This window comes from Methylocystis sp., assembly GCF_021731785.1.
Classification (GTDB): domain Bacteria; phylum Pseudomonadota; class Alphaproteobacteria; order Rhizobiales; family Beijerinckiaceae; genus Methylocystis.
Genome location: NZ_JAKFWS010000072.1, coordinates 1 through 44,899, shown reverse-complemented (window position 1 = coordinate 44,899; position 44,899 = coordinate 1). Strand labels below are relative to the sequence as shown.

At 62.7% G+C, this 44,899-nt stretch carries 47 protein-coding genes and 1 tRNA gene; 25 read left to right on the top strand and 23 right to left on the bottom strand.

Features of this window, described 5'->3' with window-relative positions; genetic code table 11:
* The coding region (locus tag QZ964_RS13230; protein WP_292531264.1) for a helix-turn-helix domain-containing protein at positions 1–305 on the bottom strand (305 nt) is incomplete at its 3' end.
* A gap of 576 nt (positions 306–881) precedes the next feature.
* Between QZ964_RS13230 and modB the strand changes: the two genes are divergently transcribed.
* The 6 genes from modB (at position 882) to QZ964_RS13200 (ending at position 6,136) form a co-directional block, all read left to right on the top strand.
* Positions 882–1,601 carry a molybdate ABC transporter permease subunit gene (gene modB, locus QZ964_RS13225; RefSeq protein ID WP_292532127.1) on the top strand — a complete coding sequence of 240 codons (720 nt, stop codon included), beginning with the start codon at positions 882–884 and terminating at the stop codon, positions 1,599–1,601.
* Entirely contained in the window at positions 1,598–2,692 is a 1,095-nt protein-coding gene (gene modC / locus QZ964_RS13220; RefSeq protein ID WP_292532126.1) for a molybdenum ABC transporter ATP-binding protein, read from the top strand. Before modB ends, modC begins: the two co-directional genes overlap by 4 nt.
* Positions 2,693–3,048: 356 nt before the next feature.
* Positions 3,049–3,372 (top strand): YkgJ family cysteine cluster protein, encoded by a 324-nt coding sequence (locus tag QZ964_RS13215; RefSeq protein WP_292532125.1) that lies wholly within the window; start codon positions 3,049–3,051, stop codon positions 3,370–3,372.
* Entirely contained in the window at positions 3,344–3,616 is a 273-nt protein-coding gene (locus tag QZ964_RS13210) for a hypothetical protein (protein ID WP_292532124.1), read from the top strand. The genes QZ964_RS13215 and QZ964_RS13210 overlap by 29 nt, the downstream gene beginning before the upstream one ends.
* An 88-nt stretch (positions 3,617–3,704) precedes the next feature.
* Positions 3,705–5,141, top strand: a complete 1,437-nt coding sequence (locus tag QZ964_RS13205) for a ComEC/Rec2 family competence protein (RefSeq protein ID WP_292532123.1) — start codon at positions 3,705–3,707, stop codon at positions 5,139–5,141.
* Complete coding sequence (locus tag QZ964_RS13200) at positions 5,102–6,136, top strand: ComEC/Rec2 family competence protein (protein ID WP_292532122.1); 1,035 nt, start codon at positions 5,102–5,104, stop codon at positions 6,134–6,136. The genes QZ964_RS13205 and QZ964_RS13200 overlap by 40 nt, the downstream gene beginning before the upstream one ends.
* Here the strand turns inward: QZ964_RS13200 and lexA are convergent.
* The gene (gene lexA, locus QZ964_RS13195) at positions 6,133–6,843 is read right to left on the bottom strand and encodes a transcriptional repressor LexA (protein WP_292532121.1); all 711 of its coding nucleotides are present in this window, start codon (positions 6,841–6,843) and stop codon (positions 6,133–6,135) included. The two genes, QZ964_RS13200 and lexA, sit on opposite strands and share 4 nt — an antisense overlap.
* Before the next feature lie 196 nt (positions 6,844–7,039).
* Here lexA and QZ964_RS13190 point away from each other — a divergent pair, with 196 nt between their 5' ends.
* Together QZ964_RS13190 and QZ964_RS13185 are read left to right on the top strand one after the other, a co-directional pair.
* Positions 7,040–7,375 (top strand): hypothetical protein, encoded by a 336-nt coding sequence (locus QZ964_RS13190; RefSeq protein ID WP_292532120.1) that lies wholly within the window; start codon positions 7,040–7,042, stop codon positions 7,373–7,375.
* A gap of 262 nt (positions 7,376–7,637) precedes the next feature.
* Positions 7,638–7,853 (top strand): hypothetical protein, encoded by a 216-nt coding sequence (locus QZ964_RS13185; RefSeq protein WP_292532119.1) that lies wholly within the window; start codon positions 7,638–7,640, stop codon positions 7,851–7,853.
* A gap of 14 nt (positions 7,854–7,867) precedes the next feature.
* On the opposite strand, the gene QZ964_RS13180 is transcribed toward QZ964_RS13185, so the two are convergent.
* Positions 7,868–8,755, bottom strand: a complete 888-nt coding sequence (locus tag QZ964_RS13180) for an IS1595 family transposase (RefSeq protein ID WP_292532118.1) — start codon at positions 8,753–8,755, stop codon at positions 7,868–7,870.
* A gap of 159 nt (positions 8,756–8,914) precedes the next feature.
* Here QZ964_RS13180 and gltX point away from each other — a divergent pair, with 159 nt between their 5' ends.
* The 3 genes from gltX to QZ964_RS13165 all read left to right on the top strand — a co-directional run bounded on the left by gltX (position 8,915) and on the right by QZ964_RS13165 (position 13,237).
* Positions 8,915–10,345: a glutamate--tRNA ligase gene (gltX, locus tag QZ964_RS13175; protein WP_292532117.1), complete on the top strand. Its 1,431-nt coding sequence runs from the start codon at positions 8,915–8,917 to the stop codon at positions 10,343–10,345.
* A 71-nt stretch (positions 10,346–10,416) separates the two neighbouring features.
* Positions 10,417–11,757, top strand: coding sequence for a cytochrome P450 (locus QZ964_RS13170; protein WP_292532116.1), 1,341 nt, complete (start codon positions 10,417–10,419; stop codon positions 11,755–11,757).
* A 193-nt stretch (positions 11,758–11,950) separates the two neighbouring features.
* Positions 11,951–13,237, top strand: coding sequence for a citrate synthase (locus QZ964_RS13165; RefSeq protein ID WP_292532115.1), 1,287 nt, complete (start codon positions 11,951–11,953; stop codon positions 13,235–13,237).
* Between the two features lie 46 nt (positions 13,238–13,283).
* Here QZ964_RS13165 and QZ964_RS13160 read toward each other — a convergent pair whose 3' ends face one another.
* Complete coding sequence (locus QZ964_RS13160) at positions 13,284–13,730, bottom strand: SRPBCC family protein (protein ID WP_292532114.1); 447 nt, start codon at positions 13,728–13,730, stop codon at positions 13,284–13,286.
* Between the two features lie 139 nt (positions 13,731–13,869).
* On the opposite strand from QZ964_RS13160, the gene QZ964_RS13155 reads away from it, so the two are divergent.
* Positions 13,870–15,378, top strand: a complete 1,509-nt coding sequence (locus QZ964_RS13155; protein ID WP_292532113.1) for a YcjX family protein — start codon at positions 13,870–13,872, stop codon at positions 15,376–15,378.
* A gap of 78 nt (positions 15,379–15,456) precedes the next feature.
* The gene (locus QZ964_RS13150) at positions 15,457–15,684 is read left to right on the top strand and encodes a dodecin (protein WP_292532112.1); all 228 of its coding nucleotides are present in this window, start codon (positions 15,457–15,459) and stop codon (positions 15,682–15,684) included.
* Between the two features lie 161 nt (positions 15,685–15,845).
* Here QZ964_RS13150 and QZ964_RS13145 read toward each other — a convergent pair whose 3' ends face one another.
* The 5 genes from QZ964_RS13145 to QZ964_RS13125 form a co-directional block, all read right to left on the bottom strand.
* Complete coding sequence (locus QZ964_RS13145; RefSeq protein WP_292532111.1) at positions 15,846–16,874, bottom strand: 2Fe-2S iron-sulfur cluster binding domain-containing protein; 1,029 nt, start codon at positions 16,872–16,874, stop codon at positions 15,846–15,848.
* A 53-nt stretch (positions 16,875–16,927) separates the two neighbouring features.
* Positions 16,928–18,592, bottom strand: a complete 1,665-nt coding sequence (gene hcp, locus QZ964_RS13140; RefSeq protein WP_292532110.1) for a hydroxylamine reductase — start codon at positions 18,590–18,592, stop codon at positions 16,928–16,930.
* 95 nt (positions 18,593–18,687) lie between these two features.
* Positions 18,688–19,119: an Rrf2 family transcriptional regulator gene (locus QZ964_RS13135; RefSeq protein WP_292532109.1), complete on the bottom strand. Its 432-nt coding sequence runs from the start codon at positions 19,117–19,119 to the stop codon at positions 18,688–18,690.
* Positions 19,120–19,324: 205 nt separating this feature from the next.
* The gene (proB, locus tag QZ964_RS13130; RefSeq protein ID WP_292532108.1) at positions 19,325–20,455 is read right to left on the bottom strand and encodes a glutamate 5-kinase; all 1,131 of its coding nucleotides are present in this window, start codon (positions 20,453–20,455) and stop codon (positions 19,325–19,327) included.
* Positions 20,456–20,654: 199 nt separating this feature from the next.
* Positions 20,655–20,930 carry a hypothetical protein gene (locus QZ964_RS13125; protein WP_292532107.1) on the bottom strand — a complete coding sequence of 92 codons (276 nt, stop codon included), beginning with the start codon at positions 20,928–20,930 and terminating at the stop codon, positions 20,655–20,657.
* A gap of 308 nt (positions 20,931–21,238) precedes the next feature.
* Between QZ964_RS13125 and QZ964_RS13120 the strand changes: the two genes are divergently transcribed.
* The 3 genes from QZ964_RS13120 (at position 21,239) to QZ964_RS13110 (ending at position 22,726) form a co-directional block, all read left to right on the top strand.
* Entirely contained in the window at positions 21,239–21,643 is a 405-nt protein-coding gene (locus QZ964_RS13120; RefSeq protein WP_292532106.1) for a BLUF domain-containing protein, read from the top strand.
* Between the two features lie 75 nt (positions 21,644–21,718).
* Positions 21,719–21,952 (top strand): hypothetical protein, encoded by a 234-nt coding sequence (locus QZ964_RS13115; RefSeq protein ID WP_292532105.1) that lies wholly within the window; start codon positions 21,719–21,721, stop codon positions 21,950–21,952.
* Positions 21,953–22,030: 78 nt separating this feature from the next.
* On the top strand, positions 22,031–22,726 hold the full coding sequence (locus QZ964_RS13110; protein ID WP_292532104.1) for a hypothetical protein: 696 nt from the start codon (positions 22,031–22,033) through the stop codon (positions 22,724–22,726).
* 21 nt (positions 22,727–22,747) lie between these two features.
* Here the strand turns inward: QZ964_RS13110 and QZ964_RS13105 are convergent, their stop codons facing one another.
* The gene (locus QZ964_RS13105) at positions 22,748–24,076 is read right to left on the bottom strand and encodes a nicotinate phosphoribosyltransferase (RefSeq protein ID WP_292532103.1); all 1,329 of its coding nucleotides are present in this window, start codon (positions 24,074–24,076) and stop codon (positions 22,748–22,750) included.
* Between the two features lie 115 nt (positions 24,077–24,191).
* Positions 24,192–24,764: an isochorismatase family protein gene (locus QZ964_RS13100; protein ID WP_292532102.1), complete on the bottom strand. Its 573-nt coding sequence runs from the start codon at positions 24,762–24,764 to the stop codon at positions 24,192–24,194.
* A 354-nt stretch (positions 24,765–25,118) separates the two neighbouring features.
* On the opposite strand from QZ964_RS13100, the gene QZ964_RS13095 reads away from it, so the two are divergent.
* Entirely contained in the window at positions 25,119–26,171 is a 1,053-nt protein-coding gene (locus QZ964_RS13095; protein WP_292532101.1) for a hypothetical protein, read from the top strand.
* Positions 26,172–26,307: 136 nt separating this feature from the next.
* Here QZ964_RS13095 and QZ964_RS13090 read toward each other — a convergent pair whose 3' ends face one another.
* The 4 genes from QZ964_RS13090 to pal form a co-directional block, all read right to left on the bottom strand.
* Positions 26,308–26,655, bottom strand: a complete 348-nt coding sequence (locus QZ964_RS13090; RefSeq protein ID WP_292532100.1) for a hypothetical protein — start codon at positions 26,653–26,655, stop codon at positions 26,308–26,310.
* Positions 26,656–26,989: 334 nt separating this feature from the next.
* A protein-coding gene (locus QZ964_RS13085; protein ID WP_292532099.1) for an IS5 family transposase occupies positions 26,990–27,828 on the bottom strand; the annotation gives its coding sequence in 2 pieces (ribosomal slippage) (positions 26,990–27,441 and positions 27,441–27,828; 840 coding nt in all).
* Positions 27,829–28,334: 506 nt separating this feature from the next.
* Positions 28,335–28,410: transfer RNA gene (locus tag QZ964_RS13080), tRNA-Trp, on the bottom strand.
* A gap of 90 nt (positions 28,411–28,500) precedes the next feature.
* The gene (pal, locus tag QZ964_RS13075) at positions 28,501–29,019 is read right to left on the bottom strand and encodes a peptidoglycan-associated lipoprotein Pal (RefSeq protein ID WP_292532098.1); all 519 of its coding nucleotides are present in this window, start codon (positions 29,017–29,019) and stop codon (positions 28,501–28,503) included.
* 295 nt (positions 29,020–29,314) lie between these two features.
* On the opposite strand from pal, the gene QZ964_RS13070 reads away from it, so the two are divergent.
* Positions 29,315–29,764, top strand: coding sequence for a hypothetical protein (locus QZ964_RS13070; protein ID WP_292532097.1), 450 nt, complete (start codon positions 29,315–29,317; stop codon positions 29,762–29,764).
* Position 29,765: 1 nt separating this feature from the next.
* Here QZ964_RS13070 and xseA read toward each other — a convergent pair whose 3' ends face one another.
* Positions 29,766–31,310, bottom strand: a complete 1,545-nt coding sequence (gene xseA / locus QZ964_RS13065) for an exodeoxyribonuclease VII large subunit (RefSeq protein ID WP_292532096.1) — start codon at positions 31,308–31,310, stop codon at positions 29,766–29,768.
* 150 nt (positions 31,311–31,460) lie between these two features.
* Here xseA and QZ964_RS13060 point away from each other — a divergent pair, with 150 nt between their 5' ends.
* Entirely contained in the window at positions 31,461–31,934 is a 474-nt protein-coding gene (locus tag QZ964_RS13060; protein WP_292532128.1) for a VOC family protein, read from the top strand.
* Positions 31,935–32,017: 83 nt separating this feature from the next.
* Here the strand turns inward: QZ964_RS13060 and QZ964_RS13055 are convergent, their stop codons facing one another.
* Positions 32,018–32,260: a hypothetical protein gene (locus tag QZ964_RS13055; RefSeq protein ID WP_292532095.1), complete on the bottom strand. Its 243-nt coding sequence runs from the start codon at positions 32,258–32,260 to the stop codon at positions 32,018–32,020.
* A gap of 182 nt (positions 32,261–32,442) precedes the next feature.
* A complete protein-coding gene (gene glmM, locus QZ964_RS13050; RefSeq protein ID WP_292532094.1) occupies positions 32,443–33,789 on the bottom strand; it encodes a phosphoglucosamine mutase in 1,347 nt (448 codons plus the stop codon).
* Positions 33,790–33,969: 180 nt separating this feature from the next.
* Between glmM and arsC the strand changes: the two genes are divergently transcribed.
* Positions 33,970–34,332: an arsenate reductase (glutaredoxin) gene (gene arsC / locus QZ964_RS13045; protein WP_292532093.1), complete on the top strand. Its 363-nt coding sequence runs from the start codon at positions 33,970–33,972 to the stop codon at positions 34,330–34,332.
* Between the two features lie 54 nt (positions 34,333–34,386).
* Here the strand turns inward: arsC and ftsH are convergent, their stop codons facing one another.
* The 3 genes from ftsH to ybgF all read right to left on the bottom strand — a co-directional run bounded on the left by ftsH (position 34,387) and on the right by ybgF (position 38,661).
* Positions 34,387–36,300, bottom strand: coding sequence for an ATP-dependent zinc metalloprotease FtsH (gene ftsH, locus QZ964_RS13040; RefSeq protein WP_292532092.1), 1,914 nt, complete (start codon positions 36,298–36,300; stop codon positions 34,387–34,389).
* A 185-nt stretch (positions 36,301–36,485) separates the two neighbouring features.
* Entirely contained in the window at positions 36,486–37,505 is a 1,020-nt protein-coding gene (gene tilS / locus QZ964_RS13035) for a tRNA lysidine(34) synthetase TilS (protein WP_292532091.1), read from the bottom strand.
* A gap of 157 nt (positions 37,506–37,662) precedes the next feature.
* The gene (ybgF, locus tag QZ964_RS13030; RefSeq protein ID WP_292532090.1) at positions 37,663–38,661 is read right to left on the bottom strand and encodes a tol-pal system protein YbgF; all 999 of its coding nucleotides are present in this window, start codon (positions 38,659–38,661) and stop codon (positions 37,663–37,665) included.
* A gap of 163 nt (positions 38,662–38,824) precedes the next feature.
* Here ybgF and QZ964_RS13025 point away from each other — a divergent pair, with 163 nt between their 5' ends.
* The 3 genes from QZ964_RS13025 (at position 38,825) to QZ964_RS13015 (ending at position 42,065) form a co-directional block, all read left to right on the top strand.
* Entirely contained in the window at positions 38,825–39,616 is a 792-nt protein-coding gene (locus QZ964_RS13025) for a thermonuclease family protein (RefSeq protein WP_292532089.1), read from the top strand.
* 16 nt (positions 39,617–39,632) lie between these two features.
* Positions 39,633–41,066 (top strand): M48 family metalloprotease, encoded by a 1,434-nt coding sequence (locus QZ964_RS13020; protein WP_292532088.1) that lies wholly within the window; start codon positions 39,633–39,635, stop codon positions 41,064–41,066.
* Between the two features lie 120 nt (positions 41,067–41,186).
* A complete protein-coding gene (locus QZ964_RS13015; RefSeq protein ID WP_292532087.1) occupies positions 41,187–42,065 on the top strand; it encodes an RNA polymerase factor sigma-32 in 879 nt (292 codons plus the stop codon).
* A gap of 65 nt (positions 42,066–42,130) precedes the next feature.
* On the opposite strand, the gene QZ964_RS13010 is transcribed toward QZ964_RS13015, so the two are convergent.
* A complete protein-coding gene (locus QZ964_RS13010; protein WP_292532086.1) occupies positions 42,131–43,210 on the bottom strand; it encodes a CarD family transcriptional regulator in 1,080 nt (359 codons plus the stop codon).
* A 7-nt stretch (positions 43,211–43,217) separates the two neighbouring features.
* Between QZ964_RS13010 and QZ964_RS13005 the strand changes: the two genes are divergently transcribed.
* Positions 43,218–43,664 carry a hypothetical protein gene (locus tag QZ964_RS13005; RefSeq protein ID WP_292532085.1) on the top strand — a complete coding sequence of 149 codons (447 nt, stop codon included), beginning with the start codon at positions 43,218–43,220 and terminating at the stop codon, positions 43,662–43,664.
* Between the two features lie 289 nt (positions 43,665–43,953).
* On the opposite strand, the gene fdxA is transcribed toward QZ964_RS13005, so the two are convergent.
* Positions 43,954–44,292, bottom strand: coding sequence for a ferredoxin FdxA (gene fdxA / locus QZ964_RS13000; RefSeq protein ID WP_292532084.1), 339 nt, complete (start codon positions 44,290–44,292; stop codon positions 43,954–43,956).
* 120 nt (positions 44,293–44,412) lie between these two features.
* On the opposite strand from fdxA, the gene QZ964_RS12995 reads away from it, so the two are divergent.
* Positions 44,413–44,899 (top strand): RMD1 family protein (locus QZ964_RS12995; protein ID WP_292532083.1); only part of this gene is annotated, 487 nt, incomplete at its 3' end.

Here is a 44,899-nt window from a genome sequence, read left to right as displayed (position 1 = left end):
GTCGGACCGTCCTCGATCATGCGCATGAGCGCGGCGCGATGTTCGTTCTTCAAGAGCGACGGTTGACCCGGCGCCTTGCGGTCAACGAGGCCACTCTCGCCATGCGCATTGAAGCGCAAAACCCAGTCGCGAACGACCTGGAGCGTCACGCCGCCAATCTTCGCCGCCTCGCCGCGCGGCGCGCCGTCGTAAATTGCGGCGAGCGCCAGGAGCCTGCGTGCCTGAGGCCCATCTTTCGCGCGCTTCGCAATCGCCCGAAGCGCATCCGCGTCAAAGTCTTCCCGCAGTCCAATCGCAGCCGCCATGGCGAACCCCCTGGAGTTCGCCAACTAGAATCAGACGAAAGCCGATTCGTGAAGACCCAATGAGTCTGCTTCAATGGGGATCGGTATAAGCTGTATTTGTGGCCGCCACACTTCGACTGGTGACAAGAAATGACCGGTTTCGCATGTTGCGAGCGATAGGGCTTCGCTGCGCGAGAGCCGGATTGTGGGGCGCGCTTTGCGTTCCATTCCGAATCCCGATTTTTTTCTTTTGTTTTTGCGAAACTGACTGCCATATTGCTCGAAAAACGGACTGGTCAAAGCTTCTCTGTTCCGCCAATATATAGCGAGTTTGTTCACGCCTCGCCGCTTGCGGGCGAAGGCGGTGCCGGTCTTCGGCGCCGAACCAATTGTCTGGAGCAAAGCGCGGCAGATCGCATCATCTCTCCGGGTCGATTGGCGGAGGCGACGAAAAGCGTCGTGTCGCCCCTCTCTCGCATCTTCGTTCCTGGAGCGAATCAGAGCGCGGCAGATGAGGATCGCGACCCGCGAAGGCGAGGCGTTACGAGACCGCGCGTTCGGGAACAGCGCGATCCGAGGTCGCCAAAGGACGCCGCATTGCACGACTTTCTGTCCGCCGCCCTTGTCGAATTGTCGCCTGCCGAATGGACAGCGATATGGCTCTCCCTGCGGATCGCGACCGTGGCGACGCTCGCCAGCCTGCCGTTTGGGATCGTTACGGCTTATGCGCTGGCGCGCTGCCAGTTCCCTGGCAAGACTCTTGTCAACGGCATCGTTCACCTGCCGTTGGTGCTGCCGCCGGTCGTCACCGGCTTCGTCCTGCTGATGCTGCTCGGGCGCAAAGGCGTTTTTGGCCCCTCTCTTGCGCAGATCGGCATTGTTTTCTCATTTCGGTGGACCGGCGCGGCGGTCGCCTGCGCCGTCATGGGATTTCCTTTGATGGTCCGCGCCATGCGGCTTTCCTTCGAGGCGATCGATCGGCGCATGGAATTGGCGTCGGAGACCTTGGGCGCGAACCGACTATGGACGTTCCTATTGGTCAACCTCCCTCTTGCAGTTCCGGGGATCATCGTCGGCGCCATTCTCGCTTTTGCAAAGGCGCTGGGAGAATTCGGCGCGACCATCACCTTCGTCTCGAACATTCCCGGCGAGACGCAGACGATTTCAGCGGCAATCTACAGCTATACGCAGGTTCCGGGTGGCGATGAGAGCGCGATGCGTCTGACCATCGTCTCGATCTTCATTGCGCTTTTCGCTCTCACGGCGTCCGAGATCGTTCAGTGGCGCGCAATGAAGCGCCTCGGACGCGGCCAATGATCGAGGTCGACGTCAGACTAAGGGCAGGCGCGTTCTCTCTCGACGTCGCTTTTGCAAACGGCGCAGGCGTAACGGCGTTGTTCGGGCAATCCGGCTCGGGAAAATCGCTCACGCTCAGCATCATCGCCGGATTGATCAAACCGGACGAAGGATACGTCAGGCTGGATGGCGACGCGCTTGTCGACGTCGAAAGAAATGTTTTCGTTCCGGTGTCGCGCCGACGCGTCGGCCTCGTCTTCCAGGATTCCAATCTCTTTCCCCACCTCAGCGTAAAGCAAAATCTCTTGTACGGCCGTTGGTTCGCGCCTCGCGGAGAGCGCCGGATCGAATTCGACGCCGTCGTCGAAACCTTGGGGATTGCGAAACTCGTTTCGCGCTCGCCAACCGGTCTGTCGGGCGGCGAGAGACAACGGGTGGCGATCGGCCGCGCCTTGCTGTCTTGCCCAAGGCTGCTTCTCTTGGACGAACCGCTGGCGGCGCTCGATATCCCGCGCAAGCTCGAGATCTTGCCATTGATCGAGCGCATCAGGGATGAGTTTGATGTCCCTATCGTCTATGTCTCGCACGCTGTCGAAGAGGCTGCTCGTCTCGCCTCCAGCGTCGTCGTTATGGATGGCGGACGGGTGAAGTTCGTCGGCGATCCCGCCGACGCCTTCAATCGACTTGCCAACTCGCCCGCAACCAACCGTTTCGATCGTTCCTCCGTCCTGACGGCTTCGATCGACGAAGTTTCCGCCCTATATGGATTGACGAAGCTGAGACATCCGTCCGGAACAATCTGGATCGAAGGTTCCGCAGGCCGACCCGGCGGCGTGGCGCGCGTCATTGTCAACGCGACCGACGTCGTGCTCTCGTTGCTTCCGCCTCAGGAGATCAGCGCCAGAAGCGTTCTTTGGGGCAAGGTGGCGAATATCCAATTCGAAGGGCCGATCGCGACGATCGAGATCGAGCTCACGGACGACGGACCGCTTCTGGCGACGATCACCAGAGGCGCTCTGGAAGATCTGTCTCTGAAGGAGGGCTCTCAAGTCTATGCGCTGTTCAAGACGGCCGCGCTCGACGAGCGGTCGATTGGCGTGGCCAACGCTTGAGGGCAGTGGCGCTATCCTACCGGTTTCGCGAGACTGGATTTGCTTTGCCGGCGAACTGTCGGAATAGCCCGACGTCGGCGCTTTGGCGATTTGGCGTCGGGGGCCAGTCTCCGGCGGCGGAAGCGATGGCGCATTGAACGCCGCGCCGGTCCGATCACCTTCGACTGGCGGAAGGACGGAGAAGATTGATGAGCGGAGATATCGGTCCCTCTGCCTTCTTCAAGGCCGCCTCGCGCGCGTTCAGCGATACGATAGACTCCTGCCGGACGCGCCCGGAGCTTGTCGCGCTGCTCTGAGCGCAGGCCTTTGACAGCTTTACGAGAAATGTCGCGATTCAGGCGGAGGGCGACCCGGTTTTGGCCTGCCATGGAGAATGCGCGGGCTGCTGCCGCCTGCGCGTCGTCGCTACGGCGCCAGAAGTCTTTCTGCTCGCGCGCTTCATCTCTTTGAACGCCGACGCCTTCGCTGAGCGCGGAATCTCGCTACGCGAGCGGGTGGCCCACGCCGATCGGGCGCTTGGCGCGCTGTCTGAAGAACAGCGAATGGCGGCTCAAGTCGCGTGCCCGCTGATCGAAGGCGAATTATGCCTTGGCTATAAAATCCGTCCGCTTGCGTGCCGCGGCCACGCAGCGTTCGACAAGGCGTCATGTCTTGCGGGCTGCGCGCGGCGAAGCCGTTGAAGCGCCGATCTCAACGCCGCATCTCGTCGTCCGCAGCCTCGTCCAGAACGCCTTGATGGCGGCGTTGCGGCGCGCCGGCTTGGCGTGGGGACTTTACGAAGTCAACAGGGCGCTAAATGTCGCGCTCTCGGTGCCGGACGCGCTCGACCAATGGATTTCGGGAGACGATCCCTTGACGTCCGCCCGAATTCCCGACTTCGACTTGATCGAAGCCGCCGCGATTTTTGACGCCGCCGGCGCGTGAACCTTGCGCACGGCCGAACCGTAAGCCGCGACAGAAGCGACGGCCGGCGTTAAGCTCGCGTATCTAAGCTCGATCAGGGACGATCGCCTTGGGCGAAGAGTCGCGCACGGCTGAGAAGGACGATGGCGGCCGCGATGTTTCATCGCGTTTCGTTCAGCTGCGTGCGCGGGGGTTGGTCGAAGGCTTGCGCAGGTCGCTCGAGCAGGAACGCGCGCTGCGGCGTCCCTTTCTGTGGCTGATCGTCGCTGCTGGCGCCGGCGTCGTGCTCTATTTTTCGGCCGAGCGCGAGCCGTCGCTGGCGCTATGCCTCTGCGCGCTCGCAGCCTTTGCGCTCCTCGCTGCGCTTACCCGCAGCCATGCGCGTGCGCGTGCGCATGCGCATGCGCTGTTTCTGGCGCTCGCTTTCCTCGCCGGCGGATTCGCGGCCGGCGCCTGGCGAACGGCGCGGGTCGCCGCGCCGATCGTTCCGCGGGTCGGGATCGGCGAGCTGACGGGCTTCGTCGAGGAGGTCGATCTGCGGCGCGCCGGCGCGCGTTTCATTTTGCGCGTCGCGAGCGCCGAAGGCTTTCCCGATGACGTCGTTCCCGCCCGCGTGCGCCTGACAACGCGCGGCGACCCGAATTTCTCCGCCGGCGACTTCATCGCCTTGAAGGCGCGGCTGATGCCGCCGGCGCGGGCGGCGCTCCCGGGCGGCTATGATTTTGCGCGCGATGCTTTTTTTGCGCGCATCGGCGGCGTCGGCAACGTGCTCGGGCGCATCGAAACAATGTCGCCGCCCGAACCGGCACCGCTATCGCTGCGTTTCTTCGCGCATATCGATCGCATGCGCAACGCGCTGGCGATGCGGGTCTATCGAATCATCGAAGGCGACGCCGGCGCGATCGCCGCCGCGATGGTCACGGGCAAGCGCGACCTCTTGTCGGAAGACGCCAAGAATCTCATTCGCCGGGCCGGCATATTTCACATCATCACCATCTCCGGCGTTCAGATGACGCTTGTCGCCGGCATCTTTTTTGTCGGCTTTCGCCGTCTGCTGGCACTGTCGCAAACCCTCGCGCTCAATTACCCGATCAAGAAATGTGCGGCGGCGCTCGCCATGCTCGGCGCCATTCTTTACGACATCGGGACGGGCTCGCGCGTCGGCACCGAGCGCGCGCTTGTGATGACTCTGATCATGCTGGCCGCGGTTCTGTTCGATCGGCCGTCGCTGTCGATGCGCAATCTGGCGCTTGCCGCGCTCATCATCATCGCCTTCGAGCCCGAGGCGTTGCTTGGCGCGAGCTTCCAGCTTTCTTTCGCGGCGGTGGCGGCTCTGATCGCGGTCTACGAATGGCGCGGCGAATATCTCGCGAAGCGGGGATCGACGATCGCGCGCCGCAAGGGTGGTGGGGCGCGTTTCGTGAAGGCGTCGCCGAGCGCCTGCTGCACGGACCCGGCGCGGCGATCTTCGCGACTCTCTGCGCAACCTCGGCGACCGCTTCATTCATGGCGAATGATTTTCACGAGCTCAGTCCCTATGTGCTGATCGGCAATCCGCTGACGCTCGCGATCATCGAATTCTTCGCCGTTCCCTGCGCGCTCGTCGGCGCCGCGCTTTATCCGCTGGGTCTCGACGGATTCATCTGGCGCTATCTTAAAATGGGCATCGACCTCGTGACCTATCTCGCGGGGCTGATCGCGAGCGCGCCGGGCGCGAGTCTGCCGGTCAAAGCCTTTGCGCCTTGGGCCATCCTGTTCCTTTCACTTGCGGTCTTGTCGCTCGTGCTATGGCGCACATGGGCGTGGCGCGCATTCGCGGTTCCTCTTGCGCTAATTGGATTGATGGGCGCAAGGAACGGCGCCCCATTCGATCTGGCCGTGCCGGCGACCGGAGAATCAGCGGCGCTGCGACTATCTTCCGGGCAACTTGCCGTCATGGGACAAAGGCCGGGCGCCTTCGCCGCCGAACAATGGCTGCGGGCGGACGGCGGCGCGCGGCTGTCCGCAGACGTCACGAGCGGCGTCGCCTGTGACGCCCGCGGCTGCGTAGCAAAGGCGATGAATGGCCGCTTTGTCGCGCTCATTGCCGAGCGCGGCGCGTTCCTTGAGGACTGCGCGCGCGCCGCCGTGGTCATCACGCCGCTTTACGCGCCGGCGGGCTGTGCCGCGCCGATCGTCATCGATCGCCGCAGGCTGGGCGAAACCGGGGCCGTGGCGCTGCGGTTCAAGGATGACGAGGTCGAATGGACGAGCGCGCGCCGTCGAAGAGGATCGGCCATGGTCGCCTGCGCCGCGCGAGCGCCGCAAGCCGGCGTTCGCGCCGCTCAGCGACGCGGAACGCAACGAAGAAGACGCGCGGGCGATGGAGCCGCTGGAATAAGAGGCGCGTCGCACACGCTCTGTCCGTCATTCCCGGCAGGCCGACGGCCTGCCCGGGAATCCAGGGGCAAAGTCATGAATGGCGAAGTTGTCCTGGATTGTCCGATCGCGCGGTGGCGCGCGTCGGAAATGACAGCCGTCGTTGAAAACGCGCGAAGCTAATATTTGCGCAGCAGGCTGACGAGCTTGCCCTGGATGCGGACGCGGTCGGGGCCGAAGATGCGCGTCTCGTAGGCGGGATTGGCCGCCTCCAACGCGATCGACGCGCCGCGCTTGCGCAGGCGTTTCAGCGTCGCTTCCTCGTCGTCGATCAGCGCCACGACGATATCGCCCGTGTCTGCGCTGTCCTGCTTGCGGATAACGACCGTGTCGCCATCGAGGATTCCGGCTTCGATCATCGAATCGCCGCGCACTTCGAGCGCGAAGTGCTCGCCGCTCATCAGCAGGTCGGGCGGCAGGTTGATCGTGTGGCTGCGGTTCTGGATGGCCGAGATCGGCGTGCCGGCGGCGATGCGTCCCATCACTGGAATGGCGACCTGCTGATCGCTCTCGTCCTCGAAACGCTCGTTGAGCGGGCGCACGCGGCCGAGGTTCCCCTCGATCACGGAGGGCGCGAACTTGCCGCTACGCCCGCCGGCGCTCCGCGGCGTGGCCGATTCGGGCAGGCGCAGGACCTCGAGCGCGCGGGCGCGATTGGGCAGGCGACGGATGAAGCCGCGCTCCTCGAGCGCGAGAATGAGCCGATGAATGCCGGACTTCGAGCGCAAATCGAGCGCGTCCTTCATCTCGTCGAAGGACGGCGGCACGCCTGACTCCTTCAGGCGCTCATGGATGAAACGCAAAAGGTCGTTTTGCTTTTTGGTCAGCATCGCCGCTCCGCCTCGCTCGCCCAATCGTCGAATTTCGCTGAGCCGCAGCTCTTGGCTCGATAACCTAAACAAATCATGAACGAACGATATACGTTCTCTCTGCGTTCCGCAAGTCATATGTCGGAGGTATCCCCTTTGAACATGTGGAGAAATGGTGGTATGGTTAACGCGTCGGTAAAAGCGCTGGAGAGCACAAGTGACCAACGGCAGTGGAGAGGATGTGGTTGGAAAGCGGGCAGTTGTAGCTGCCGATATCCCAGCCCTCGACCTAACTCCTATTTTTTCGAATCGTTGCAACGTCACGATAAATCAAAACATCACTCGGTTCGCATTTGGAGAATTCGTGGCAGGGGACCAGAAGACGGACGTTGTTTATCATACGGCCGTGGTGATGCCGACAGCAGACGCTGTTGTGTTGGCGGACCTTCTTGGCCGCATGATCACGCAACTGAAAGAACTTGGGAGCCCGACTCCCAGCACTCAGTTGCCAGTTCAACAGCCTGGTTCAGCAAATGCGGTAGCAGATGGCTAACACTGAGACAGCGACAACTGGCGGACAGGTGTCCCCAGCGTTGTCCGCTGGGGCTACTGGAAGGACGCCAAGGAAGAAGTCAAAACAAGAAGGTTTTGAGGGCAGTTCGGCCGTCCCCTTATATGGGAGGCGAACGGTGAGGCATTTCCCTATCTCTGAGTCCGAACTTAGACAGCTAGGAGAAAGGAGAAATGCGGGGACGATCTTTTCGTCAGCTGGGACTGGCCTTATCGGAGTGGGCATTGGCCTCCTAAGAGATACTGTGTTTACAGATAAACCAAAAACAATAGCGCTGCCGCTTATGGCTCAGCAGCAGTTTGCTCAAGATTTCAATTGGACTCCAATAGCGATTGCTATGCTTGTCGGAGGCGTGATTTTGCTTGCAGTTGGTATTTATTCGATTTGTGCCGGAAAAAGTTTGGTCAGCTATATCGAAAAGGGGACGAAGTTTGACGGGCAAGGAAATTCAGACGTTTGATGATCTATTAGCAGCTATGCTCGGCGCGCCGGCTTCGCGAAGCCAACCATCAGACACGGCAACATCAGATGCGGAGCATGACGAAGGTTGTGGCGATATTCAAACTCCCACAGATACCTCTGAAGATGCTTCTTAGAAACGCTGATGTAAGTCCCTTGAATGCCGCGCTTCAAGTTTGACCAGAAGGCTTCGATATTGTTCGTGTGCGCCTGTCCGCGCACATATTCCTTCTCAGCGTGATTGACGCTTTCGTGAACGAAGCCTTCCTTGTGCATATGCTGGAAAACGCGAGCGTCGTCAGTCATGACGCGCGAGCCTTCGATAACCCAAGTCGTCACTTGTGGCATAACATGCCGGCCATGACGGCCGGCAACAAGACGCGTGACCACATCGCCGTGACGTTCGGCCATCCCGAGCACAACGGCCTTGTCGTCTTGTCCTTGACGGTCCTTGCCGCCAATGAAAGCCTTGTCAATTTCGACGATAGGCGAGAAAGGGCGCGCGCCGCCTAACGGGCGGTCGCCGTCGACCGTGCCCATATAGGTGCGGATTTCTTTGCACATGCGCCATGCGGTTTTGTAAGTCACGCCGATCTGGCGCTGAACCTCTTTCGCGGCGACGCCGTTGCGCGAAGCCGTGAACAGGAACATGACGAAAAACCAGTCTGTCAGAGGCGTGCGCGTCTTTTCGAAAGGCGTTCCCGCGGTCGGATAGACTTGATAGCCGCAATGCTCGCATTCGTAGCAGCGACGGCTCTTGACGCGGTAAAAATGGGCTTCGCGACCGCAGCTCTCGCAAGCGAAACGCTGGCCGTAGCGAACCCGCATGATGTGCTCTAGACAGGCGTCATCATCCGGGAACCGCTTCTGAAACTGCTTGAGGGTGGTTGGCTTCGTGCTCATGTCGACGTTATCGCATAAATCGCGTTACATGTCTAGAGGGGATACAGCCCTCATATGTTCACGCTTTGGTTAAGCGATCATCGCGGCGATCTATGTTCGCCTAGCGTCGCGCGTGCTAGACGGTCCGACTCTTAAAAAATCGAGGAATTTGCGGCGCTCATGTCCCAGGTCGTCACCCGTTTCGCTCCGTCGCCCACCGGCTTTCTGCATATCGGCGGCGCGCGCACGGCGCTCTTCAACTGGCTCTACGCCAAAAAGCATGACGGCCGGATGATGCTGCGCATCGAGGACACCGACCGCGAGCGCTCCACGCAGGCGGCGATCGACGCCATCATCGACGGGCTCAAATGGCTCGGCCTCGCTTGGGACGGCGAGATCGTCTACCAGTCCGCCCGCGCCGCGCGCCATTCGGAAATCGCTGAAGCGCTGCTGGCGCAGGGCAGGGCCTATCGCTGCTACGCCACCGCGCAGGAACTCGATGAGATGCGCGAGATGGCCAAGGCGGAAAAGCGCCCCTGGCGATACGACGGCCGCTGGCGCGACCGCGACCCCTCGGAGGCGCCCGCAGACGCGCCCTATGTCGTGCGCATCAAGGCGCCCCAGGACGGCGAGACGATCGTCGACGACGCTGTGCAGGGGCGCGTCGTTTTTCAGAACAAGGATCTCGACGATTTCATTCTGATGCGCTCCGACGGCGCGCCGACCTACATGCTGGCGGTCGTCGTCGACGATCACGACATGGGCGTCACCCAGATCATTCGCGGCGACGATCATCTCACTAATGCGGCGCGACAGACTCATATCTATGAAGCGATGGGCTGGCAGGCGCCGGCCTTCGCCCATATTCCGCTGATCCATGGGGCGGACGGCGCCAAGCTCTCCAAGCGCCATGGCGCGCTCGGCGTCGACGCTTACCGCGCCATGGGCTATCTGCCGGCGGCGCTGCGCAACTATCTCGTGCGCCTCGGCTGGTCGCAGGGCGACAAGGAGTTTTTCACGACGCAGGAGATGATCGACGCTTTCGATCTCACGCAGGTGCATCGTTCGCCGGCGCGCTTCGATTACGCCAAGCTCGAAAATATGAACGGCCATTATTTGCGCGACAGCGATGACTCCGAACTGTTCGATTTGCTCGTCGCGACGCTTCCCTATCTCGAAGGCGGCGAGGCGGTTGCGCGAGAGCTCGACGACAGAAAACGCGCGCAGTTGCACGCCGCGCTGCCGGGCCTCAAGGCGCGCGCCAAAACCTTGAACGAGCTGCTCGACGGCGCCGCGTTTCTCTTCGCACAGCGGCCGCTGTCGCTTGATGCAAAGGCCGCGCAGCTGCTCTCGAGCGAGGCGCGCGCGCGACTTGCGACGCTTGTCGAGCAGCTCGCAGCTTTGCCGAACTGGACGGCCGCAGCGACCGAGGCCGTGGTGCGCGATCTCGCGACGGCGCTTGGCGTCAAACTCGGCGATCTCGCGCAGCCCTTGCGCGCGGCGCTCACGGGGCGCGCGACGTCGCCCGGCATTTTCGACGTGTTGGAAATATTGGGGCGCGAAGAAAGTCTTGCGAGAATTTCCGACCAGAGCATGCGTCAAACCGACTGAAGGCTGCAAATTTGCATTCCCGCGCCCCGCAGGAACGTTCAATATAGGCGTCTCGTTGAGGGATTGCCGAAATGTACGAAAGCTTTACGCCGCCTGTTCCGCCTGTCAGTGACGAATCCTTATCGGGTCTTGCGCTGCTACGCGCGCTGCGCCGCGATGTCGTCAGCATCTGGCCGCGCGACGCCTATCGCAATTCCAGCCATGCGCTCACGATCTTCGGCCGCCGAAAGATTTTTCTCTTAAGCGATCCGTCGTCCGTGCGGCGCGTTCTCGTCGACGACGTCGAGAATTTCCCGCGCTCGCCGCTGCGCAACCGGCTGATCAAGCCCGCCATCGGCGATGGACTCGTGCTCGCGGAGGGCGCCGAATGGCGCAAACAGCGCAAGATGCTGTCGCCGGCTTTCATTCCAAAAGGGGTCGATCAGCTGGCCGGGACCATGGCGGCGGCGGCCGAGGCGCGCGTCGCAACGTTAGCGCGCGAAAGGCAAGAAATCGAACTGCCAACGACGATCGCGCGCTGGACGTTGGAGGTCGTCGCCAAGGCGATGCTGTCGCTCGAAGTCGGCGATAAGTCACGACGATTGAAGGAGATGTCAGACTTCTATCTCGGGCGCCTCGCACCGCCGCGCATGCTCGATATTCTGGCGCCGCCGGGCTTCGTGACGCCGCATGATCTGCTGCGCCGCTATTACGGACGGCGCTGGATGATGTTTTTCGAAGAGGTTGTGGATACGCTACTGAAGGAAAGTGAGCGCCGCGATGATTTATTCGAGCTGATGCGCAGCGCGCTCGATGACGGCGCGAATTCGCCGGCCTTCCGCCGCCAGCTGCGCGACCAGACCGCGACGATGATCGCCGGCGCCAATGAAACGACCTCTCTGGCTATTTTCTGGACGCTCTATCTCATTGCGCAAGCTCCCCATATCCAGCACGACATCCGCACGGAAATTCAAATGCGCCGCGCGGGCGACACGATCTGGCCGACCGGTCCGGTGCTCAATGCAACCTTTCAGGAATCGCTGCGCCTCTTTCCCCCTAATTTCTCCATCATGCGTCATGTCGCGCAGGATACGGAGATCGACGGGCGTGAGACGCCGAAAGGCTCGACGCTGATGATCCTGCCTTGGATCATTCACCGCCATGAGGCCTACTGGCGCGATCCAGCGCGTTTTGATATTTCGCGTTTCCTTCCCGGCGCTCCTTCGCCGGAAAAATATCATTACATTCCCTACTCTGTTGGCCCGCGAATCTGCATTGGCGCACATTTCGCCAATTCGCTGGCCGCACAAATGATTTCGGCCTTTTTGTCGCGTTACGAGATTTCTCTTGCGGCGCCGCCAGAAACGCTCCCCTCCTGCGTTGCCCTCGCGTGGCCGGACCGTAAGACCTACGTCAAACTCACCCCCTTGTAAGCATGGGCGTCGCGCTTGACAGCGGGCGCCGTTGCTATAGCTTTTTGCGCTGCACAAATGATCCGAACGCGCATCGGCGTGCGAGGGTAGCGACGACATCGCGAATGCGACGCAATTCTTGCATAGCGTTCGCGCGCGTCGCGCCGCGAACCGGCTCGTCGCGGGCGCGGGGGCGCTGGAGAGGGGAGCGGGCATGCCGGAGAAGAACGGTATCTTCACGATCGGCGACACATCGGTCGACTTGCCGATAAAGGACGGAACGCTCGGGCCGTCGGTTGCGGATATCCGCAATCTTTACGCCGAAACCGGCATGTTCACCTTCGATCCTGGCTTCACGTCGACCGCGTCATGCGAATCGAAGATCACCTTCATTGATGGCGAAGACGGCATTCTGCTTTATCGCGGCTATCCGATCGAGCAGCTCGCCGAACACGGCGACTTTCTCGAAACCTGCTACCTGCTGCTCTACGGCGAATTGCCGTCCGCGGCTGAAAAGGCGAACTTTGACTATCGGATCACGCGCCACACGATGGTGCATGAGCAGATGGCCCGGTTCTTCCAGGGTTTCCGCCGCGACGCGCATCCGATGGCGGTGATGGTCGCATCCGTGGGCGCGCTTTCGGCCTTCTATCACGACTCGACCAACATCGCCGATCCCACCCAGCGCATGGTCGCCTCGACGCGCATGATCGCGAAAATTCCGACGCTCGCGGCGATGGCCTATAAATATTCGATCGGCCAGCCGTTCGTCTATCCCAAGAACGATCTCGATTACACGTCGAACTTCCTGCGCATGTGCTTCGCCGTCCCCTGCGAGGAATACAAGGTCAATCCGGTGCTGTCGCGGGCGCTCGACCGAATCTTCATCCTGCACGCCGACCACGAGCAGAACGCGTCGACGTCCACCGTTCGACTCTCGGGTTCTTCGGGCGCGAATCCCTTCGCCTGCATCGCGGCGGGCATCGCCTCGCTGTGGGGGCCGGCGCATGGCGGCGCCAATGAAGCGGTCTTGAAGATGCTCGCCGAGATCGGCACGCCGGACCGAATTCCTCAGTTCATCGCGCGCGCCAAGGACAAGAACGATCCGTTCCGCCTGATGGGATTCGGCCACCGCGTCTACAAGAACTACGATCCGCGCGCGAAAATCATGCAGCGCACGACGCGGGAAGTCCTGAACGAGCTCGGCGTCAAGGACGATCTGCTCGACGTCGCGTTGGAGCTCGAGCGCATCGCGCTGCACGACGACTATTTCATCGAGAAGAAGCTCTATCCCAACATCGACTTCTATTCCGGCATCACGATCAAGGCGATGAACTTCCCGACGGCGATGTTTACCGTGCTGTTCGCGGTCGCGCGCACGGTCGGCTGGATCGCGCAGTGGAAGGAGATGATCGAGGATCAGGGCTCGCGCATCGGCCGTCCGCGCCAGCTCTATACGGGCGAGAAGCAGCGCGATTACGTGCCGATGTCGAAGCGGTGATCCGGGGAAGGCGATCGATCGCTCCGGCGCGCCTTGAGATATTCCTTCAGTCCTTCTCGCCGCGCGGCGTCGTCCAATAGTGATTGAGGGCGAAAACCGGCCAGAGGACGGGCGCGAGAAAACGCATGCCCGGACGGTCGATTTTCACCTCGAACAGGAGCGCGACATGCACGCCGTCTTCGCGCTGCGTCAGCGTCGCTCGCCAGGCGCCGTCGAGATCGCCGCAGGTGCGGACCGCCACCTCGCGCGGCGGGTCGAGTTTGGTCGCCTCGATGATGAAATTAAGGGTGAAGGGCAGGAAGCCGCGCACCTTGGCCCGCAGCCTTGCGCCGACCTCAGGCGCTTCGCCCGGCGTCAGTCGCTGGGCTTCGAGATAGACGCCTTTCCACCACTCGGGCAAGAGTTCGCCGCGCGCCAGCACGTCATAGACGTCTCCAACGCTGGCGCCCGGAATGTCCCAGCTCTCGTCAAACTTGAAAACATGCGCCGACATCGCCGCCCCCGCCATTTTTGATGAGACCTTAAGGCATAATGCGCCAGGCGGCGGTTTGGATGCGCTCTGTTCAATTCCGGCGCCTTTGGATTACATGTGGCGTCCCCCATATCCTTGAGGACGATTGACGGGAGCGCCCTTGTCGCAATTTTCCGAACTGCTGTTCGAAACCCGCGTCGCCGCCGAAAGCGTCGCCGACTTTCTCGCGGGGGGCCATTTGCGCCTCGGCGTCACCGGCCTGTCGCGCTCCGGCAAGACTGTCTTCATCACTGCGCTCGTGCACCATCTGACGCGCGCGCTTGCGGCGCGCGGCGACAAGGGCGTCGACGGCAAAACCCAGCTTCCGGTGTTTCGACCGTTCGCCGAAGGCCGCATCGTTTCGGCGCATCTCGACCCGCAGCCAGATTACAGCGTGCCGCGCTTCGCTTACGAAGAACATCTCGCGGCGCTCGCCGGCGTGGATCGGCATTGGCCGCAGTCGACGCGTCGCATTTCCGAATTGCGGGTAAGCCTCGAATATCGTTCGAAAGGGTGGTCGCTGCGCAAGGGCTTCAGCCGAGGGCCGGCGCGACTCGATATCGACATTGTCGACTACCCCGGCGAATGGCTGCTCGATCTGCCGCTGCTTGGCAAATCCTACGCGCAGTGGTCCAAGGAGGCGCTCGAGGCGGCGAGCGCTTCTACGCGCGCGATGATCGCAAGCGAGTGGCGCGGGGTGACGGCGCAGACCGACTTCAAGGCGCGCTACGACGAAGAAACCGCGCAGAAGCTGGCGCAGACCTTCACCCAATATCTGCGTCTCGCCCGCTCCGACCGCTTCGCGCTGTCGAGCCTGCCGCCGGGACGTTTTCTGATGCCCGGCGATCTCGAAGGCTCGCCGGCGCTCACCTTTGCGCCGCTTCCCGTATCGGAGAGCGAGGAGCTTCCCTATCGCAGCCTCGGGCGCGAAATGGAGCGGCGGTACGAAGCCTATAAGTCGCGGGTCGTGCGGCCGTTCTTTCGGGATCATTTCGCGCGGCTCGATCGTCAGATCGTTCTCGTCGACGCGCTTGCGGCGCTGAATTCCGGCCCGGAGGCGGTGCGCGATCTCGAAACCGCGCTGACCGGCGTCCTCATGGCGTTTCGCGCCGGCCGCGCCAATCTGTTCTCGACGATCTTTCGACCGAAGATCGATCGCATTCTCTTCGCGGCGACAAAGGCCGACCATCTGCATCATACGAGCCACGACCGGCTCGAGGCGATCCTGCGCCACCTCACCGCCCGCGCCATAGAGCGCGCCGAGGGCGTGGGCGCCAAAATCGACGTGATCGCGCTCGCGGCCGTGCGCGCGACGCGCGAAGCGATGGTCCGGCATGAGGGCGAAAAGCTTTCCGCCATCGTCGGCGTCCCGGCCGCGGGCGAACACATTGGCGACGAAGTTTTTGACGGCGTGGCCGAAGGCGCGATTTTTCCGGGTGATCTGCCGGCCGATCCGCGCGACGTTTTTCGCGGCGAAGCGCTGGCCGTTTCCGATGAGGAGGCCGAGTTCCGCTTCCTTAAATTCAGGCCGCCGATCGCGACGCTCGGCGCCGACCGGAAGCCGGCGCCGTTGCCGCACATCAGGCTCGATCGGGCGATGGAGTTCCTGTTCGGCGATCGATTGAGCTGACGCCGCGCTGTCGGCGGCGAAGTCCGCGCTACCTATTGCAGGCTAGTCGTTCACAAATCGAAATTGTGGGAGCCGCATATGGAAGGCCATGTCTACAAGATCGTCGAACTCGTCGGCGCTTCGCCCGACAGCGTCGAAGACGCCGTGAGCGCTGCGCTCAAGCGCGCCGGCGAAACCCTGCGTCATTTGCGATGGTTCGAAGTCGTTCAAATTCGCGGGAACATCAACAAGGGCGTCGTCGCCGATTATCAGGTGGTGCTGAAGGTCGGCTTCACGCTCGATCGCGACGACGAGGGCATGAAATGAAGCGCGGCCGCGTGAGGCTTGCGCTTCCCAGTTCGCGCTGACGCGAAAGTCCGCGGCTCGCCTCTGTGCCGTTGGCGTTGTCTCCGCCAGCGTTCGCTGTGGCGTGGATGGCCTGGACAAGCCCGGCCATGACGCGGAGGCATAGGCCGTCAGAGCTCCATTCAGGCAGCCGTAAACTTCTCGCTGAAGATGCGGTCGTGCGGGACGCCGGCAGAGCACCCGGCCTCTTCGGTCGCGGCGATGAGCGCAGGCGTGCCGCAGGCATAAATGTCCGGCCTCTCGGTCGCGCTCGACAGCGCCTGCGCAAGCGCCTCGGCAGGCGTGCCGGTAAACTCCCGCCATTCCGTTTCCGGCTTCCATACGCAGAGCGTCACGACGAGCTGCGGCAAAGCCGCTTTCAGCATATCGATGACGTCGAGCGCGAAAAGCTCGGCGACCTTATTGACCCCGAAAAACAGACGGCAGGGGCGCTGATCGGCGAATTCGGCCATCTGCCGCAGCATGGAAAGCGCCGGCGCGAGGCCCGTGCCGCCGACGACAAACCAGCGCGGCGCAGCGCTCGCCTCATCGGCGGTGAACTGTCCCTGCGGACCGCGCACAAGCAGCGTATCGCCGATTGTCGCGCGTTCCCGGAGATAATTCGAAAAGGCGCCGTTCGGCTGAACGCGGATGAACAATTCGAGCGTTCCATCCCAATTGGGCGCATTGGCGAGCGAATAGGAGCGCTTCGCCGAACCGTCGGGAAGGGTGAGTTCGATAAATTGGCCGGCGGTGAATTGCGCCGCGCGTCCAAACGTCGGATCTTCTTCATATTGAAGCTGCAGGCGCACCGCTCCAGAGCCGGCCGGCTCCAGCGCGACAAGCGTCGCCCGCCGTTCAGGCACAGGCGCAAAGCCGACCGCCGCTTCGTCGAACGGCGCCCGCAGAGCGAGATCGCTGCGCGGCTGCGCGCGGCACAGCAGAATGTCGCCCGCCATCCGCTCGTCCTCGCTTAGCGCTACGCTGCTGTAGGACATGAGTTCGACTTCTCCGCTTTCGCGAGAAACGCGGCACGCGCCGCAGCCGCCCTCCCGGCAGGAGGAAGGGAGATAAATGCTCACGCGTTCGGCGGCGTCCAGTAGGGTGTCGGACGGTTCGGCGTCGAAGGCGATCGTCGCGCCGTCGCGCGTGAGAAGGCTGACCTTGTACATGGCGGATTCCGTCGAAGGGCGGACGCCCGGTGTCGGGCGTCCGCCGTTTGGGCCTAAGCGGCGCGGGCGAGCGAGGCTGCGATGTCGGCTTTGGCGTCGCCAACAGGCTGCACGCCGAACTTCTCGATCAGCACGTCGACGAGCGCGGGCGTGAGAAACGCCGGCAGCGTCGGCCCGATGCGCACATTGCGCACGCCAAGCGCGAGAAGCGTCAGAAGAACCGCCGCCGCCTTCTGCTCGAACCAGGAGACGATGAGCGACAGCGGCAGTTCGTTGACGCCGACGCCGAAGGCTTCCGCCAGTTTCGTCGCGACGACAAGCGCCGAATAGGCGTCGTTGCACTGGCCCATGTCGAGCAGACGCGGCAGCCCGCCGATCGTCCCGAAGTCATGCTTGTTGAAGCGATATTTGCCGCAGCCGAGCGTGAGGATCACCGTATCCTCCGGCGCTTCGTCGGCAAAATCGCTGTAGTAGTTGCGGCCAGGCGCCGCGCCGTCGCAGCCGCCAACAAGGAAGAAGTGGCGGATGGCGCCGCTCTTCACGGCGTCGATCACCTTATCGGCGACGCCAAGCACAGTGTCGCGCCCGAAGCCGATGGTGATGGTCTGTTCCGGCGCGTCTTCAGTGAATCCGGGCAGGGCCTGGGCGGCCTGCGCGACAATTGAGAAATTCTCATCGGCGATGTGGCGCACGCCCGTCCAGCCGACCGGCCCCGCGGTGAAAATGCGTCCGCGGTAACGCGGCTGCGGCTCGATGAGGCAGTTTGAGGTCATGACGATCGGGCCGGGGAATTCGGCGAATTCCTTCTGCTGATCCTGCCAGGCGCCGCCGTAGTTTCCGGCGAGATGCGGATAGGCCTTGAGCTTGGGATAGGAATGCGCCGGCAGCATTTCGCCATGCGTATAGACGTTGATGCCCTTGTCCTTCGTCGCTTCGAGGATCGCGTGCAGATCCTTCAGATCATGGCCGGAGACGAGGATCGCTTTGCCCTTGATCGGCGTTACGCGCACATTCGTCGGCGTCGGCGCGCCAAAGGCGCCGGTGTTCGCGGCGTCGAGCGCCTCCATGGCGAGGAAGTTGGCGCGGCCGAGCGCCAGCGCCTCGTCGAGGAGTGTCGCGACGTTGCGCTCTTCGCGCGCCAGCATATCGAGCGCATTTTCGACTGCGGAATAGATGGCGTCGCGCTCTTCTCCCAGCACGCGCGCGTGATGCGCATAGGCGCAAACGCCTTTGAGGCCATAAAGAATGAGCGCGCGGGCGCCGACCGCGTCCTCGCCGAGGATCGCGGCGTCCTTGCGCACGGCGGCCTCTGACGCCTGTGCGAGAAGTCCGGCCATGTCGTCGGTTGGCGCGAAAGCAGCGGGGCCGGAGAGAGTCTCGGGCGTCTTGCCGGCGGCGCGCGCGGCGTCTTCGTAGAGCGCTTTGGCGCGCTCCCGAATTTGGGACGCCTGCTGAATCAGCTCGACGAATTTCGCCGCGTTGAAATTGACGTTGGTGAGGGTGGTGAAGAAAGCGAAGAGGATGAAGCGGTCGGCTTCGATGTCAGTTGCGCCAAGCTGGCGCGCGCGATGCAGATATTGGCCGACGCCCTCGCAGACATAGAGCAGAATGTCTTGCAGATCGGCGGTCGTTGCGTCCTTGCCGCACATGCCCTTCGCGCCTGCGCAACCGGCGCCTTCGTCAGATCGGTAGGTCTGCTCGCATTGGTAACAAAACATGTCGCTCCCTCCTGGCTCCCTTAATCAGTATTTGAAATACTTATTAATAAGGATGGAAGTCAAGGCGCCGAGGCGCGACGAATACACGCGAATGTTCAGACGGAATGATCGGCGAGGGGAAAGGCGGCGGCTTTTTCGAGGCAGTCGTGCAGGGTATAGCGATCAAGCTCGCGCAAAAATCCCTGCTCGGCGCGGGCCAGCATGCCCTTCAGCCGGCAGCGCGGCAAAAGCGCACAGTTGCTGCCTTGCGGACTGAAACATTCGACCAACGGCTGATCGTCGAGCGTTCGGACCACCTGGCCGATTCGGATGTCGCGCGGATCGCGCGCCAGTCGCACGCCGCCCTGCGCGCCGCGAATGCCTTCGACATATCCGGCCGCGGCGAGTTCCTGCAGCACTTTCGCCATATGGTGGCGCGAAACGCCGAAATGATCCGCGATCGCCGCCGCGCTCATCACTTCCGGGTTACGGTCAGCGAGAAGGATGAGGGCGCGCAGGCCAAAGTCGGTGAAGGTCGTCAGCCGCATCGAGTCAATCTAACACGGTATTTGCAATTCTGAAATACTGCGTCTCACCGCTAGCGATTACGGCCGCGAGCCCCTCAGCGTCATGCCCGGCCTTGTGCCGGGCATCCACGCGGCGCCGCTACATGCGCCTCGCAGCTTTCCGGAACGTCGCGGCGTGGATAGCCGGGACAAGCCCGGCCATGACGCGAGCAGGGAGGGCTTTTCTTCACTCTCCGCCGAGCGCCATGTCGTCGCGATGAATAATCTCGTCAGGCCCTTTGAAGCCCAAGAGCGCCTCGATGTCCTTTGTCGAGCGGCCGACGATCTTGGCGGCGTCGACTGCGTCATAGGTCACGAGACCGCGCCCGATCTCGCCGCCCTTGGCGTTGCGGATCAAAATGCAGTCGCCGCGCGCGAAGCCCCCTTCGATTCGCGTGACGCCCGCCGGCAGCAGGCTTCTGCCCGAACGCAGGGCCTTCGCCGCGCCGTCGTCGATATGGACGGCGCCCTTCGGCTCCAGCGCGCCGGCGATCCATTTCTTGCGCGCCGTCACCGGATTGGAGGGCGTGAGAAACCAGGTGCAGCGGCCCCCAGCCGCGATTCGCGCAATCGGGGCCTCTTCGCGCCCGTCAGCGATCACCATGTGCGCGCCGCCGGTCGTGGCGATCTTTGCCGCCTCGATCTTGGTGCGCATGCCGCCGCGCGAATATTGCGAGGCGGCGCCACCGGCCATGGCTTCGATTTCGGCGGTGACGCGCGGCACGATCGCGATGTGCTTGGCGTCGGGGTTCGTGTCGGGCGGGGCGCTGTAGAGTCCGTCGACGTCAGAGAGCAGGATCAACAGATCGGCGCTCGCCATGGTGGCGACGCGCGCGGCGAGGCGGTCATTGTCGCCGTAGCGGATTTCCGCCGTCGCCACCGTGTCGTTTTCGTTGATCACCGGCACGGCGCGCAGCGACAAAAGCCGCGTCAGACATTCGCGTGCATAGAGGTAGCGGCGGCGCTCCTCGGTATCGCCGAGCGTCACCAGCACCTGACCGGCGACGAGGCCGCGATCGTGCAGCGTTTCCGCCCAGAGCCGCGCCAGCGCGATCTGGCCGACGGCGGCGGCGGCCTGACTGTCTTCGAGCTTGAGGGCGCCCTTTTGAAAGCCGAGCACGCTGCGCCCGAGCGCCACCGCGCCCGAGGAGACGACCAGCACATCGGCGCCGGCGCGATGGAGACCCGCGACATCGTCGGCGAGGCGCCCCAGCCAGGCGCGTTTCGCCGAGGCCCTGTTGGGATCGACGATGAGCGAGGAGCCGACCTTGACGACGATGCGTTTGAAGTCGGCGAGGGCGGGAGCGCGCTTGGTCATGCGAGCAGAAGCTGGTTCCATTCAGTCGCGACGCCCGGCCGATGCGATTGCGGGGATGTCGCTCGCCGGCAATGACGCGTCAAGCGAACTGCTCAACCGGATTCGGCGCGGCGTCGACGGAGAGTTAGCCCGCAGCCGATGGAACTGCAAATGTGCGCCCGGACGCGCCGCGGCGCCGATCGTTACGTCCTCTTATTTGCTAGTCGCCTAGCCCGGCGAGCTCGCCGGGTTCGTTCGTCTTGCCGCCAGTCGTAGTCGACAACTCCTCGAATTCTTCGCTCCAGCACTCAAATTGCCGGCGGCCGTAGTCGACCATGGCTTCGGCGAGATCGTTCGGCGACATTGCCGTCCATAGATCCTGCGCGAATTGCAGCGCCGACCGCATGTTGATCAGGCCGAAATCCATCAACCTGACGGCATTGTCCTGATACGTCTTGACCGAGATCGAGATAAGGGAGGCGTTAGGCGCGATCATCTTTAATCCCCCTGGAGCTGTCGATATATGTCCCCGCCCACTGCAAAAGATAAAGAGGGAGACGCGGCCGCGCCAGCGCCTCCCTCGCGACTGAAAAGGGCTGCAATATGCCCTTTAAATAGCGTCGGCTGTGATACGAACATATGACAGGAGCGCGGGCTCGGCGCTGCGATTTGAGTTAGGTCAAGCACATGAAACTATTGCATAATTTCCGTTTTGGTCCTATCCTTTTTTTAGTTTGTGGCGATTGACTGACGCCTCCTAAGGCGGGATTGTCGCGTTGTGTAGCGGCGCGTTTGGAGGCCTTTATGTATCGACTGGTCTATTTCAGTAATGCCAATATTGATCTGAACCCCTCCACAATAGAAGGGATCGTCGACAAGGCTGCCGTGCGAAATCGTCCGCTACAGATTAGCGGCGCGCTCCTCTACAACGGCCTCAATTTTCTGCAAATTCTTGAGGGCCCGCATCAGTCGCTGACGCCGCTCTACTTGCAGATACGTAAAGATCCGCGTCATTCCGGCGTCGTTAAGCTCGTTCACGAACGCATCTCAGCGCGCATTTACCCCGACTGGGGCATGAGACTTTTTTGCGTTGCGCCCAAGCGCGCTGCCGCGCCTATGGAAACGTCGCCCTGCGCCAAGGACCTTCCGGCGATGATCGACGCCTTTTTCGGATTTGGCCACGCGACGGCGCTCGCCGAACTTCGGTGAGCGCAATTCTTGCTTGGGAGATCGCCGGCGTCCGGCGCGTCGCGCCCTCCGGAGCCGCTAAACTCAGGATTCGCTATGAAAATTGGCTTGGCTACGGGCGACAGTAAGACGGAGGTCGGTGCGCGGCATGGGCGACTGCTTTCCGGCTATCTACTCAATCTGCATCGCGGGGAGGCGCCAGTGAGAGAACTGATGCTTGCCGACATCGAAAGGTTCCAGTCTCTCGGGGCGGTCGGTTACGCCGACGATCTGCGCATTGCGCTGAAACGGTTCACGTCGGAGTTCATCGACAGAAAGGATCGGCGCTAGAGCGCGTCGCGCGAACGCTTTGCGCAGCGCGCGCGATATATAGACCGGATGATGGATTTTCGCCGAGTTCTTGCTCGCATGCCTCTTTTCGCCGCCGCGGCGCTGTTCGCGGAGCCGGCGCATTCTGCGTTCGAATGCGGAGCCTTTGACGCAAGCAAGAAGCTTTCGCTTGTGCGAATGGATTCGAAGGCGCCGAAGGTCAACTTCTTCGCCGGGCCGAGCAAGAAGACGCCGAACTGCCCGTCGAGCGACGCTGCCTGCAGACTGAAAGCCTTCCTTACGCCCGGCGACGAGGCGCTGATCGAAGCGTCCGATGCGCCCTTCGCTTGCGCGACCTATGTCTCGGCGCGTGGGACTGAGACAGCCGGGCTTTTGCCGCGCGAGGCTATTCGACCCGTGACGCCGGAAGCTGTCGCGAGCGCAAAATGGGACGGGAAATGGCGGCGAACCGAGGCGAAGATCGTCCTGAAAACGCGCGGCGACGTCGTGAAGGTTTCCGGCAACGCGACCTATGGCGCTGAAGACCCCGAGCGGGTCAAGCGGGGCGCTGTGAATTCGGGGGAACTTGATGGCGAGGCCAAGCCGCGCGGAAACACTCTCGCGATTGGCTACGATCCCGATAAGTCCGCTGAACTGCCGACGCCTGAGGCAGCCAAGGACAGCTGCGCCGCGCGGCTCTCCCTATATGGCCGCTATCTCGTCGTCGAAGACAATCTGGGTTGCGGCGGCATGAATGTGAGCTTCTCCGGCGTCTATGTGCGCGCCGCGAAATAGCGCGGATTCTCCGTCCGAGACTTATTCGGTTAACCGCCCGCGCGTCTCTCGCTCGTATTCCGCAAGCTCGGAACTGATCGCGACGTCGTAGCGCTCATGCCAGTCGAGCGCGCGTAGCTTCGGCGGAAGCGCGGCGAGTTGCTCTTTCGCATAAGCGCGGATGTGCTGAAGGTCGCGGGGTTGCTCCGCAATGCGGCGTCCGGAAAGCATAACGGGTTGCAGCAATGCAACGCCCGGCAGCGTTTCACTGTGCCGGGCGATGACGTCCTTGACCGCGGCGCCGTCTCGAAACTCGCGAAAAACCTGCTTGCGGCCCGGCAGCGACCGCTTGCCCGCCGAGAGTTTCATCCGTCCTTCGCCGGCGTATTCGGTCAGCTTATAGGCGATGTCGAGCGCAGGGGCGTCGCTCGAGACCGCCATATCCGTGCCGACGCCGAATATGTCGATCGGCGCGTCGCGCGCAGTCAGCTCGTCGATCTTCGTTTCATCGAGGCCGCCGCTTGCGACGATCTGCACGTGGGTCAATCCGGCGCCGTCGAGAATGCGGCGCGCTTCGCGCGACAGAGCGTCGAGGTCGCCGGAGTCGAGACGCACCGCGCGGACTTTGAAATCCGCGCCGCGCTCCTTTGCAAGCGCGACGACCTTCTTGACGCCATCGATCGTGTCATAGGTGTCGACGAGAAGCGTCGTGTCGGGAAAGACATCGCTGAAGCAGCGAAACGCCTCCCTCTCTGTCGCGCAGGCCTGGACAAAACTATGCGCCATGGTTCCGGCGACCGGCAGCCCATACCGCTGGCCAGCTGCAACATTCGACGTTGACTCGACACCGCCGATATAGAACGCGCGCGCGCCCTTCGTTGCGGCGTCCAGGCCTTGCGCCCGTCTTGCGCCGAAATCGACGATGCTGGCGCCTCGCGCCGCGGCGACAACGCGCGCCGCTTTCGACGCCAGTATCGTTTGCAGCCCGATCTGATTGAGAACAAGCGTTTCGATGAGCTGCGCTTCGGCGACGGGCGCAACCACTTCCATGATCGGTTCGTTCTCGAAGAACGGCGTCCCCTCGCGCATTGCATAGATGTCGCCGGAGAAGCGAAAATTCGCGAGCCAATCGAGAAAAGGCTGCGAGGAGAATTCGAACGAAGCGAGATAGTCGATCTGCGGCGGCTCAAAGCGCAAATTTTCGATTTCGTCGAGAAGATCGTTCAAGCCGGCCGCGATCAGAAAATTGCGTTGCGGCGGCAGCTTGCGCACGAAGAGACTGAAGGTCGCCTGCGCGTCCATCTTCAATTCAAAATAAGCGCGCAGCATCGTGAATTCGTAGAGATCCGCGAAGAGCGCGCTGCTGGCCACTGATGCTCCTTCTCAGAATGCGATGGGTAAGGCTGAAAGCGCTCGCGCGCTACGCGCGACCTTACCGAGGGCGCCAAGTGCGGGCAATCTGCGCGCTGATGTCCCGCGCGGAAATTCAGTTCTCTTCGATGACGACGCCCGCCTTGCGCATCTTTTCGACGGCGTCTCTCCCGGCTTCCGGCGTAATGGCGCGCGAACCGGAAAGCCGCACATGCGTTTCAAATCCTTCCGCAATGGCGTCGAGCGCTGAGTCGCGCACGCAAACGTCGAGCGCCAGTCCGACGATCAACAGGCGACGCACGTCGAGCTGCCGCAGTCGAACCGCCAGTCCCGTCGCGTTGAAAGCGGAAAGTTGGTCGCGATCAGGCGCTGTTCCCTTGGTCACGATGATCGCGCGTTCGGGGAGGCGCAGATCGGGATGGAACTCAGCGCCTGCGCTGCCCTGAACGCAATGCGCTGGCCATGGTCCGCCGGCTTCGTCAAAGCTCGCATGGCCCGCCGGATGCCAGTCGCGGGACGCGACGACCGCCGCGCCGGCGGCGACGGCTTCTTCGATCAAGGCGTTGACCGTCGGCAGGATGCTGTCGGCGCCGGCGACCTCGAGAGCGCCGCCGGCGCAGAAGTCGCGCTGCACGTCGAGAATAATCAGCGCGTCGCCGGGCTTCAGCCGTATCGCTTCGCTGGGCATGAAGCTGCTCCTGAGAGGGTATGAATGCGGCGCGACGTGAAAAGCCGATGCGTAACGCCGGTCATCTCCGTTGCGTGTGAACTCTGACGCTTACAGGAATGCTTAACCCGCGTAGTGGCTTTTCAGCGCTAGCGAGGCCATTTCTATACGGTTGTGTTCATGCGGCATCGGGGTGAGACAACGACCAACATCCAGCGTCCCTGCTTGCGGCGTCGAGCGATGCCTAGCATAATCCGGCAGCTTACGGCGACAGCGCCGCTGCGCGCCAGTGCGCGAACGACGGGTCAGCTTGCTGAGCCGATGAAGTCGCCGTAGACTTGTTGAACTTTGCGAACGTTTCCTAATGAGTAATGCATGAATTTATATCAGCAAATCATGTTTGGTCTCGGCGCCATTCTTTTGGTGTTCGGTATGGCGCTGATGGTGTTTAGATCGGCGGACGGAGGTCTCACGAAGATCAAGCTTCCGGTTGTTGAGCTTGAACTCAACGGAGGGGCTTTGTTCGTGATGGTTTTGGGTGCGGGCCTTATGTATTTCGGCGTTTATCTTGAGGCGTCGTCTCCATTCAAGACTGCAGCTGCTCCAGATAAGACGCCGAATAAACTGTCAGTTTTTGAAGACCAAGATTCCGAGAAGAAAGCAACGGCGCCTGGGAGTCCTTCGGAGGAGAAGGCGTCGATGGAGGATGACGCGCGACGAGCGAGAGAGAACCGCTCGTCGGAGGAAGCTCGGAAGGTTCGGGAAGCTGAGGACGAACAGTCCGCCGATGAAGCGCGCCGAGCCACCGCGAAACAAGCGCTCGACACCGCTCGCAAGGCGCAAGAGCTCGCCAAGGAGAGAGCCGCCGCCGAGGAGTCGGCGCGCCGAGCCGATGAGATACAATCTTTGGAGCGGACGCGGAAGATGGCCGCTGCCGCTCTTGAGGAGCTACAGAAAGCTAGAAACAAAGAAGAATCTCAGTCTTCGTCGCAAAGTGCGGCGGTAACGCCATCTCCCCCCGTGACGCAACCCGCTTCGCCGTCACGAGTCGAGTCGGTTGGTAGCGCTTCGCTCTGGGATCACAACGGATCAACCATGGTCCTGATATCCGACGGCAAGCGCCGCAAGTTCTACTATGACGCTCCAAGAGAGGGCTTGGTCGCACAGGGAGTTCACAACGGCACTTTACTGTTTGAAGGAACGCGGCAAGGAAACAAGTACATTGGCACAGCCTACCGGTTCTCATCGGGGTGTGCCCCGATTGGTTTTTCCGTAGATGGCGACGTGGTGAACGAACACGAGGTAATCGTTCGGGGCCGCGCGCCCAACCGCCGAAACTGTCGGACCACCGGATATTCAGACAGTACGCTGCGCTTCACCTATACTCGAACTGTCAGCGACTACTCGTTCCCAGCTGGCGGCGAATAAGGCGGCGACTATCACGCCGGGCGCTGCAATCGGGCGAGGCGCGACCGGCATTTAGCGCGGTCGCGCCGTCTTTGCCTTAGCCCGACATGGCCAAGCTGGGCAGCGCGGCTTTAGATTGTCGGCTCAAAGGCTGTCGTCAGCAGCCGCAGCGGCCGCCACCGTAGCCGTAATAGGCCGGATAGGACCCGCCATAACCTGACCCACCATAACCCCAATAGCTGGGATATGAGGAGCCCCAATAGCCCGAGCCGTACGGATAGCTCGTCGCGGCGCCGAGCGCTAGTCCGGTCGCCAGGCCCGCGCCTAAGCCCCATCCGCCATAGCCCCAGCCGGGACTGCGCCATCCGGCGCTATAGCCCCAGTGGCCCGCTCCGGGGCCCCAACCCCAGCGGCGCCATGCGGACGCCGGGGTCGAGACCGTCAATGCGCCGGCGAGCATCGTTGCGGCGAGCGCCGTCGTAAGCAGCTTGCGAGAGTTTTTCATCGCGGAATCTCCAGGTCCTTGGCTGACAAAGCCCCCGGCCACCGCGTCTAACGCGAGCCTCTCTTGCTTGTTCCGTCGGCCGTCCGCTTGCGCGTGATTTCGGCGTGATGGGCCAAGACTGATTCCCTGTAAATTTCTGCGCTAAACCGAATAGAACCCTTGCAATGGACATTTGACTTTGCGCGTGCGGCGGACTCGGCGAAAGCTGACGTCATCGTCAAGACGACTGATTTTACATAGCCTTGTCTTAAGGCTCCGCATAAGCTACAAAGGCTTTTCTGGAGTTGTTTCAAATTCCGATATTGCGTCATGCCTCAGAGTCCGTCCGAAGACATTATGCTGAATTGCATAGCTTTCGGAGCATGAGGCGGATGGAGGCGATGCGCAAGAATGCGAGCGCCTTCTGGTTGAGGCACTCCCAATCCTTGGCCAATCTTCGACACCGACCGAGCCAGGAAAAAGTTCGTTCGACAACCCAGCGCCTCGGCAAAACCTCGAAACCTTTCGCCGTATCGGAACGCTTGACGATTTCCGTCACGAGGTTTGGCAAAGCCTTCTTCTGCGCCGCGCAAAAGATTGGTCCCTGATATCCACCATCGGCGAACAGCTTTTGCAGGAACGGGAATTTCCCGAACAAGGTGCGCAGAACGAGAACGCCGCCGTCGCGATCCTGCGTGTCGGCGGGATGAACGATCGCATGAAGCAGTAGGCCTATCGTATCGACGAGAATATGCCGCTTCTTGCCGTTGATCTTTTTGCCCGCATCATAGCCGTGCGGATCAATGCAGCGCCCCCTTTTTCCGCCCCTTTCACGCTCTGGCTGTCGATGACGGCGGCGGTCGGACTGGCTTCGCGCCCGGCGGCATCGCGGCACTTCACGTAAAGCGCGTGGTGGAGGCGATCGATCGTGCCATCATAAGTCCAAAGATCGAAATAGCCGTATACCGTGCTCTTGGGCGGCAAATCCTTGGGAATCGCGCGCCACTGGCAGCCGGTCGAGAGAACATACATCAGGCCGTTCACGATCTCGCGCAGGTTCACCTTGCGCTTGCCGCCCCCGCGTCTTGCGGGCGGGATCAATGGGGCGATCAGCTCCCATTCCGCGTCCGTCACATCGCTCGGATAGCGCAGACCACTACGGTCATAGCGAACACGGTTTTCGTTCGTCCACATCCGCGACCCCTTCGAGAATCAGGCCGCTCCATCGAATCATAAAAGACTCATTCGACTCAACTTCCCTTCGGACAGACACTCACATGGGAGCGCATTATGAGCCCCCCAGCCTCACTTTCGCTGCAACACGAAGTCCTCGAGCAATTTGAAGACGCGGCGAGAAAGCTCCGGGAACGCTTCAGGTCATCCGTTACTGAAGCGTTGCCCGGTTTCGCGCGCCGATTATTCGAGCTCGAATGGCAAGAGTCTGCCGATATAACGATTATTGAGTCCGTTCCGCCGCTGACGCTCGTGTATCTGATGAGGCTGCGAGCGGTGCGTGTATGATTTGCTCAATAAGAATTACGAAGGCGTTGCGAATTCACACTTTGAAAAATGTGTCGCCGAAGCAGCGAATGATATCAGGGCCAAAGTGACCGCCTCATGGAGTTATGAGGACGGCGCCATAAGAATTCTGAGAGAACGCACGGCTTAGACCGTATCGCATCGCCAATAGTTTGATTTAATGGCAGGAGTGGAGGGGCTCGAACCCCCAACCCCCGGTTTTGGAGACCGGTGCTCTACCAGTTGAGCTACACTCCTGCAGGCGCTTGAGAGGCGCGCGCCTTCAATGCCGCAACGGCGCCACGGACGCAAGTGCCGCAGATGCAAGCGCTCGGCGCTCTGCCATTGTCAGGAATTGCCGCCGGACAGCACCGTGACGGCGCGCCGGTTCTGCGACCAGCAGGAAATGTCGTCGCAGACGGCGACCGGACGCTCCTTGCCGTAGCTGACGGTGCGGATGCGCGACCCGGCGACGCCGCGCGAGATCAGATAGTTCTTGGCCACTTCGGCGCGTCGGGCGCCCAGCGCGAAATTATACTCGCGGGTACCGCGCTCGTCAGCGTGCCCCTCCATGGTGAAGCTGTAGCGCGAATAGCGATTAAGCCATTCCGCCTGCTTGTCGAGCGTCGACTGCGCGGTCGAGGTCAGATCGGTCGAGTCGGTCTCGAAGAAAATGCGGTCCCCGACATTGACCACGAAATCCTGTTGGGTGCCTGGGCCCGCGACCCCATGTCCGCCGGCGTAGCGGCCGCCGGCCAGATCGCCCGCGGCCTCGTCCGCCGTGTTCTTGGCGCAGGCCGAAAGCGCCAGCGCCGCCGTCAGGGCGACGACGAATTTGGCGCTGCAGGCGCGTAGCGAAAGCGGCATGAGGAACTCCTGTTTCGACCACCGAACGGCGATAGTCCTAGTCTTCCCGGGTTAAGCGAAGGTTCCGTCAACCTTGATCGAAGCTAACTTGCACCTGTTGCATTTGAGCAATTTGGCGGCTTCGTTAATAGACGGTTAATTGGTTAACGGAAGCTTAACACGCTGTTTCGGCGGGAATTTGACGGTTTCACACGGTGCCCGGCCTGAGCGCTCGCGCCCGGTTGCTTTGGCGAGAGTCTCGCTCTTACTATCAGTTATCACGCCAGCGGCGGGCGGGATGGATCAGGAGCGTGACATGAACGAAGGCATCGCGCCTTTCCTCTCGCCGCTGACGTTGCTTCTTGGCGGCGGCCTGTTGGCGATCGGATTGCTGTCGCTAATCGATCTCCACTTTTTCAAGACAAAGGCGCAGGGCAAGATCGCGTTGGCGATCGGCCTGCTCTTCATCTTCGCCACCGAGGCGATGTTCGTGACGAGCGGCGCCAGCGGGCGCTATTTCGAAGGTCAAAAGCTCGACGTCACCGACTGCGAATTTCAAACAGAGCGGGATTTCCCGGCTGAGCGCCGCTCCAATCCCAAGCTCGTCCACGACAAGATCGTGGCCTGCATGGATATGCTTGGCTACGACTGGAGCCGGGAACACTATCACTGCGCCGAAGCGCCGATCTCCACCAATGTCTTCTGCTATCTGCCGCGCGCCCCCATGCAGCGCAGCATCGTCGCCTGGCAGATGCGCTTCGAATAGGTCAGAACAGCGATCCCTGATCGTCGCTACCGAGCAGCCGTCTCATGCGCCGGCGCGGTCGCGGCGGAGCGGGCGGGTCGGGGGTCGCGGCGCCCGCCCGCGCGGCGATTCTGCCGTCGGCGATTTCGATATCGAGACCAGTCCCGGGCGGGGCCTGCGCGACGCTGCGCACCAACGCACCGCTCTCATCGCGCACCAGAGCAAAACCGCGCGCCAGCACGGAACGATGGCTGAGCGACTCTTGCAGCCGCACGAGCCGGTCGAGCCGATCCTGGCTGCGGACGATCAGGCCCGCAACGGCGCGGTCCAGCCGCTGCGCGGCCCCAGCGAGACGTTGCCTGGAGGCGGCGTTCTCCTGACGCGCCAGAACGGCGCGGGCGAAGTATCCCTGCCGCAGCCGCGTCCCAAGGCCGCGCAGCTTCTCATGTACCCGGGCCAGCTCCGCCTGCGGCGAGTGGCGAGCAAGGAGCGCGGCGGCCCGAGAAACCCGCAGCCGCCGTCCGTCTCTGGCGGCGCGAACGCCGGCGCCCAGCCGTTCCGCCGCCCGGTCGAGACGCTGGCGGGGGCTGGCGAGCAGCGCGTCGCCCGCCGGCAGCAGCCGCGCGAAAGTGGAAAGCAGGGCGCGGCGCTGTTCCATGGCGCGGCGGCGCGCCCCTTCCAGCCGGCTCGCGCGCACGGCGAGATGTTCGAAAAGCTCGACGCGGACGGGAACCGCCTTCTCAGCGGCGCCGGTCGGCGTCGGCGCGCGCAGGTCGGCGACGAAGTCGATGAGCGTCGTGTCGGTCTCATGGCCGATCGCCGAAATCAGCGGAATGGCGCTCTCGGCCGCCGCCCGGACGACCAGCTCCTCGTTGAAGCCCCATAAATCCTCGAGCGAACCGCCGCCGCGCGCGACGATCAGCACGTCGGGGCGCGGAATGGCGCCGCCGGCTGGCAGCGCATTGAAGCCGCGAATGCCCGCGGCGACTTCCTCGGCGCAGCTCTCGCCCTGCACCCGCACCGGCCAGACCAGCACGCGCCGCGGGAAGCGGTCGTTCAGACGGTGGAGGATGTCGCGGATCACGGCGCCGGTCGGCGAGGTCACGACGCCGATGACGCGCGGCAGGAAGGGCAGGGCGCGCTTGCGCGCCTCGTCGAACAGGCCCTCGGCCGCGAGCGCCTTGCGGCGGGCGTCGAGCAGCGCCATCAGCGCGCCGACCCCGGCCGGCTCCAGCGACTCGATGACGATCTGATAGGAGGATTTTCCGGGGAAGGTGGTGACGCGGCCGGTCGCGACGACCTCCAGCCCCTCCTGCGGCTTAGTGCGCAGCCGCGCGAAGGTCGACTTCCAGATCACCGCATCGAGCCGCGCGCTCTGGTCCTTGAGCGAGAAATAGGCGTGGCCGGAGGCGTGCGGGCCGCGATAGTTGGAGATTTCACCGCGCACCCGCACCCGCCCGAAGCGGTCCTCGATGGTGCGCTTGAGCGCATTGGCGAGTTCGGAGACGCTGATCTCCGGCGCATTGGTCTGAGGAGCCTCGCCCCCGCTCTCGGTCAGGTCGGACATGGACGAGAGATATGGCCCAATATCGGTCGGCGGGCGAGCGGCAAAGAACGTCGTTGTGGACGCGCCCTGGGAAGCCTCAAAATTGGCCGGCTCTGAACCGCTACAATCGTTCAGGCATTGCTGGTCAAAGCGAAAGGACAAGCAATGGCAATTGCCAAGAACACGATCTGCCTCTGGTACGACAAGGACGCAGAGGCTGCAGCCCGCTTCTACGCCGAGACTTTTCCAAACAGCGCGGTGACCGCTGTCTACCGTGCTCCGAGCGATTATCCATCCGGCAAGGCGGGCGACGTCCTGACGGTCGAGTTCTCAGTAGCCGGCATCCCTTGTCTCGGCCTCAATGGCGGACCCATGTTCAAACACAACGAAGCCTTTTCGTTCCAGATCGCCACCGACGATCAGCAAGAGACCGACCGTTACTGGAACGCTATCGTCAGTAATGGCGGCGTGGAGAGTGCGTGCGGCTGGTGCAAAGACAAATGGGGAGTCTCTTGGCAAATCACGCCGCGTGTGCTGACCGAGGCGCTAGCCGCCGGCGGCGACGAAGCAAAACGCGCGTTTGAAGCGATGATGGATATGAAGAAAATTGACGTCGCCAGGATTGCGGCGGCCCGCCGCGGCTGAGATTGATTTCCGCTCCTGGCGCGTCGCCGAAGTCGAAGCTGTCTCTGTCGGAGACGGAATGTCGAAGTGCTAGATCTCTAACGCTACCGCGTCTCGCTCATCGAATAGCGCGCCGATCCGGTCGGGCCGTTCGGCAGAACGGCGAGAATGTTCGGCTGGAGGTAGGTCCGTCCCTCGGTCAACTGTTGCTCGGGATCGTCGATATTGCCGCGAAGATACCAGCCGCTGACATCGAGGGGCGGGAGAGGCGGCAGCCCGTCGGCGCGCGCATCGAGAGCGCCTGTGACGATGACGGCTAACAGCGCCAGCGCGATGGTGCGGCCCATGTTGGTCCCCTTGGTTCGGGCGCCCTGTCGCGTTTTGATGACGCAGGGCCGACGACGGCAACATGGGCGGCAACGCTTAACGATGCGTTAACCGTATCGCTTAACCATCGATCTCAACCAACTCTTACCTTCTGGCGGCTGCGCCCGCGCGCGGCGCCGAACGCGCCCGCAGCGGCTTCGCGTCAGGCCGCCTCGGCGGAGGCTTTCAGCGCGCTGCAGACTTGGGCGACGAGCGATTCGACCAGTTCTCGATCGTCGCCTTCGCCCATGACTCGGATAACCGGCTCAGTGCCGGAAGGCCGAACGATGAGTCGGCCAGAGCCGCCGAGCCGCGCCCGCGCATCGTCGATTGCGGATGCGACCGCGGCGCGCTCCAATTCGCCGCGCTGGGCGCGCACATTCTGCAAGATTTGCGGCAGGGGCTCGAAGCGGTGGCAGACTTCGCTCACCGGACGATTCTGGCGCTTGACCACCGCCAGCGCCTGCATCGCCGTCACCAGTCCGTCGCCGGTCGTGCAATAGTCGGACAGAATGACGTGGCCCGATTGTTCGCCGCCGATATTGTAGCCGGCTTCGCGCATGCGCTCGATCACATAGCGGTCGCCGACCGCCGTTCGCTCTAAAGTCAGTCCGAGCGAACTCAGATGACGCTCCAATCCGAGATTGGACATGATCGTCGCGACGAGTCCGGGTTTGGACAGCAATCCTTGGTCGCGCCAGCTTTCCGCGACCACCGCCATCAGCTGATCGCCGTCGATGAGGCGCCCCTGTTCGTCGACCATCATGACGCGGTCGGCGTCGCCGTCGAGCGCAATGCCGACGTCGGCGCGCAGTTCGCGCACCTTGTCGCGCAGCGCTTGCGGCGATGTGGAGCCGACACGATGATTGATGTTGAAGCCGTCGGGTTCGACGCCGATGGCGATCACCTCGGCGCCAAGCTCCCACAGCGCTTCAGGCGCCACCTTATAGGCTGCGCCATTGGCGCAATCGACGACGACGCGCAAGCCTTCGAAGCTCATGTTGCGGGGCAGCGTGCGCTTGGCGAATTCGATGTAGCGCGCGCGGACGTCGTCGATGCGGCGCGCACGGCCGAGTTCTCTCGGGCCTGCGAGCTTGCGCATGATGTCGTTGTCGATGAGACGTTCGATCTCGTGTTCGATTTCGTCGGAAAGCTTGTAGCCGTCCGGTCCAAACAGCTTGATGCCGTTGTCCTCGAAAGAATTGTGAGACGCGGAAATCATCACGCCGACATCGGCGCGCATCGATCGCGTCAGCATGGCGACCGCGGGCGTCGGCATCGGCCCGAGCAGCAGCGGATCCATTCCGACCGAGGTGAAGCCGGCGACCAGCGCATATTCGATCATATAGCCGGAGAGCCGCGTGTCCTTGCCGATGACGACGCGATGCCGGCCTTCGCCGCGATGAAAGATGAGGCCCGCCGCCTGACCGACCTTGAGCGCGAGCTCCGGCGTGATTTTCTCATTGGCCAGTCCGCGAATGCCATCGGTGCCGAAATGGGTCCGGGTCATTGAATATCCTCAGCGAGCGGCGCCCTGGCCAAGCCGGCGCATCTTTCACGCCAAGCCGGCGCATCTTTCACGCCAAGCCGGCGCATTTATGAACATGATGTCATATTGTCGGGAGCTGTGTTCTCCCCAGCCCAGCGAAAGGTTAATGAACACTCGCATATCGCCTGAACGGATGTCCACATGGAAGTCAAAATCTACCATAACCCGGCCTGCGGCACCTCGCGCAACGTGCTCGCCGCTTTGAAGGCGGCAGGTTATGAGCCGCAAGTGATAGAATATCTCAAGACTCCGCCCAGTCGTGCGGCCTTGAAGGATCTACTTCGCCGCATGGGCAAGAATGTGCGCGAGATTTTGCGTAGACGCGGCACGCCCTATGAAGAGTTGGGCCTGGATAATCCCGCCCTGTCGGACGACGAGATTTTCGCCGCCATCGAGAAACACCCGATTCTGATTGAACGGCCGATCGTATCGATGGGCGAAAATGCGGCCCTTTGCCGCCCAGCCGAAACGGTCAATGAGCTGATCGCTCAGTCGAAGGCATAGATCGTCGAGATCAATGCAAAAAACCCAGCGGGGGACCGCTGGGTTTTTCTTTCGTCAGATCGGATGCGGCTCCATGCCGCCGACGTCGGGTTCCGGTTTCGAACCCGTCGTCGGCACCGCCGAGCCGCGCGGCGGCGGCGTCGGCGCCGACTCGTCGCGCACCGGCCGCTTGCCGACGAGCAGGCCCTTGATCTCGTCGCCGGTCAGCGTCTCAAATTCGAGAAGCGCATTAGCGAGCGTGTCCAGGTCGGTGCGCCTGTCGACGAGAATCTGCTTGGCCTTGTCATAGCCTTGCTGCACGAGGCGGCGCACTTCCGCGTCGATCGTCTCCTGCGTCTGTTCGGAGAAGGTTTGCGTGCGTCCGAGCGAGTAGCCGAGGAACTGCTCCTGTTGCGGGTCAGCGTACGCGACCGTGCCGAGCTTGTCGGAGAAGCCGAGCTGCGTGACCATCGCGCGCGCGATCCGCGTCGCCTGCTGAATGTCCGACGCCGCGCCGGAGGTCGTCTTCGCTGCGCCAAAAATCAATTCCTCGGCGACGCGGCCGCCCATCGCCATCGCCAGCATCGCCACGAGTTGCTCGTAGCTTTGCGAGATCTGGTCGCGTTCGGGAAGACCCTGCACCATGCCGAGCGCTCTGCCGCGCGGAATGATCGTCGCCTTGTGGATCGGAATCGAGCCCGGCATATTCAAGGAGACGAGCGCATGGCCGCCTTCGTGATAGGCGGTGAGCTTCTTCTCCTCGTCGGTCATCACCAAAGTGCGGCGCTCGGCGCCCATCATGATCTTGTCGCGCGCGTCCTCGAACTCCTGGCTCGTGACGATCCGCTTCGAACGCCGCGCCGCGAGCAGCGCCGCCTCGTTGACAAGATTCATCAGATCGGCGCCCGAGAAGCCCGGCGTGCCGCGCGCAACGATCTTCAAATCCACGTCCGGCGCCAAAGGCACCTTGCGGGCGTGAACTTTCAAAATCTTCTCGCGGCCGATGAAGTCCGGGTTCGGCACCTGGATCTGCCGGTCGAAGCGGCCCGGACGCATCAGCGCCGGGTCGAGCACGTCCGGACGGTTGGTCGCGGCGATCAGGATGATGCCCTCATTCGCCTCGAAGCCATCCATCTCGACGAGCAGCTGGTTTAAGGTCTGCTCGCGCTCGTCATTGCCGCCGCCAAGTCCGGCGCCGCGATGGCGTCCGACCGCGTCGATCTCGTCGACGAAGATGATGCAGGGCGCGTTCTTCTTCGCCTGTTCGAACATGTCGCGCACGCGCGACGCGCCGACGCCGACGAACATTTCGACGAAGTCGGAGCCCGAGATCGAGAAGAACGGCACGCCCGCTTCGCCGGCGATGGCGCGCGCCAGCAAGGTCTTGCCGGTGCCTGGCGGCCCGACAAGCAGCACGCCGCGCGGAATGCGGCCGCCGAGACGCTGGAACTTCTGCGGATCGCGCAGGAATTCGACGATCTCCTGCAGATCCTCCTTGGCTTCGTCGACGCCGGCGACGTCTTCAAACGTGACGCGGCCTTGCGTCTCGGTCAAAAGCTTCGCTTTCGACTTGCCAAAGCCCATTGCACGGCCGGCGCCGCCCTGCATCTGGCGGGAGAGGAAAATCCACACCGCGAGAAACGCGACAAGCGGCAGCGCGTTGAGCAGCAGCGTCATCATGAAGCCGCCGCCTTCATTGTTCGGCTTGGCGCTGATCGAGACGTTCTTCGCCTGCAGGCGGGGCACGAGATTGGCGTCGTCCGGCGCATAGGTGGTGAAAGGCCGGTTGTCGTTGAAGTGCCCGACGATCTCATTGCCGGCGATGGTCACGTCATGGACACGACCCTGGTCTATCTGGGTGAGCAGCTCGCTATAAGAAATGTCGCGTATCGGCGTGCGCTGGCCGGGCTGCTGAAACAACATGACAAGCGCGACCACGAGCAATCCGATGATTGCCCAAAGCGCGAGGTTCCTGAAGTGTGGGTTCATTTGGGAAGCCTGTCGGGAGCCGCTCGGTCGGGCTTATCCCCCGAAGCGTTCCGGTCATCCGTCTAATTTAGGCTCACCGGCAGGCGTTGCCAAGGCTCGGAAAGGGCCGTGAATCCGGGCGTCGCCGTGTCGCGGCTTAGCTGTTTCGCATATGATCGTCCAAAGCCGCGACAATTGGCTTTACTCTAATTTGAGCGGCGAGGCGGCGCAGGGCGCAGCCGAACGCGTCCGCCGATGGCTTCGATGGAGACATCGGCAAGCGTGATTCTCATCGATTTGCGCGCGGTCAGCGCCGCCGCGACGCGTGCGCTGGCGCGCTCCAGACGTTCGAGGCGAAGCGCAGGGACCGGCGCAAGGCGCAGGATGGCGTTCGCCAGCGTCCGCTGAAGAATTTCCGGGGGCGCCGCGCACAGCGTCGCGGCGTCGAGTTCGACGCATGACGCTTCATCTTTGCGCAATGCGCGCTCTAGCGTCTCGGCGGCGCAATGCGTCAGCGCCGCATCGGCGCGCGCCGCGCGCGCGCCGAGTCTTAGAAGAGCGTCCTGACCGAAGCCCTGGGCGGCGAGGAAAGGCGCGAGCTTGCGCAGCCGGACGCGGGCGAAGCTTTCGTCTTCGTTCGACGGATCACGAAAAAACGACTGTCCTGCGCGCGCGCAGATCGATTCCAGCGCTGCTTTGCGAAAGCCGAGCAACGGCCTCAGAAGCGCAAATCCTTCACAGCGCGAGACAGGCGCCATGCCGGCGAGTCCCGCGACTCCGGAGCCGCGCATTAAGCGAAACAGTATCGTTTCGGCCTGGTCATCGGCGTGATGCGCGAGAACGATGGCCGATGCGCCATTGCGACGGGCGCAGTCCGTCAGCAGCGCATAGCGCGCCTGGCGCGCGCGCTCCTGCAGGCGCGTCGACGGCTTTTCCTCTTCCCACGTCAACAGATGATGCGCAAAGCCGAGATCATGCGCCCAGCGGCCAACCTCTTCGGCCTCCGCGCGCGCCGCCTTGCGCAAGCGGTGATCGACGGTCGCGACCGCAATGTCGCGCGACGATCGCAAAGACCATTGCGCGCAAAGCAGCATCAAGGCGACCGAATCAGGTCCCCCGGAAACCGCGAGCAGCAGGGAGGGGTAGGGCGCAAGGAGCGCGAGCGCCTCTTCGCGCAGTCGCTCGATCGACTCGTCGATGGCAGCTTCCGCTTCGGCGCCGGGCATGCCTACGCCCGACGGGCGCCGGTCGCCGCGCCGACGGCGAGATCAGGCTGCAGCTGGGCGCAATCGCCAAAATGCAGATGAAGTGACCGATTCCAAAAGTTTAGCGCGCGCTTTGCGCCCAAAAAACAGCGTCCGCTCTTTCGCGAGCCGCGCGCTGCTAACATTGGATTTTTTTGCTTTCACGTTGAGCCGCTTCGCGGATTCGCGTCGCCGCTTTCGGGAATTTGACGTGGATCTCGGAATAGGAGGCGCAGGCCTGCTCCTTCGCGCCCATTGCGCTCAGTGACTGGCCAAGCCGCAACAGCGCTTCCGGCGCCTGCTGCGAATCGCCGTACTTTGTCGAGATTTCCAGATATTTCTCGGCCGCCTCGCGGTGGCGGCCGCGCAGAAAAAAACTCTCGCCTAAATTGAACGTCGCGGCGGGGGCGAGCTTGCCCTTACCGTTCTTCGACAGAAAAATCGCGAGCGTCCGCTCAGCTTCTTCATATTTGCCGGCGCGCAGCGCGGCGATGGCCTGATCATATTCCTCCTTGGGACCAGGGATGGCGGGGGCGGCGGCGATCTCGGCCGGCGGCGGCTGGTCGCCGACAAGGCGGCCGTGGGCGATATCAAGCGGCTGGCCGGCTTCGCGCACCGGCGCGCCGGTCGCTGCGCCTGAAGGCCGCGTTGCGGTGTCGAGCGGCGCGGACGGGGGCGTCGTCCCTAGCGGCCTCGGTGCGCCGGGCGCCGATGGCTGCGCCGCGGGGTCGAAGGCGTCGCCCCGCTTGCCGGCGTTCGCGCTCGCCACGGGGGGAAGCGTCGTTTGCGCCGCCGCCGGCGGATTGGTCGGTCCGCGGGGGGCAGCTTCGGCGTGCGCCGGCTCGGTCTTTGCGGATCGCAATTGTTCTTCCAGAAGCTGCACCTTGTGCTGCAACTCCTCATTTTGTCCGGTCAATCGGCGCAGTTCGCGCTCCAGCCGATCAATCCGCATCGCCATCGCCGCGTCTGACCCCGGTCGCTGCTCAGCTCCGTCATAAATATCCGACGGCGGAACATTGTAGGTCTGAGCGGAGCGGGCGTTGGGCTCCGGCTGCGGATCGCCATAGTGGTCGAACGCCTCGGCGGCGCCCGCAGCAAAGAAGGACAGGGCGAAAATGAGAGCGTAGCGTGAGAGCATGTCGCGGAGGCCGTGACTTTCGCTTAAGCGCGTCGCCCGATTCGACGCGTGCGAGATCATGCCGGAGTATAGGCTTCCATCCGGCTAAAGTTGGGCGATGCGATCATTCAAACTTCGCGCAGTCGATCTGCTTTGGCTCCAAAGAGCGGCGTTCGCCGCGTTTATGGCGGCGGCTTGGCCATCATGGGCCCAGTCGCTTCCGGCCGCGGCGGAAAACGGGGAATGCTCGCTTGAAGGGGCGGTTCCCGGGACTGTCGCCGCGGTCGACGAGGATTTCGAACTCCTACTCGACGACGGCCGCCGCGTCGCGCTCGCCGGCCTCGACTTTCCGCCGCCGGAAGCAGGCGAGCTGCCCGCCGCCGTCCGTAATCGTTTAGCGGCCTGGCTTCCGGGCCGCGACGTATTTGTGGGCGCTTTCGCTCCGGCGTCCGACCGCTGGGGCAGGACGCCCGCCCGGCTTTACGCGAGCGATCCCGCGGGAGGACCCTCGGCGCCCCTGACCTCTGTGGCGGAGGCGCTGCTCGCCGCCGGCGACGCGCGCTTTCGCCCCGACCCGACCGCCGCCGCCTGCGCCAAGGCCTATTTGGCCGCCGAAGCCCTGGCGCGCAACGCCGGCGTCGGACTCTGGTCACGGCCGGAATTTCGCCAAATCGACGTGTCAACGCCGGACGCCGCGAAGGAGCTGCAGCGGCGCAAGGGAATGATCGTCGTCGTCGGCGACATCCGTTCCGTCGGCGAGTCGCGGCGCGCCTTCTACCTTAATTTTGGCGACAAATGGCGCGATAGCTTCACCGTCGTGATTTCACGGCGCAATTTGGCTATGTTCGGGCGAATCGAGCCCCGCTCGCTAGTCGGGCGGCGAGCCCGCGTACGAGGACTTATTGAGACCGGGTCTCGCATCGAAATCGCTGCGCCAGCCGAGATCGAATTTTTTGAGAGCGGCGTCACTCGCTAGGCGGGCGGCGCCCTCTTTGACTGCGGCCGTCGTCGCGCTGACGCTGGGCGGCTGCGCAGAACTGGAGCGGCAAGGAAATCTCTTTACGGCGCCTTCGCCGCCAACCCGGCCGGCGACGCCGCGAACCGATAATCGCAGCACGGTCCAACATAAGGAACTCGTCGCCCAATTTGGCGGCGAATATGAAGCGCCCGCCGCAGAGCGTTATCTCGACGCCATTCTCGTCAAACTGGCGGCCGTCAGCGATACGCCCGGCCAGCCGACCTACAAGGTGACGATCCTCAACACCCCTGTCGTCAACGCCTTTGCGCTGCCGTCCGGCAATCTTTACGTCACCCGCGGACTCCTGGTGCTCGCCGGTGATGCGTCCGAGGCGGCGGCGGTGATGGCCCACGAAATCGCCCATGTTTCGCTTCGCCACAGCGCGCTGCGCGCCGAGCGCGAGCGAGAGGCGGCGGTCATCTCGCAAGCCGCCGCCGTCATTCAGAACCGCCAAAAAGGCGACGAGGTGCGGTCCAGCCAGCGGCTCTCGGTCGCAAGCTTCTCCCGTCAGCAGGAGCTCGACGCCGACGCAGCCGGCGTCCGCGTCATCGCGCGGGCGGGCTTCGACCCATTTGGCGCTTCGCGCTTCCTGACGGCGCTGGGGCGGTCCACGGAGTTGCGAGCGGCGCTCTATGGAAAAAAGAAGTCGTTCGAGTTCGACATCATGTCGACGCATCCCTCGACTCCCGACCGCATCACCAAAGCTGTCGCTGCGGCGCGCGAAATCGGGGCGCCAGGGATCGGGGTCATCGACCGAAGCGGTTATCTCGAGGCCGTCAAGGGCGTCGCCTTCGGCGACGATCCCATGGAAGGCTACGTTCGCGGCCGCAAGTTCACCCATCCGCGATTGCGCTTCACCTTCACCGCGCCCGAGGGTTTTCTTCTCGAGAACTCCAACGAGGCCATATTCGGCGTGCGCGAACCCGATAATGAAGCCTTGCGGCTCGACAGCGTGCGCTTGCCCTCCGACGAGAACCTCGAAAACTATGTCGGCTCCGGCTGGGTCGACGGCCTTCTTCCATCGTCCGTGCGCACTATGGACATCAACGGACTCCCTTCAGTGGTCGCCGTCGCCCGGGCGGGCGAGTGGAACTTCCGGCTGGCGGTGATTCGGTCAGGCGAGTTTTTCTACCGCCTGATTTTTGCGGCCCGCACGTTGAGCGACGACGCTGACGCGCGCTTCATGGAGTCGATCAAATCTTTCCATCGCCTCGCGCCTGACGAAATCACTGACGCCCGCCCGTTAAGGATTTCGGTCGCTGTCGCCGCGCCCGGCGACACCATCGAAACGATGGCCGCGCGGATGGTGGTTCCCAATCGCCCGGTCGAATACTTCATGCTTCTCAATGGGCTGCTGGCCGGCGACGCGGTCATACCCGGCGAACATTACAAAATAGTAACTGAGTGACGTTCCGGTTTTTGCTCACTTCGGGAACAACTGTCGCGCCTCGACAGTTATCCCTGCAAGGCAAAATCTTGGCGCGCGGATTTGCTCGTATTGTCGAGACAACCGCGTATGGAGGGCGTCATGGCGTATATGCCTGGGCTCGGACGCGAGTTGATTAAGGCTGCCGCGGAAGCTCCCTTTCTGGAGCGAGAAGAGGAAAAGCAGCTCGCAGTGGCGTGGCGAGAGCGGGACGATCAAAAAGCGCTACATAAGTTGACCGCAGCGCACATGCGTCTCGTCATCGCGCTGTCGGCAAAGTTCAGACATTACGGATTGCCGCTCTCCGATCTTGTCCAGGAAGGTCATGTCGGGCTTCTGGAAGCGGCCGCGCGGTTTGCGCCCGAACGAGACGTTCGCTTCTCTACCTACGCGACGTGGTGGATCAGAGCTTCGATCCAGGACTATGTTCTGCGCAACTGGTCGATCGTGCGGGGCGGAACGAGTTCGTCGCAGAAGGCGCTTTTTTTCAACTTGCGGCGCTTGCGCGCAAGGTTGGCGCGCGAAAACCACGGCGCGAGCGCGATGGACACCTATCAGACGATCGCTAACGCCATCGGCGTCTCGCGCGCCGATGTCGAGATGATGGATTCGCGTCTTTCCGGCTCCGACGTGTCGTTGAACGCGCAACTCGTCGACGATGATTCGTCGGCCTCCGCGCAGCGAATGGACTTTCTCGTCGACGAGAAGCCGCTGCCCGACCAAGTCGTCGAGGAAACGCTGGATTCGGACCGGCGCGCGCGCTGGCTCAAGGACGCGCTCGCCATACTCTCCGAGCGCGAGTTGCGCATCGTGCGCGAACGGCGGCTGGCGGAAAACCTGGTGACGCTCGAGACTCTCGGCGACCGCCTCGGGATCTCCAAGGAGAGGGTGCGTCAAATTGAGAGTCGTGCGCTCGTGAAGCTCAGACGCGCCTTGTCGCGGATGCAGGAGACAGCGGCGACCGACGAGGCAAGAGCGTAAGAAGCAAGACAGGCGCGTGAGACAAGAAAACCCCGGAACGACTTCCGGGGTTTTTCATTTGCCAATTACGCCGCGCGGTCGACGTCGGCTTCCTCACCGCCGTCATCGCCGACATCCCCGTCGGCCTTGGGTCCGCGTCGGGGTCCCTTGAGGAGGAAGGATTCGATCAGCTTCAGCGATTCCGAATCGATGAGCTTGCGCACGGCGGCGATCTCGCGCGCCATGCGATCCAGGGCGGCTTCGTAGAGTTGGCGTTCGGAGTAGGACTGCTCCGGCTGCGTATCGGAACGATAGAGGTCGCGAACCACTTCGGCGATCGTGACAAGATCGCCTGAGTTGATCTTGGCCTCATATTCCTGGGCGCGACGCGACCACATCGTACGCTTGATCCTCGCGCGGCCGCTCAACGTCTGCAACGCCTTGTCGACGATGGCCGCATCCGCAAGCTTGCGCATCCCCACGTTGACGACTTTGCTTGTGGGCACTTTGAGGATCATCTTGTCCTTGATGAAGCTCACGACAAAGAGTTCGAGGCTGAAGCCTGCGACCTCTTGCGTCTCAACGCCGACGATCTGGCCGACGCCATGCGCCGGGTAGACGATGAACTCACTGAGCTTGAAGCCGGTTTTCAAAGCGGCAGTGGGCTTCGCCTTGGCGGGAACGGCTGGGCGCGCGGCCCCGACGGGCGCGCTCTCGGCGAGCGCCGGAGGCGCCGAGGGGGCGGGCGCCGTCGCTTTTTCAACCGGCCTCGGCGCCGCCGGCGCCATAGCAGCCGCCGGCTTTGATTGCTCGACCGGTTTAATCGCCGGCGCGACCGCTTTTACCGGCTTGGCCGCCGCTGTCTTGCTGGCGGCGATCGGCTTGACCGTCTTGATTTCCGGGGTTTTCGCCTTGGAGCTAACCTTTTCCGCCGCCGCCTTGGCGGCCTTGGCGGCCGCCGCCCGTTTTGTCGCGCTCTTGGCTGCGGATTTGGCCGCGACCGCAGTCTTGGCGTGCGACTTCGGCGCCGCTTTGGCGGCGACCGCACGGGTGAGGGCGCGACCGGTCTGCGGGAGACGGCGCGTGGCCGCGGCTAGCGCCGCAGCCTTGGCGGTCCTGTCCTTTGCGGTCGATTTGGCTTTCGTCGTCGTCGCTTTTGAGGTCATCTTTTTTATGTTCTTGGCCGATGTTCTTGCATTGGTTTTCCCGCGCGAAGCAGCGGCGCCTCGCGCGGACTTTGCCGCCGAAGCGGACTTTGCCGTCGAAGCGGACTTTGCCGTCGAAGCGGACTTGGCCGCCGAAGTAGACTTGGCCGCCGAAGCGGAGCGGCCGAGCGACTTCTTGGCAGTCGAACTCTTGGCCGCGGCGGATTTCGTGGCGCCGCTTTTGGCCCCTCGCTTGGCCTGGGTCTTGGATCGGGCGGCCGAGCCCTTGGCGCGCGCTGCTGCGGTGGAGGCAGTTGCGGACGACTTTTTCTCGGCTTTCTTGTTGGAGGGCATACGCGGGCTACTCCTGTGCTGTCCCGCTGTGGAGACGGGACGGTCGCTGCCGCTGACAAATCGCGCGCCGCCGGCCGGCAAGCCGCGACACCGCGAGGGCGGCATGTGGAAACCTTGCTAGCGCCGCATACCCAGCAGCCGGGCCTCTGGCCGACCCTTGGGAAAGAGAGGCTCTCGAATTCGTCGCGAGACGGTGCTGTGACGCCGGATCGCCTTCGACAAGGCGTGCATTTAGTGTGTGATTTATAACACGCTGACGGACAAAAATCAAAGGCGCAAGCGCGCCAACGGCGCGGGCGCAGCGGCCACAAATTCATCTAAATGGCTTATTTTATTAGGTTTTAAAAAAATTAACGACGTAGAAACACATCTGCGACGATTTAGGCGTCAGCGATGCCGCCGAGCGCTGTTCAGTCCCCCTGGCCGGACTCGGCTGAAAAGAATTGCTCGAACTTGCCCGGCTTTCCGTCCCATTCCTTGGCGTCGGCCGGCGGTTCCCGCTTGATCGTGATGTTGGGCCAGTTTTGCGCCATTTCCGCGTTAAGCTGCAGCCACTGCTCGAGACCTTCTTCGGTATCCGGCTTTATCGCGTTCGCCGGGCACTCGGGCTCGCAGACGCCACAGTCGATGCATTCGTCCGGATGAATCACCAGCATATTTTCGCCTTCGTAGAAGCAGTCCACCGGGCAGACTTCGACGCAGTCCATATACTTGCATTTGATGCAGTTTTCCGTGACGACATAAGTCATAAGGGTGATCTCTCCGCGACCTCGCCGCTTGCTAGCTTTTTTGCCAGCGTCACGCAAGGCGAGCAGAACAAATGCGCGGGTTAGAGATATGATTGCGCCTCGAAGCCACAAGGTCAGAAAATGGTCGACACAGTCAATTCTCCGGCGACGACGGCGATGATCCCGCATGCGCTCACGGCCCGGGCTTTGCTGCTCGGCGAGCGGATCGAAACGGACGGGCTCGAACGGGCTGATCTGGTTTCGACCGCGCCCCTTGCCTTCCATGCGGGCCAGAGTGGATTCGCAGTCCTCTATCGCTTCGGGGTCGCCGTTCTCTTCGGACTTTCTCCCCTCGAGGAGGACGAAATCGTCCAGAAGATCGGAATTCGCGTCTCGGGCGCGTCGCGCGGCGACGACGAGACGTTGATCGTCGAGGCGACGCCGGACGGCGAGGAGAAGGCCCTCCCAGACGGCCGGCTGGCGGTCAAGGACCTCTCCGATGCGCGTCTGCTGGTGATCGCCGACGTTCTGGCGAAAAGCGTCGCCCTGGGGCGCGACGAGCGCCGGGTCAACGCCGTCTTCGACACGATCGAACCTTTCGCCGCCGAGCTTGCGGCGAAGGGCAGTC

What these genes read in the sequence shown, in the direction of transcription:
- fdxA (WP_292532084.1), bottom strand. Translation starts at nt 44,292, where the DNA reads ATGACTTATGTCGTCACGGAAAACTGCATCAAATGCAAGTATATGGAC.
- hcp (WP_292532110.1), bottom strand. Translation starts at nt 18,592, where the DNA reads ATGTTTTGTTACCAATGCGAGCAGACCTACCGATCTGACGAAGGCGCC.
- QZ964_RS13005 (WP_292532085.1), top strand. Translation starts at nt 43,218, where the DNA reads ATGTTCTTGGCCGATGTTCTTGCATTGGTTTTCCCGCGCGAAGCAGCG.
- QZ964_RS13015 (WP_292532087.1), top strand. Translation starts at nt 41,187, where the DNA reads ATGGCGTATATGCCTGGGCTCGGACGCGAGTTGATTAAGGCTGCCGCG.
- glmM (WP_292532094.1), bottom strand. Translation starts at nt 33,789, where the DNA reads ATGACCCGGACCCATTTCGGCACCGATGGCATTCGCGGACTGGCCAAT.
- QZ964_RS13025 (WP_292532089.1), top strand. Translation starts at nt 38,825, where the DNA reads ATGGCGGCGGCTTGGCCATCATGGGCCCAGTCGCTTCCGGCCGCGGCG.
- ybgF (WP_292532090.1), bottom strand. Translation starts at nt 38,661, where the DNA reads ATGCTCTCACGCTACGCTCTCATTTTCGCCCTGTCCTTCTTTGCTGCG.
- QZ964_RS13150 (WP_292532112.1), top strand. Translation starts at nt 15,457, where the DNA reads ATGGAAGGCCATGTCTACAAGATCGTCGAACTCGTCGGCGCTTCGCCC.
- modC (WP_292532126.1), top strand. Translation starts at nt 1,598, where the DNA reads ATGATCGAGGTCGACGTCAGACTAAGGGCAGGCGCGTTCTCTCTCGAC.
- QZ964_RS13170 (WP_292532116.1), top strand. Translation starts at nt 10,417, where the DNA reads ATGTACGAAAGCTTTACGCCGCCTGTTCCGCCTGTCAGTGACGAATCC.
- lexA (WP_292532121.1), bottom strand. Translation starts at nt 6,843, where the DNA reads ATGCTGACCAAAAAGCAAAACGACCTTTTGCGTTTCATCCATGAGCGC.
- QZ964_RS13100 (WP_292532102.1), bottom strand. Translation starts at nt 24,764, where the DNA reads ATGCCCAGCGAAGCGATACGGCTGAAGCCCGGCGACGCGCTGATTATT.
- QZ964_RS13115 (WP_292532105.1), top strand. Translation starts at nt 21,719, where the DNA reads ATGAAAATTGGCTTGGCTACGGGCGACAGTAAGACGGAGGTCGGTGCG.
- QZ964_RS13135 (WP_292532109.1), bottom strand. Translation starts at nt 19,119, where the DNA reads ATGCGGCTGACGACCTTCACCGACTTTGGCCTGCGCGCCCTCATCCTT.
- pal (WP_292532098.1), bottom strand. Translation starts at nt 29,019, where the DNA reads ATGCCGCTTTCGCTACGCGCCTGCAGCGCCAAATTCGTCGTCGCCCTG.
- gltX (WP_292532117.1), top strand. Translation starts at nt 8,915, where the DNA reads ATGTCCCAGGTCGTCACCCGTTTCGCTCCGTCGCCCACCGGCTTTCTG.
- QZ964_RS13120 (WP_292532106.1), top strand. Translation starts at nt 21,239, where the DNA reads ATGTATCGACTGGTCTATTTCAGTAATGCCAATATTGATCTGAACCCC.
- xseA (WP_292532096.1), bottom strand. Translation starts at nt 31,310, where the DNA reads ATGTCCGACCTGACCGAGAGCGGGGGCGAGGCTCCTCAGACCAATGCG.
- ftsH (WP_292532092.1), bottom strand. Translation starts at nt 36,300, where the DNA reads ATGAACCCACACTTCAGGAACCTCGCGCTTTGGGCAATCATCGGATTG.
- QZ964_RS13090 (WP_292532100.1), bottom strand. Translation starts at nt 26,655, where the DNA reads ATGAAAAACTCTCGCAAGCTGCTTACGACGGCGCTCGCCGCAACGATG.
- arsC (WP_292532093.1), top strand. Translation starts at nt 33,970, where the DNA reads ATGGAAGTCAAAATCTACCATAACCCGGCCTGCGGCACCTCGCGCAAC.
- tilS (WP_292532091.1), bottom strand. Translation starts at nt 37,505, where the DNA reads ATGCCCGGCGCCGAAGCGGAAGCTGCCATCGACGAGTCGATCGAGCGA.
- QZ964_RS13110 (WP_292532104.1), top strand. Translation starts at nt 22,031, where the DNA reads ATGCCTCTTTTCGCCGCCGCGGCGCTGTTCGCGGAGCCGGCGCATTCT.
- QZ964_RS13200 (WP_292532122.1), top strand. Translation starts at nt 5,102, where the DNA reads ATGGCGAATGATTTTCACGAGCTCAGTCCCTATGTGCTGATCGGCAAT.
- QZ964_RS13165 (WP_292532115.1), top strand. Translation starts at nt 11,951, where the DNA reads ATGCCGGAGAAGAACGGTATCTTCACGATCGGCGACACATCGGTCGAC.
- QZ964_RS13125 (WP_292532107.1), bottom strand. Translation starts at nt 20,930, where the DNA reads ATGATCGCGCCTAACGCCTCCCTTATCTCGATCTCGGTCAAGACGTAT.
- proB (WP_292532108.1), bottom strand. Translation starts at nt 20,455, where the DNA reads ATGACCAAGCGCGCTCCCGCCCTCGCCGACTTCAAACGCATCGTCGTC.
- QZ964_RS13055 (WP_292532095.1), bottom strand. Translation starts at nt 32,260, where the DNA reads ATGGGCCGCACCATCGCGCTGGCGCTGTTAGCCGTCATCGTCACAGGC.
- QZ964_RS13010 (WP_292532086.1), bottom strand. Translation starts at nt 43,210, where the DNA reads ATGACCTCAAAAGCGACGACGACGAAAGCCAAATCGACCGCAAAGGAC.
- QZ964_RS13070 (WP_292532097.1), top strand. Translation starts at nt 29,315, where the DNA reads ATGAACGAAGGCATCGCGCCTTTCCTCTCGCCGCTGACGTTGCTTCTT.
- QZ964_RS13095 (WP_292532101.1), top strand. Translation starts at nt 25,119, where the DNA reads ATGAATTTATATCAGCAAATCATGTTTGGTCTCGGCGCCATTCTTTTG.
- QZ964_RS13145 (WP_292532111.1), bottom strand. Translation starts at nt 16,874, where the DNA reads ATGTACAAGGTCAGCCTTCTCACGCGCGACGGCGCGACGATCGCCTTC.
- QZ964_RS13160 (WP_292532114.1), bottom strand. Translation starts at nt 13,730, where the DNA reads ATGTCGGCGCATGTTTTCAAGTTTGACGAGAGCTGGGACATTCCGGGC.
- QZ964_RS13180 (WP_292532118.1), bottom strand. Translation starts at nt 8,755, where the DNA reads ATGAGCACGAAGCCAACCACCCTCAAGCAGTTTCAGAAGCGGTTCCCG.